We start from the raw sequence: 57,671 nt of genomic DNA, 5'->3' as shown, positions 1-57,671 counted from the left end.
GCGGGCCTGCTCACGGCCGGCGACCTCGATTTGACCAACGTGCCGCGCCTGCACGACGTGCGCACCATGCTGCGCCTGCTCGAGCAGACCGGCCTGAAGGTCACGCAGGACGACGAGCACGTGGTGCTCAACGGCGCCAACATCACCAGCCTGGAAGCGCCGTATGAACTGGTCAAGACCATGCGCGCCTCGATCCTCGTGCTGGGCCCGATGCTGGCCCGCTTCGGCGAGGCCCGGGTCTCGCTGCCGGGCGGCTGCGCGATCGGCTCGCGCCCCGTCGACCAGCACATCAAGGGCCTGCGCGCGATGGGCGCCGACATCACGATCGAAGGCGGCTACATCCATGCCAAGTGCGCGAAGCTGCAAGGCACGCGCATCCACACCGACATGATCACCGTCACCGGCACGGAAAACCTGCTGATGGCGGCCGTCCTGGCCGAGGGCGAGACCATCTTGGAAAACGCCGCGCGCGAGCCGGAAGTGGTCGACCTGGCCAATATGCTGGTGGCGATGGGCGCGAAGATCGAGGGCATCGGCACGGACCGCCTCGTGATCCAGGGGGTCGACGCGCTGCACGGCACGAAGCACGCCGTCATCTCGGACCGCATCGAGGCGGCCACCTTCCTGTGCGCCGTGGCGGCGACGGGCGGCGACATCCGCATCACGAACACCCGCACCGACATCTTCGACGTGGCGCTCGACAAGCTGCGCGAGATGGGCGTGCAATTGACGGTGGAAGGCGACACGATCCGCGCGCGCATGGACGGCCGTCCGCAGCCGGTGTCGTTCCGCACGACGGAATACCCGGGCTTCCCGACCGACATGCAGGCCCAGTTCATGGCGGTGGACACGATCGCGCGCGGCCCGAGCCGCGTGACCGAGACCATCTTCGAGAACCGCTTCATGCACGTGCAGGAGCTGAACCGCCTGGGCGCGAGCATCTCGACCGAGGGCAATACCGCCTTCATCGAAGGCGTCGAGCGCCTGGTCGGCGCGCCCGTGATGGCGACCGACCTGCGCGCCTCGGCCTCGCTCGTGATCGCGGGCCTGGCGGCCGAGGGCACGACCATCGTCGACCGCATCTACCACCTCGACCGCGGCTACGACCGCATGGAGGCGAAGCTGTCGGCGGTGGGGGCGGATATCGTCCGTATCAAATAAAGCAAAACACATAACATGACGTCGGCCCGAAACTGACCGTCGTCCCCGCGAAGGCGGGGAACCATGCTGCGGCTCCGGCAATCGTATCGACCGATTTGCCGCTAAGTTGGCCTGAGACTCGGCATGGATTCCCGCCTGCGCGGGAATGACGGTTTCACGTACCGCGGTACGAGAAGCCGACGCGGAAAACGACATGACCACCACCACCAGCCCCCAGCTGATCCTCGCCCTCTCGAAGGGCCGCATCTTCGAAGACACGCTGCCCCTGCTGGCAGCCGCCGGCATCGAAGTGCTGGAAAATCCCGAGACCTCGCGCAAGCTGATCCTCGCCACCAACGACCCTGGCATCCGCGTGCTGATCGTGCGCGCCAGCGACGTGCCGACCTATGTCCAGCATGGCGCCGCCGACTTCGGCGTGGCCGGCAAGGACGTGCTGCTCGAGCATGGCGGCGAAGGCCTGTACCAGCCGGTCGATTTGCGCATCGCCTGCTGCCGCATGTCGGTGGCGGTGAACGCCGGCTTCGATTACCGGAACGCCGTGCACCAGGGCGCGCGCCTGCGCGTGGCCACCAAGTTCGTGCACACGGCGCGCGAGCACTTCGCCAAGAAGGGCGTGCACGTCGACCTGATCAAGCTGTACGGCTCGATGGAGCTGGCCCCGCTGGTCGGCCTGTCCGACGCCATCGTCGACGTCGTGTCGACCGGCGGCACGCTGCGCGCCAACAACCTGGTCGAAGTCGAGAAGATCATGGACATCTCCTCGCGCCTGGTGGTCAACCAGGCCGCGCTCAAGCTCAAGCGCGAGCGCCTGCAACCCATCATCGAGGCCTTCGAAGCGGCCTCCAAGCTGCAAGGTCAAGAAGCATGAACATCAACGTACGCAAGCTCGATTCCACCGCCGCCGACTTCCAGCAGACCCTGAGCGCCTTGCTGGCCTTCGAAGCCGAGACCGACGATGCCATCGAATCCGCCGTCGCCGGGATCCTCGCCGACGTCAAGGCGCGCGGCGACGCCGCCGTGCTCGAATACACGAACAAATTCGACCGCATTCCCGGCGGCGCCGCCAGCATGGCCGCCTTCGACATCAAGGAAGACGAGCTGCAGCAGGCGCTGGCCTCGCTGCCGGACGCCCAGCGTGCCGCCCTGGTCGTGGCGGCCGAGCGCATCCGCGTGTTCCACGAGCGCCAGAAGCAGGAATTGAACGGCTTCACCTATACCGAGCCGGACGGCACGGTGCTGGGCCAGCGCGTGACCCCGCTGGACCGCGTCGGCATCTACGTCCCGGGCGGCAAGGCCGCGTATCCGTCGTCGGTGCTGATGAACGCGATTCCCGCGCAGGTCGCCGGCGTGAAGGAAATCGTGATGGTCGTGCCGACCCCGGACGGCGTCAAGAACCGCATGGTGCTGGCCGCCGCGGCGATCGCCGGCGTCACCCGCGTGATCACCATCGGCGGCGCGCAAGCCGTCGGCGCGCTCGCCTACGGCACCGCGACCATCCCGGCCGTGGACAAGATCGTCGGCCCGGGCAATGCTTACGTCGCCGCCGCCAAGCGCCGCGTGTTCGGCACCGTCGGCATCGACATGATCGCGGGCCCGTCGGAAATCCTCGTCCTCTGCGACGGCACCACCGACCCGGACTGGGTCGCCATGGACCTGTTCTCGCAGGCCGAGCACGACGAGCTGGCCCAGGCCATCCTGCTGTGCCCGGACGCCGGCTACATCGCGCAGGTCGAGGCCAGCATCCACAAGCTGCTGCCCGACATGCCGCGCAAGGACACCATCGCCACGTCGATGACGGACCGCGGCGCCCTGATCAAGGTGCGCGACATGGACGAGGCCTGCGCGATCGCCAACGCCATCGCGGCCGAGCACCTGGAGATCTCGGCCGCCGAGCCGCAGCAGTGGGCGGACAAGATCCGCCACGCCGGCGCGATGTTCCTGGGCCGCTTCTCGTCCGAATCGCTGGGCGACTATTGCTGCGGCCCGAACCACGTGCTGCCGACCTCGCGCACGGCACGCTTCTCGTCGCCGCTGGGCGTGTACGATTTCCAGAAGCGCTCGTCGGTGCTGTTCGTGTCCGAAGCGGGCGCGCAAACCCTGGGCAAGGTCGCGGCCGAGCTGGCGTACGGCGAGGGCCTGCAGGCGCACGCGAAAAGCGCCGAGTTCCGCATCAAGCCGGCGGCATGACCGCCTGGCGCGACCAGGTCTTCTGCGAGGATGCGCTGGCCGGGCTCGCGCGCATCCCCGACGGCTGCATCGACCTGGTCCTGACCGACCCGCCGTACAACCTGGGCAAGGACTACGGCAACGCCTCCGACCGCCAGAGCGTGGACGACTACCTGGCCTGGACCGAGCGCTGGATCGATGCCGTGCTGCCGAAACTGAAGGACAACGGCAGCCTGTACATCTTCCTCACCTGGCGCCATGCGCCGGAAATCTTCGTCATGCTCAAGCGCCGCATGACGATGATGAACGAGATCATCTGGGACCGCCGCGTGCCGTCGATGGGCGGCAGCACCCGCAGCTTCAGCTCGGTGCACGACACGATCGGCTTCTTCGTCAAGCGCAAGGATTATTATTTCGACCTGGACGCCGTGCGTATCCCGTACGACGCCGCCACCAAGAAGGCGCGCTCGCGCTCGATCTTCGTGGGCGCCAAATGGCTGGAAGTGGGCTACAACCCCAAGGACCTGTGGAGCGTCTCGCGCCTGCACCGCGAGCATGCGGAACGGGTCGACCATCCGACCCAGAAGCCGCTCGAGATCATCGAGCGCATGGTCAAGGCCTCCTGCCCGCCGGGCGGCGTCGTGCTCGACCCGTTCATGGGGAGCGGGACGACGGCGCTGGCGGCCAAGCGGCTGGGCCGGCATTATGCGGGATTCGAATTGAATGCCGATTACTGCGCGATCATCCAGGCGCGCCTGGCGGCGACCGAGGTACCGATGACGCTGGCCAAGAAGCGCAGCGCGGCGGCTCGTAAAAAAGCCACCCCTTCCGTCGTTCCTGCGAAGGCGTGAAACAGTGCCCCGCACTGTTTCACCCCATACTGAGCCGACCTAGCATGCTTCAATTGGGTTCCTGCCTCCGCAGGAACGACGAGTTAACTATCGACAAGGAAAAACCATGACCCGCATCGACACCCTCATCGCCAACACGATCCGCGAAGACGTCCGTGCCGGCCATAGCTACAACGTCCCCGACTCGAGCGGCTACCTGAAGCTCGACGCGATGGAAAACCCCTACCAGCTGCCGGACGCCCTGCGCGCCGAGCTGGGCGCGCGCCTGGCCGACGCGGTGCTGAACCGTTATCCGGTACCCTCGTACGCGACGCTGAAGGAACGCATCCGCGTCAAGCTGGGCATTCCGGGCGGCTACGACGTCATCCTCGGCAACGGTTCGGACGAGATCATCTCGATCCTGTGCATGGCTTGCGCCAGGCAGGATAAACGCGCCGTCGTGATGGCGCCGATCCCGGCCTTCGTGATGTTCCAGCGCTCGGCCCAGTTCGCGGGCATGGACTTCGTGGGCGTGCCCCTGAAGCCCGACTTCTCGCTCGACCGCGCCGCCATGCTGGCCGCGATCGCCGAGCACAAGCCCTCGCTCGTGTTCCTGGCCTACCCGAACAACCCGACCGGCAACCTGTACGATGCCGACGACATGGTCGCCATCATCGAGGCGCTGGGCGAGACGGGTATCGTCGTGGCCGACGAGGCGTACCAGCCGTTCGCGCGCACCAGCTTCATGGAGCGCCTGCCTCGGTACCCGAACCTGGTCGTGATGCGCACGCTGTCCAAGCTGGGCCTGGCCGGCATCCGCCTGGGCTACCTGTCGGCCGCGCCGGCGCTGCTGGCCGAGTTCGAGAAGGTGCGCCCGCCGTACAACATCAACGTGCTCACCCAGGTGGCGGCCGAGTTCGCGCTGGACCACCTGGACGTACTGGACGAGCAGGCCGCGCGCCTGAACACGGCACGCACCGAGCTGGCGGCGGCGCTGGCGGCGCTGCCGGGCGTGACCGTCTTCCCGTCGAGCGCGAATTTCATCACCCTGCGCGTGCCGGACGCCGAGCGTACCTGCGCTAAACTGTTCGCAGAGCGAGTGTTGATCAAAAATTTGAGTAGAATGCATGAATTGCTGGCCAACTGCATCCGCGTGACCGTCAGCACTCCCGAAGAAAACGCCGTATTCCTGAATGCCCTGAAGGCTTCCCTGTAATGACCCGCACCGCAGACATCACGCGCAATACCAGCGAGACGCAGATCCGCGTCTCGTTGAACCTCGACGGCACCGGCCGCCAGAAACTGAACACCGGGGTGCCCTTCCTCGACCATATGCTGGACCAGATCGCCCGCCACGGGCTGATCGACCTGGAAGTCGAGGCGGTCGGCGACCTGCACATCGACGACCACCATACCGTCGAGGACACCGGCATCACGCTGGGCATGGCGGTCGCCAAGGCGATCGGCGATAAAAAAGGCATCCGGCGCTACGGCCATGCCTACGTGCCGCTGGACGAGGCCCTGTCGCGCGTCGTGATCGATTTCTCCGGCCGCCCGGGCCTGGAATGGCACGTGCCGTTCACCCGCGCCACCATCGGCCGCTTCGACGTGGACCTGACCATCGAGTTCTTCCGCGGCTTCGTCAACCACGCGGGCGTGACCCTGCACGTGGACAACCTGCGCGGCGTGAACGCGCACCACCAGTGCGAGACCGTGTTCAAGGCCTTCGGCCGGGCGCTGCGCATGGCGTCCGAGCTGGACGAGCGCGCGCTGGGCACGATTCCGTCGACCAAGGGCAGCCTGTAAGGATCGATCGTCATGACGAACAGGATTGTGGTGATCGACGGCGTGGGCAACCTGCGCTCGGTGGTGCAGGCGCTGCGCGCCGTGGCGCCCGAGGCCGACGTGCAGGTATCGAACGAGGCCGCCGTCATCGACGCGGCCGACCGCGTCGTGCTGCCGGGCCAGGGCGCCATGCGCGACTGCATGCAGAGCCTGCGCGGCTCCGGCGCCGAGGAGGCGCTGCTGCGCGCCGTGAAGAGCCGTCCCGTGATGGGCGTGTGCGTGGGCGAGCAGATGCTGTTCGACCTGAGCGAGGAGGGCGACGAGCCTGGCCTGGGCCTCCTGCCCGGCAAGGTGGTGCGCTTCCAGCTCGACGGCAGGCTGCAGGCCGACGGCTCGCGCTTCAAGGTGCCGCAGATGGGCTGGAACCGCGTGCGCCAGTCGCGCGCCCATCCGCTGTGGAACGGCGTGCCCGACAACAGCTATTTCTACTTCGTGCACAGCTATTACGCGGTGCCGGACAACCCCGAACACACGATCGGCGAGGCCGACTACGGCGCTCCGTATTGCTGCGCCGTCGCGACGGACAATCTCGTCGCGACCCAGTTCCACCCGGAAAAGAGCGCCGCCGCCGGCCTGCAGCTGTACAAGAATTTCGTGCACTGGAAACCCTGATCCCGCATCACCCGTCGTTGTTCAACCGATAGTCATTAACCAACCGATACGATCATGCTCTTGATCCCAGCCATCGACCTGAAAGACGGTCACTGCGTTCGCCTCAAACAGGGCGATATGGACCTCGCCACCGTGTTTTCCGAAGATCCCGCCGAGATGGCGCTGCACTGGCTGAAGAAGGGTGCGCGCCGCCTGCACCTGGTCGACCTGAACGGCGCGTTCGCCGGCAAGCCGAAGAACGAGGAAGCCATCAAATCGATCCTGACCGTGGTGCAGGACTACGCCGAGGAAAACGACCTGGACGAGATCCCCGTCCAGCTGGGCGGCGGCATCCGCGACCTCGACACCATCGAGCGCTACCTGGACGACGGCATCAGCTACATCATCGTCGGCACCGCCGCCGTCAAGAACCCGGGCTTCCTGCATGACGCCTGCGGCGCCTTCCCGGGCTCGATCATCGTCGGCCTGGACGCCAAGGACGGCAAGGTCGCCACCGACGGCTGGAGCAAGATGTCGGGCCACGAGGTGATCGACCTGGCCAAGAAGTTCGAAGGCTACGGCGTCGAATCGATCGTCTACACCGACATCGGGCGCGACGGCATGATGGCCGGCGTGAACATCGAGGCGACCGTGCGCCTGGCGCAAGCGGTCAAGATCCCCATCATCGCCTCCGGCGGCCTGCACAACCTGGGCGACGTCGAGGCGCTGTGCGCCGTGCAGGACGAAGGCATCGAAGGCGTGATCTGCGGCCGCTCGATCTACGAGGGCACGCTCGACCTGGCCAGCGCGCAGGAGCGGGCGGACCAGTTGACCGAAGGGGCGCAGGCGTAAGCAGCCCCCAACGCATGAAACGTCGTCCCTGCGAAGGCAGGGACCCAAGTTGCTTGCGTTTCGATAACGCGTAAAAATTGGGCCCCTGCCTGCGCAGGGGCGACGGTTTTTAGGCCAACGTAAAAAATTTATGCTCGCAAAACGCATCATCCCTTGCCTGGACGTCACCGGCGGCCGCGTGGTCAAGGGCGTCAACTTCACCGAACTGCGCGACGCCGGCGACCCCGTCGAGATCGCGCGCCGCTACGACGACCAGGGCGCCGACGAGATCACCTTCCTCGACATCACGGCGTCCTCCGACGGGCGCGACCTGATCCTGCCGATCATCGAGGCGGTGGCATCGACCGTGTTCATTCCGCTGACCGTGGGCGGCGGCGTGCGCAAGGTCGAGGACGTGCGCCGGCTGCTCAACGCCGGCGCGGACAAGGTGTCGATGAACACCTCGGCCGTGACCAATCCGCAGCTGGTGTACGACGCCGCCCAGAAGCACGGCTCGCAGTGCATCGTCGTCGCCATCGACGCCAAGCAGGTCGCGCCGGGCAAGTGGGAAGTGTTCACCCATGGCGGACGCAACCCGACGGGCCTGGATGCCGTCGAGTGGGCGCGCAAGATGGAAAGCCTGGGCGCCGGCGAACTGCTGCTGACCAGCATGGACCGCGACGGCACCAAGTCCGGCTTCGACCTGGGCCTGACCCGCGCCGTGTCGGACGCGGTGGGCATTTCCGTGATCGCCTCGGGCGGCGTGGGCGGCTTGCAGGACCTGGCCGACGGCGTGCTCGAAGGCCATGCCGACGCGGTGCTGGCCGCCAGCATCTTCCATTACGGCCAGCACACGGTCGGCGAAGCCAAGCGCTTCATGGCGGACCGCGGCATCCCGATGCGACTGGAGTAAGCGAACCCATGGCAACGACGACTACGACGCCCCTGATCCCGAGCCAGCCCTGGCTCAAGAAAGTCCAGTGGGACGAACACGGCCTGGTGCCCGTGATCGCCCAGGAAGCGGCCACCGGCGACATCCTGATGTTCGCCTGGATGAACCGCGAGGCGCTGGCCAAGACGGTGGAACTGGGCGAGGCCGTGTACTGGAGCCGCTCGCGCAAGAAGCTGTGGCACAAGGGCGAGGAGTCCGGCCACGTGCAGAAGGTGCTGGAAATCCGCCTCGACTGCGACGAGGACGTGGTGCTGCTGAAGGTCGAGCAGGCCGGCGGCATCGCCTGCCACACGGGCCGCCATTCCTGCTTCTTCCAGAAGTTCGACAACGGTGACTGGCACAGTGTCGAGCCGGTCCTGAAGGATCCGGATACCATCTACACCCCACCGAAGAAGAAGTGACCCCATGAGCGACATCCTGGACCGCGTGGCCGCGGTCATCGCCTCGCGCAAGCCGGAAGCCGGCGGCGACCCCGCCACCTCCTACGTGGCGAAGCTGTTCGCCAAGGGCGACGACGCCATCCTCAAGAAGATCGGCGAAGAAGCCGTCGAGACCGTGATGGCCGCCAAGGACGTGCGCGCCGGCGCCGATCCGTCCAAGCTGCTGTACGAAACGGCCGACCTGTGGTTCCATTCGATGGTGCTGCTGGCAAAGTTCGACCTGACCCCGCAGCAAGTGCTGGATGAACTGGCACGGCGCGAAGGCATCTCCGGCATCGAGGAAAAAGCGTCGCGTCCGCGCGACTGATCCTTAGTTTGTTTCCGACAGTCACGCCACTGTCACGCGGATTGGATACAATTTCGGGCTTGCCCAAGGCTGCGGCAGGCGCCATCTACCAGGGAGAGACGATGGACAACTGCATTTTCTGCAAGATTGTTGCCAAGCAGATTCCGGCAAGCGTGGTGTACGAGGACGACGAGTTGCTCGCGTTCAAGGACATCAACCCGGCGGCGCCGGTGCACCTGCTGGTGATTCCGAAACAGCATGTCGCGACGCTGTCGGATTGCACGGAAGAACATGCGTCGGTCCTCGGCAAGATGCTGGCGCTGGCGCCGAAGCTGGCGGCGGAACATGGCATCGCCGTCAAGACGGGGGCGGACGGGCAGCGCAGCGGCGGCTTCAAGACCCTGATCAACAGCGGTCCGGACGGCGGCCAGGAAGTCTATCACCTGCACCTGCACGTGTATGGCGGCGCGCGTCCGTGGCGCGGGCTCGGCACGTAACAATAAAAGGACCGTTCCGGAAGGTCCCAAAGGTAGGGAGCATGAAGCTCCCGCATCGCTTATACTGCGCGTTGCAATACGCAAAACCGGGCTGTCGCCCACAAGGAGAAAACAATGGGTTCGTTGAGCATTTGGCACTGGCTGATCGTGCTGGTCATCGTGATGCTGGTCTTCGGCACCAAGAAGCTGGGCAATATGGGTTCCGACCTGGGCAAGGCCGTCAAGGGCTTCAAGGATGGCGTCAAGGGCAGCGAGGACGAAAAGCACGGCGACGCATCCAGCATGCCGCCGGTGCAGCAGCAGGTGGCCGACAAGTCGACCATCGACGTCGAGACGCGCGAAAAGAACCGTACCTGATTTCCCCGGCCGATAAAGCATGATCGATCTCGGTCTGACCAAACTCGCCCTGATCGGGGCGGTGGCGCTGGTGGTGATCGGCCCTGAAAAGCTGCCGAAGGTGGCGCGCATGGCCGGCACCCTGTACGGGCGCGCCCAGCGCTACCTGCACGACGTGAAGACCGAGGTATCGCGCGAGATCGAGATGGAAGAGCTGCGCAACCTGCACAAGGAAGTCCAGGAAAACGTGCAGCAAGCGGCGAACAGCTTCAAGTCCGAGGTCGAGACCATGAAGTCGGACGTCGAGAACACCGTGTCCTCGCACCTGAACGAGGTCGAATCGGCCTGGCATGGCGAGGAGGCGGCCGACAAGGCGCACGCCGCCGCCATCGCGGCCGGTTCCACCGTGACGGCCACGCCTGACGACATCGAGCGCAAGGCGCGCGAATTCCGCCGCAAGAAGCTGGTCAAGACGTCCAGCATTCCCGCCTGGTACAAGAACCGCAACGGCAGCCGCCAGCACGTGCTGTCCGGCGCCGCGCGCGTGCGCAAGTTCCGGCCCGGCACCAAATCCAATACTTCGTTTTTCTGATGACCCAAGAAGCCGCGGGCGAAGAAACATTCATCTCCCACCTCGTGGAGCTGCGCGACCGCCTGGTCAAGGCGTCGATCGGCATCGCGATCGTGTGCGCGGCCCTGCTGGCCTGGCCCGGTCCGCAGCGCATCTACGATTTCCTCGCCGCGCCGATGCTGGCCTCGCTGCCGGCCGGCTCCAAGCTGATCGCGACCGGCATCGCCTCGCCGTTCCTGGTGCCGATGAAGATCACGCTGCTGCTCGCCTTCCTGCTGGCGCTGCCCTGGGTGTTCTACCAGATCTGGGCCTTCATCGCTCCCGGCCTGTACGCGCACGAGAAGCGCCTCGTGCTGCCGCTCGTGATCTCGTCCTCGATCCTGTTCATCGCCGGCGTGGCGTTCTGCTACTTCTTCGTGTTCGGCCGGGTGTTCCACTTCATCGCGGAATTCTCGCCCAGCTCCATCGCCGTTACGCCGGACGTCGAGAACTACCTCGATTTCGTGATGTCGATGTGCCTGGCCTTCGGCTGCGCCTTCGAGGTGCCGGTCGTGGTCGTGATCCTCGTGCGCATGGGTATCGTCACCGTCGAGAAGCTGCGTTCGATCCGCCCCTACGCGATCGTCGGCGCCTTCGTCGTCGCCGCCATCGTGACGCCGCCGGACGTGGTCAGCCAGCTGGCCCTGGCCATCCCCATGTGCCTGCTGTTCGAACTGGGCCTGATCCTGGCGCCCGTGTTCGTGCGCGTGTCGCAGGCGCCGGAAGAACACGCCTGATACGGCACCTGGTCCCATGAACAACGGCGCCAGCGGGCGCCGTCGTCGTTTGTGCCGCTTGTGCCGTTCCTGCCTGGAAGCGTCAGATCACTTCCTGTTCGCGCACGGTCAGCGGGCTCGATAGCGCGAAGCGCGCGATCTCGTCCTTGCGCATGAACACGACGCCGGGCTTGCTCTTCACGTGTTCCAGGAACTTGTCCCAGACGCGCACCATCTGCGGCGTGCCGCTGATGCGGTCGTGGGCGCTCACCGACATCATGCGGCGGCGCTGGCCGCCTTCCTGGTACAGCTGCTCGAATTCGCCGAGGATCTGGTCGAGGAATTTCTCGGGCGAGTAGTTGCGGCCCTCGATCAGCAGGATGTCGTTGTTGCGCACCGTGTAGGGGACGACGACCATGTCGTGGCCGTTGACCTTGACGATGAAGGGTTCGTCGCGGCTGACGTCGTCGATGTGGTACAGGTAGCCCAGTTCCTGCAGCAGCGACAGCGTGTTCGGGCCGCGTCGCAGCCAGTTGCAGTTGTAGCCGAGCGGGGTGACGCCGGTGACCTCGCGCACCATGCTTTGCGCCTCCTCCAGGAACTTCCTTTCCTCGGCGCGCGGCATCGCGTACTGGGAACTCCAGCGCGGGCCGTGGCCGGATGCCTCGTGGCCGCGGCGGACGATCTCGCGCGCCAGCTCCGGATGGCGCTTGGCCGCTTCGCCGATGATGTGCGAGGTCACCTTCACGCCGTGGCGGTCCCACAGGTCGAGCATGCGCGGGATGCCTTCGCGGTAGCCGTAGGCGAACCAGGTATTCGAGGCGGCGTCGGACGGCACGCTGGCGGGGAAGTCGACTTTCGGGAACGGGCTGTCGGCCCCCTTGGGCGGCTGGCCGCCCGCCTCGAACTGCATCGAAATCGAGATCACCAGGCGGGCGCCGCCCGGCCAGAACTCGCCGGCCTTGGCGGACTGGGCCGGAACAGGGATGGACTGGGCGCTGGCGCCCCCGGCCAGGCCGGCGCCGATGGCCCCGGCGGCGGCTTGCTGCATGAAACGGCGGCGGGATGCGGTTTGCATGGGTACTCCTTGTCGAAATAGCGATACCGCATTGTTCATTCCTCGGTTTGATTTGATAATGCGTCTCACGGTTGAAATATTTTCAAATCCAACAAAATAATTCATGCGTCATGACCGACTGGGCGATATGCGCCTGTTCGTCGCTGCCGTCGAGCTGGGCAGCTTGTCCGCCGCCGGGCGCAAGCTGGCGCTGTCGCCGGCCGCTGCCAGCGCGCGCCTGCACAAGCTGGAAAAGGCGTTCGAGACGCGGCTGTTCGAACGCACCACGCGCCACCTGCGCCTGACCGAGGAAGGCCAGCTGTATCTCGAGCACTGCCGCATTGCGCTGCAGGCCGTCGACGACGCCGAACTGGCGCTGGCGTCGCGCCGCAACGCCGTGCGCGGCAGGGTGCGCATCGCCGCCACCTCGGACTTCGGCCGCCACCTGCTGCTCGATTGGCTCGACGCCTTCAGCGCCGCGTATCCCGACGTCGTCGTCAGCCTGACGCTGTCCGACGCCGTGGCCAGTTTCCTGCACGAGGACATCGACCTGGCGATCCGCTTCGGCATGCCGGCCGACGGCGCCCTGAATGCGCGCCGTTTGGCCGGCAACCGGCGTGTCCTGTGCGCGGCGCCGGCCTACCTGGAGCGTGCCGGCCGCCCCACGCAGCCGGCCGAGCTGGCCGGGCACCGCTTCGTGCTGCTGCACACCCGCGACGGCCTGCAGGACGGCGTGACCTTGCGCCGCCTGGACGCCGTCGTGGAATGCCGGATGGCCTCCGGCCAGGCCTGGGAAACCAACGACGGCGCCGTCGCGCGCGCCTGGCTGCTGGCCGGCCGCGGCATCGGCTTCAAGTCCTGGTGGGACGTGGCCGCCGACGTCGGCGCCGGCCGGTTGGACGTCGTGTTGCCGGACTGGGAGACGCCGGCGGCCGACGTGCACGCGCTGTTCCATCGCCGCCTGTTGCCGCTGCGCGTGCGGCTGCTGCTGGAATTCCTGGCCGGGCGCTTCGCGGCGCACGATCAGGGACAGCTGCCGATCACGTAGTAGCCCGACGCCGTCTGGGCCAGCGTGCTCGTATAGAAGGTATTGTTCAAGCCCATGTTCTGGTTCGAGCCGTTGGCCAGCGCATAGCCGCCGCTCGCATGCGCGCGCCCCGCCTGCACGTGGGCATAGTTGCTGGCCGTCGTCGCGCTGCAGGTCCAGCCCGACGCCGTCGTCGTGGCCGTGACCGCGTCCGACAGCGCGCTCTCGCCGGCGCTGCCGTTCGAGGACACGCGGTAGCTGTAGCCGGTATTCGCCACCAGTCCCGTGTCCGTGAAGTTCGTGGCCGTCACCGGACTGGCGTTGACGCGGCTGCCGTTGCGGTAGACGAAGTAGCCGGTGGCGCCGTCGGCCGCGTTCCAGGCCAGGGCGACGCTGGCGGTTGTCGTCGCCGTCACCGCCAGGCCGGCCGGGGGCTGCAGGCCGGGCGAGCCGGGCGAACCGGGCGAACCGGCCGCGCGCAGGTTGTTCGTGGTCCAGAATGCCATCAGGTAGGACGGGTAGTTGACGTGGGTGGCGTCGACGAAGTTCGTGCCCTGGCCGCCGCTGCCGGCCGGCCACGCATGGCCCATGCCGCTTACCGCGATCTCGGTGGTGCGCAGCTTGCCGTTCGCATCCGTGAACGGGATGCCATTGCCGCCGGTCGGCACGGCGAAGGCCGAGCCTTGCGTAAAACTGCCGCCGTAGACCTGGCGCAGGGCCAGCGCATCCATCGGCCCGTACTGCTGCGACACCGTGTAGTCGCCGGTGCCCCAGATCACGCTGGCGATCTGGGTCGAGAAGGAGGCGGCATTGGACCCGGCCAGCGTGCGGCAGTTGCCGGCCGCCGTGGCCGCCGTGAAGCCGGCCGGCACGTAGCTGATCTGCGCCGTCGTGGTGCCGGGCGGCGGTCCGGCATTGATGCCGGCACCCGCGAACACGTCCGGCGCCAGGCAGGCCAGCGCCATCGTCTCGCCGCCGCCCGAGGACAGGCCCGCCACGTAGACCTGGTTCGGATCGATCGCGTAGCGGGCATCCGCCGTGAAGCGCCGTACCAGGTCGAGCAGCACGCCGTCGTGGCCCGTGCTGCGGTTGTGGCGGGTGCTGGCATAGTCCCAGCAGTGGCTGCCGTAGACGTTGCCGGTGGCGTTCGGCGCCAGGATCACGGCGCCGTACTGGTCGGCCGCCCCTTTCCAGTTGAAGCCGCCGTCGCTGCCGCCGTTGATGACGTCGCCGGCGGCGGTCTGGGCGCAGCCGTGCAGCACCAGCACCAGCGCGCGCTTGCCGGCCAGGACCGGTTGCGTTGCGGGCCAGTAGAAGTAACCGGTCAGGTTGCCGCCGTTGACGGTGTCGGCGGCCCAGGTCTGGTTGCCGCTCCAGGCGCCGGGACCGGCCTGGACCTGGGCCTGGGCGGGGATGCCGATGGCGAATGCGAGGATGCCTGCGGACAGCCGTGCGGCGGTCCGGGTGAACAAGGATGACATAGTGCCTCCAACTCGTTGCGATGGATGGGAAAGACGCAAGGGTGAGACCGGGCGGCCGGATGGCCGTCGGTTCAGGTTGGAGGAGGGATGAGGCAGCGCATGGTTCGTCTCCTGTATCGTTGATTGTTATCGTGACTCGACGTCAGCGATTCATTCTAGGAGACGAACTCATGCATGCAAGACGGCGTGCGAGCACGCCGGGTGTGCGGATTTGCACACGCAGGGCTTACTGCATCAGTTGCCCGATCACGCGCACGGGGGCGTTGCCGTAGCCCAGGAACTGGTCGTGGAACTGCTTCAGGTTGAAGCGTTCGCCCAATTGCTGCTTGCGCTTCTCGCGCAGTTCCATGATGTCGCTGTAGCCGCTGAAGTAGCTGGTCAGCTGCACCGAGGACAGCTGCGCGCGCTTCCATTTTTCCGCGGCTTCCTGCGGCGTCTGGAAGGCCTGGCGCACCAGCAGGTCGATGGCCTGCTCGCGCGTCATGCCCAGCACGTGCACGCTGTAGTCGAGGATGGTGTTGGAGACGCTGCGCAGGTTCCACTTGCACCACATCAGCCACAGCTCCGGCGCATTGTCGCCATAGCCCGATTCCAGCATCATGCGTTCGCCGTACACGGCCCAGCCCTCGACCATGGCGCCGTTGCCGAACAAGGCCTTCACCAGCGAGGGCGAGCGGTTGGCGTTCATCAGCTGGGTGTAGTGGCCGGGGATCGCCTCGTGGATGTTCAGGATCTGCAGCATCCAGTTGTTGTACTCGCGCAGGCTGCTCTCGGCCTGTTCCGCCGTGAGGCCGTCCAGCGGCGTGACGTTATAGTAGGTCTTGTCCTTGGGACGGTACGGACCCGGCGCCTCGATGCTGGCGCCGGCCACGCCGCGCTGGTACAGCGGCGTCTCGCGCACTTCGAGCGGCTTGCTCGGATCGATGGTCACGAGGTTGTTCCTGATGACGTACTCCTGCAGCACGGGGATCTGGCGGCGGATCTCGGGCAGGAAGTTCTCGCGCGTCACGTGCTGCAGCGACAGCTTGTCGATCACCATGCCGATCTTCTTGTAGCGGTCGGCCGGCTTGGCCGTCGCGCCCATCGTCTTGTCCCACAGCTGGTCGGACAGGGTGTCCATGCGCGCGAGCAGTTCGTCGCGCGCCGCCAGCGCCTTGCGGTAGGTCTGCTCGCCCGTATTGGCGGACTGGATCTCGAAGGCGAACTTCTGTTCGTACAGCTCCTTCCCGAGGCAGAAGGAACGCGGTCCGCCCGATTGTTCCTGCTGCTTGTCGAGGGCCGTCAGGAAGTCGACCCAGGCCAGCACGGCGCTGCCGGCATTGGCCACGCGCTGCGCGAAGATCGCCTTCTCCTGCACGGACAGGATCGATTCCTGGGCCGCCTTGCCGAGGTCCGCCAGCACGACCAGGGTGCCGGGCGCCTGGGCGATCGCCAGCTGCGTATGTTCGCGCGTCGGGCGCACCACCGAGGCTTGCGCGGCCTGGTAATAGGCCGGCACGTCGGCCAGGCGCTTGAGCAGGGTGCGCAGGCGCTGCGGCTTCGCGGCGTACCCGGTATTCAGGATCTGGTCCAGCGCCGGCGCGACGTTGTACTGGGACGGATCCCAGGCGAAGTCGCGCAGCGTGGTGATGCGCCAGCGGTCGTAGCGCAGCTTGTTCAACAGCAGGGCCAGGTCGGTGCTCTGGTTGGGCGAGAGCTTGTCGGCGTTGACCTTGCCCAGCTTGTCCAGCCACTCGTCGATGAAGGCCAGTTCCTTCGTGCGCGTGGCGGCATCGGGGATCGTCAGCTTGGCGGCCGCGTCGAACTTGCCGACGGCGATGCCGCCTTCCGGATCGATGCGCCACAGCGCGGTAATGAATTGCATGGACAGCGAGTCCATGTAGCGGTCGTTGCGGTTCTGCGCGGTGGCCGCGGGGGCGGCCGCTGCTGCCGTTGCTGCCGTGGCGGCCGCCGCGGCAGGCGCCGCCTTGGTCACCTTGCTTTTTCCCTTGGCCGGCGCCTTGGCTTTCGTGCTGCTGGCCGCCTTGGACTTGGGGGCCTTGGTGCGCGCGCTCGCCGGCGCCAGCGCGAAGCTGGTCAGGAGGACGGCCAGCGCGATTTTCGATGTCATCATTGGATCTGCCTGCAAAAATAATGGGCCAGATGATAAGGGGCCAGATGCGCGCGCATGCGCGGACAGCGCACGCGGCGGGGCGTCAGGTTAGCACCATTCGCCATCCTTGCGGCCTCTTGAAACAAAACGTCACACGCCGTGCCAGTCGAGGACCGAGGCCGGGCGCCCGCCCGCCGCGCCCGACAGGCCGGCCTGCAGCATCGCCAGCATGTCGTCGGGCGACATGCGCGCGGCCATGTCGCTGCCTTCCAGCAGGCTGTCGGCCAGGTCGCGCTTGTGGTGGTGCAAATCGACGATGCCTTCCTCGATCGTGTGGCGCGCCACCAGGCGGTAGATCGTCACGGGACGCTGCTGGCCCATGCGGTGCGCGCGGTCGGAGGCCTGGTCTTCCACCGCCGGGTTCCACCACGGGTCCATGTGGATCACGTAGTCGGCCGCCGTCAGGTTGATGCCGACGCCGCCGGCCTTCAGCGAAATCAGGAACAGATCGCCGTCGCCGGCCTGGAACGCATCGACGCGCCGCTTGCGTTCCTGCATGGGCGTGGAACCGTCCAGGTACTGGTAGCGGATGCCGCGCTCGTCCAGGTGGGCGCGGATCAGGGTCAGGTGGTCGACGAACTGGCTGAACACGAGCGCCTTGTGGCGGTTCTCGAGCAGCTCGTCGACGAGGCCGGCGAAGGTCTCCAGCTTGCTGCTGCGGATGCCGCTGCCGGGCGCCACCAGCTGCGGATTGCAGCAGGCGCGGCGCAGCTTCATCATCTCGGCCAGGATCTGGATCTGCTTCTGCCCCTGGGGGGCCTCGAGGGCGGCGATGCGCTCCAGCGCCTCGCGCCGCAGCGACTCGTACAGCGCCACCTCTTCCTGGCTCAGTTCCACCGGCACCACGATCTCGGTGCGCGGCGGCAGCTCCGTCAAGACCTGCGCCTTCGTCCTGCGCAGGATGAAGGGTTGCGTCAGGCGGCGCAGGCGCGTGCGCGCGGCCAGCTCCGCGCGCTTGTCCGTCGCCTTCTCGATGGGACCGGCGAAGCGCAAATTGAATTGGTCGCTGGTGCCGAGCAGGCCCGGGTTGATGAACCTGAACAGGTTCCACAGCTCGCCCAGGTGGTTTTCCAGCGGCGTGCCGGTAGCCACCATCCGGAAGTCGCCGCGCAGCGCCATCACGGCCTGCGAGCGGCGCGTGTGTGCGTTCTTGATGGCCTGGGCCTCGTCCAGCACGATCGTGTGCCAGCGCACGCCCTCGAACAGGTGCGCTTCCAGCTGCAGCAGGCCGTAGCTGGCCACGACGACGTCGAAGGCGCCCGCTTCCTTGAGCATGGCGGCGCGGTCGCCGCTGCCGAACAGGTGCATGTTCAGGGTGGGCGCGAAGCGCTGCGCCTCCGCCATCCAGTTGGTGGCCACCGAGGTCGGCGCCACCACCAGCGTGGGGCCGCCCGGCGCGCGCGACAGGACCAGCGCCAGCGCCTGCAGCGTCTTGCCGAGGCCCATGTCGTCGGCCAGGCAGGCGCCCACGCCCCAGTGCGCGAGCCTGGCCAGCCACTCGAAGCCCTCGACCTGGTAGTCGCGCAGCTCGGCCTGCAGCGTGCCGGGCAGCTGCGGGCGGAAGTCCGCGTTCTCCCGCATGTGATCCAGGTGCTTGCGCCAGGCCTTGTCCGCATCGACCTCGCCCGCTTCCCCGGCCAGCTCTTCCAGCGCGAAGCTGGCCAGCGGGTGGAAGCGCAGCGCCTCGTCGCCGGCGTCGCTGTACGCGGACAAGTCCATCAGGCGGCGGTGCAGCTCGTTGGACAGCGCCAGGAACTGGTTGTCGCCCAACGCGACGAAGCGGTCCTCGCGCACGCGCGAGAGCAGCTCGCGCAAGTCCATCACCTTGTGCTCGTCGATCTGCACTTCTCCGTTGGCGGCGAACCAGTCCTTGTCGCGGCGGATCTGCAGGCGCACGGATTTCGACGACACCTTCTTCGAGACGCGGAACGATTCGCCTTCGGGCCAGGCGACCAGCATGCGGCCCGGCTCCAGCTCCTGCACCTCCTGCAGCTGGGCCAGCAGTTCCAGGCACTGGATCGGCGCGGCCAGCAGCCACTCGCCGTGCTCGTCCTCGGCATGTTCGAACGCCTGCACGTCGGCCAGCAGGGCGCGTTCGGCCTCGCGCTCGGCGTTCAGGTCGCGCCGCGCTTCCAGGCGCACGCCGTTCACGTCGGCGATCACGCTTTCCGCGCCGTCGCCGGGGCGGAAATACGGGCCGGCATCGGGCAGCGGACGCACCATCACCTGGATGCGCAGACCCTGCTGGTAGGAGCGCAGCTGCACGTGCAGGCGCGCGTCGGCCGCCACCTGCTCGATGTCGGCGGGGCTGGCGCCGATGTCGGACTGCACGGTGACGATGGTCGAGATGGCGCTGATCGCCTGCAGCACGCGCCGCTCCGCCTCCAGCGGCACTTCCAGGCCATCGCCGACGATGGCGCCGATGCGGCGGTGTTCGTCGCGGATGGCCACGATGCGCAGTCGCGTGGGCGTTTCCTTGATCACGACGACGTCGCCCTGCTGCTCGCGCAGCGGCGGCACCAGCGCGATCGTCACGCGGCCGCCGCCCGCGCGCACCGTCAGTTGCGGCTCGCCCGGCAGCAGCTCGACGCGGGTGCCCGGCGCATCCATCCAGAACAGCAGCGGGTGGCCGACCAGGGCCGCCACGGCTTTATCCAGGTCGAACTCGTAGCGCGTGCCGTTGCCCGTGTAGTAGCGGTAGCCGGCGATGGTGGCGGCCACCTGCAGGTCTTGCGGGGTGAGGAAGTCGAGCTGCGCGGCTTCCTCGGCCAGGCGCTTCAGGCCCATGGCGCGGCCGCGGCTCCAGCCGCCCTGGGCATCGCGCTTCTGCTCGCGCGGCTCGATCTCGCGCACGCCCAGGTGCGGGTCCCAGCTGACCAGCCAGGCCAGGCGCGATTCCTTGACCACCTCGACGTTCACGGCCGGCTGCAGGTTGATCAGGGCGTTCAGCTGCCGTTCCCACGGCTGCTCGCGTTCGAACCACAGCGCCAGGTCGACGAAACGGTGCTGCTGGCGCAGCGCGATCGCCTGCTTTTCCATGCCTACCATGCCGAGCTGGCCCAGCACCGACGCGAGCTGCGCGGCGATGAAGTCGAAGCCGGCCGCCTGCGCGATGTCGAACTGCTGCTCCAGCAAAGGTTGACGCTCCTGCAATTGCGGCAGGCCCAGCCACCAGTGCAGCAGGGCGCGGAACATCACGGGCTGCAGCGCGCTTTCCCAGTTGCGCGAGGGGAGCACGTCGGCATCGACGGTGCCGCCGCGGATCTGGCGCAGCATCGACAGCTGCTGGTAGACGGCCGTGTCGTGACTCTGCACGGCGCGGGTGGCGCTGTCCAGGTAGCTCTCGACCGCCTTGGCGTGCTTGGGATCGCCGCTTTTCAGGAGCGCCGTCACGTACAGGTGGCCGCCGATGCCCTCGAACACGGCCTTTCGCTTGCCCGTCTCGCGCCGCAGCGCCTTGAGGGCCTTGTCGAAGCCGGCCAGCGCCGGTTCGGCATCGCCGCGCAAGAGCTGCAGCACGCTGCGGAAAGTCAGGGTGCTCGATTCGTCCAGGTCGGCCAGCAGCTCGCCGGCCGCATCGAGGCGGCCGCACAGCACCAGGTGCTCGGCCAGGGCCATGCGCAGGCCCATCGAGGCGCCGCCCTGGGCGACCTGGGCTTCGGCATAGGCGCGCACGGCGGGCGCCAGCGCCGGTTCGCGCTGCACGTGGCGCACCAGCACGTCCAGCACGTCGTCGCGCACGGCGCCGTTGATGCGTTCCATCAGGTCCGGCTCGAACGGGCGGGCGCAGATGTCGACCAGCGGATGCAGGTAGGCCGCTTCGTGGCAGCGCAGGCAGGCCGCCAGCAGCGGGGCGATGGCGCGCGGGCCTTCGCCGCCCAGCAGGGCCATGCGCAGCAGCGCCACGCCCTGGCGGTAGCTGCGCAGCATGGGCGTACCCTGCCAGTCCACGCGCAGGGGCGTCACCTGCTGGTAGACATCGCGCAACTGGTTGAAGCGGCGCGCGCGCAGCGACCAGGCGATCGCCGGCCAGGCCACGTCGGGCGCGACCGTGTAGCCGCGCGACGGCAGCTCGGCGACGAGGCCGTCGGCGCGCAGCCTTTCCAGGGGTTCGGCCAGGTCCTCGTCGCCGGCGCCGATCTCGAACGGCGCCAGGTGCTCGTGGATGCGGCGCCGTCCCATCGGCTCCCCGGCCAGCGCGAGCAGCGCGAGGATCAGCCGGCGCGGTTCGTCGCACGCCTCCACGAGCGCGTGCAATACCTCATCGCTCATGCAGACAGATTCTCGATCTCGATCGCCGGCAGCCCGGCGGGGACCGGGATGCCGAACACGCGCAGGTAGAAATACAGCTCCGCCTCCAGCGTGCGCACGATGCTGTCGGCCTTGCGGAAGCCGTGGCCCTCTCCCTCCAGCGTCAGGTAGGCGACGGGCAGGCCGCGCGCGCGCAGGGCGTCGACCATCACTTCAGACTGCGGCGGCGGCACCACCTTGTCGTCCAGGCCCTGGAAGAAGATCATCGGGCGGCGCAGTTTATCTGCGTGGTTGATCGGCGAACGCTCGGCGTAGACGGCGGCGGCGCGCTCGGGCGGCGCGATCAGGTATTCGGTATAGCGCGATTCGAACTTGTGCGAATCGGCGTCCAGCCCCTTCAGGTCAGACACGCCGTAGTAGCTGGCGCCGGCCTTGAACACGTCGTGGAACAGCAGGGCGCACAAGGTGGTGAGTCCGCCGGCGCTGCCGCCCCGGATCACCAGGCGTTCGCGGTCGACCAGGCCCTGGTCGGCCAGGTAGCGCGCGCCGGCCACGCAATCCTCGACGTCGACGATGCCCCACCGGCCCGCGAGCAGGTCGCGGTAGGCGCGGCCGAAGCCCGTGCTGCCGCCATAGTTCACGTCCAGCACGGCGATGCCGCGGCTGGTCCAGAACTGGATCGCCAGCTTCAGCGTGCTGGGCGCCATGCTGGTCGGGCCGCCGTGGCCGATCACCATCAGCGGCGGCAGTTCTCCCGGCTGCGGCGCGAAGTCGGCATTCTTCGGCGCGTAGTAGAAGGCGTAGGACGTGCGGCCGTCCGCGCTCGGGTAGCGGATGCTCTGCGGGACCGACAGGTAGCCGACGTCGGGCAGCTGCGCGATGGAACGCGCCAGCACCTCGCGCGTGCCCTGGGTCAGGTCCATGCGCACCAGCTCCGCCGCCAGCGTGGGCGAGCCGCCCAGGAAGGCGATCGTATTGCCGCACACGCGCAGCTCGCGGATCTCTTCGTAGGGCGTCTCGATGGGCGTCATGGCGCCGCTGGCCACCTGCATGCGCGCCAGGCGGCTGACACCGTCCTCGATATAGGTGCAGACGATCTCGCTGTTGGACAGGAAGCCGTACATGCTGTTGCCGAACACCCAGGGCGGCGTGGCGAACTCCGCGTGGCGCGGCGACAGCGCGTGCACGACGCCGTGTTCGTAGCGGTACAGGTTCCACCAGCCGCAGCGGTCGGACACGAAATGCAGCACGCCGTCCGGCGACCATTCCGGCTGCACGATGGCTTCGCCGCCGTCGACCTGCCCGCCGCCGGCGATCATGCGGCCGTCCAGCAGCGTGCCGTCCGGGCCGATCTCGGCCAGCCACAGCTCCGTGCCCTGCCAGGGCATGCGCGGGAGGTCCCAGCTGATCCAGGCGAGGTGCTTGCCGTCCGGCGAGATGCGCGGCGCGCTGTAGAAATCGTTGCCGTCGACGAGGACCGTCTCGCGGCCGTCGAAGTCGATGGCGCACAGCGTATTGACCGGGTAGGTGGCGCCGGCCGAGTGGTCTTCGCGCACGCCGACGAGGCGGTTTCTCGCCTTGTCCAGCACGAAGTCCGCGTAGCGCAGGTCGCCGCCGGCGCTGACGGGCTGCGGCGCGCCGCCGCCGTCGAGACGGTACAGGCGGTTGTCGGCGAAGTGCGAGAACCATACGGTGCCGTCGGCCACCAGGGCCGCGCCGCCGCCGTATTCGTGCACGCGGGTGCGCACGTTGAACGGGGACGGGGTCAGCTCGGACTTCAATTCTTCCGTTGCGCCTGCGCGGCGGCGCAGCAGCGTGTTGCGGCCGCCTTCGCTGGCGCGGCCGGCCAGCCAGTAGACGTCGGCGCCGTCGAGCATCACGCCGGACAGCGGCGCGGAACCCGCCGCGACGACGTGGGCGGTGATCGGGGAAGTCCAGGTGCCGCAAGGGGCAGGCTGTTTGCGGGAGTCGGTCATGGTCGGTCCTGCGTGGCAAAGAGAAGGAACATTATAAATCCGCGGCGCATGCAGGACGATTGGAAGGTGTCCCCCCGGCCCGAGGAGTGCGATAATAGAGGTTTGCCCTCGATTTCCTTGACGGATTGTCATCCATGCCACAATTTGCCCCGCTCCAGAACGACACCTTCCTGCGTGCGCTCCTGCGCCAGCCGACCGAGTACACGCCGGTATGGCTGATGCGCCAGGCGGGGCGCTACCTGCCCGAGTACCGCGCCACCCGCGCGCGCGCCGGCTCGTTCCTGGGCCTGGCCAAGAATCCGGACTACGCCACCGAGGTGACGCTGCAGCCGATCGACCGCTATCCGCTGGACGCGTCGATCCTGTTCTCGGACATCCTGACCGTGCCGGACGCGATGGGCCTGGGCCTGTATTTCGAGGATGGTGAAGGCCCGAAATTCGAGCGCACCGTGCGCACCGAGGAAGACGTGGCCAGGCTGCAGGTGCCGGACATGGCGTCGCTGGACTACGTGTTCCAGGCCGTGACCCAGATCCGCACGGCGCTGAACGGCCGCGTGCCGCTGATCGGCTTTTCAGGCAGCCCGTGGACGCTGGCCTGCTACATGGTGGAAGGCGGCGGCTCGCGCGAATTCCACACCATCAAGAAGATGGTGTATGCCCGCCCGGACCTGGCGCACCGCATCCTGGAGATCAATGCCGAGGCGGTGGCACAGTACCTGAACGCCCAGATCGACGCCGGCGCCCAGGCCGTGATGATCTTCGACTCCTGGGGCGGCGCGCTGGCCGACGGCGCCTACCAGGCGTTCTCGCTGGCCTATATGCAGAAGGTGGTCGCCAAGCTGCATCGCGAAAAAGACGGTGTCCGTATTCCCGTCATCGCCTTCACCAAGGGCGGCGGCTTGTGGCTGGACGAGATGGCGGAGATCGGCGCCGATGCGNGCTGCATCGCGAAAAAGACGGTGTCCGTATTCCCGTCATCGCCTTCACCAAGGGCGGCGGCTTGTGGCTGGACGAGATGGCGGAGATCGGCGCCGATGCGCTTGGCCTGGACTGGACCGTCAACCTCGGCCGCGCGCGCGCGCTGGTCGGCGACCGCGTCGCCCTGCAGGGCAACCTCGATCCCGCGATCCTGCTGTCCACGCCGGACGCCGTGCGCGCCGAAGTGGAAAAGGCATTGACCAGCTACGGCACCCCATCGGCCGGCCATGGCCACGTGTTCAACCTGGGCCACGGCATCTCGCAATTCACGCCGCCGGAATCGGTGACGGCCATGGTCGAGGCGGTGCACGCCATCAGCCGCCGCCAGCGCGCGGGTTGATCGACCTTGCCGTGCGCGTCCACCAAGGCGCTGCACGGCTGCTGCGCATCCCCACTTATTCACAAAATTCCACGGACGAATTGTCCAGGCTGTGAAAACATACAGTGGTGGATAGAATCAATCAAGTCATTGATTTCATTGATGTTTATGCCGGTCTGCCAGGGCCCGCAGGGGCTTGTCCCCAGGGGCGGCCGCGCGATCCGGCAAAGTTTGCCGGCCATTGTTCACAAAGTTATTCACAGATTCTGTGAATAATGCGGAAAAGTGCTTGGTTTACCGGGGTTTACGAGATTTCTTCAAGTATTGCATCAGGTTTTTGCTGCACTGCGCTTGAGTTCTTCACCGGAAATTCCCACTTATGCACAGAAGTCGCCGAGCGATGCACCATTTCGGATGCCTGTGCATGAAAATTGCAAATCATTGATTTTTAACGGGAAATTTTTTTGTGGCGTTAAGGAATTGCCAAGTGCTTTGAGCTAACGTAAACCTTCTCCACGGTCAAGTTTTCCATTTTCCACAAAGTTTTCCACAGTCCTCTCCCTCCTCACAAGGTACCCGTTTGGCCTGCATCCTCCAAATCGCCCTCGATACGCCGCTGGACAGCGTGTTCGACTACCGTTGGCCCTGCGAGCCCGGTAGCGAGCCGCTCGTCGGGCAACTGGCGCTGGTACCCTTCGGCCGGCGCGAGGCGGTCGGCGTCATCGTCGCCATCAAGGCGTCGAGCGAGGTCCCCGAGGACAAATTGAAGGATGCACTGGCCGTGCGCGGCCAGCTGGCGCCCCTCTCGCCCCAATGGCTGGCGCTGGCGCGCTTCGCCGCCGACTATTACCACCGCCCGCTGGGCGAGGTGGCCATGCCGGGCCTGCCGAAGAACCTGCGCCTGGCTTCCACGGTGGCGCTGGACCGGGCCCTCAAGAAGCTGGCCAAGCTGGCGGACGACCACGATCCGGCGCCGGTCGACATGCCGGCGCTGAATCCCGCGCAGCGGCAGGCCGCCGACGCCATCGGCGGCGCGCAGGGCTTCGCGCCGCTGCTGCTGTACGGCGTCACGGGCAGCGGCAAGACCGAGGTGTACCTGCAGGCCTGCGCCCAGGTCCTGGGGCGCGACCACGATGCCCAGATCCTGATCATGGTCCCCGAGATCAACCTGACCCCGCAGCTGGAAGCGAACATCCGCGCGCGCTTCCCGGGGGTGATGCTGGCCACGCTGCACAGCGGCCTGTCCGAAGGCGAGCGCATGCTGCACTGGCTGGCCGCGCACCAGGGCCGGGCGCGCATCGTGCTGGGCACGCGCCTGGCGATCCTGTCCTCGCTGCCGCACCTGAAGCTGATCGTCATCGACGAGGAACACGACCCCTCGTACAAGCAGCAGGAAGGCCTGCGCTATTCGGCGCGCGACCTGGCCGTGTGGCGCGCGCGCCAGCTCGCCATTCCCATCGTGCTGGGGTCGGCCACGCCGTCGCTGGAGAGCTGGCACCATGCGCAGACGGGCCGCTACCGTCGCCTCGAATTGCGCGAGCGCGCCGTGCGCGACGCCGTGCTGCCGCGCGTGAAGCTGATCGACATGGAGCGCGACAAGCCGAAAGAGGGGCTGACGTCGACCCTGATCGCGGCATTGCGCAGCCGCCTCGAGCGCGGCGAGCAGTCGCTGCTGTTCCTGAACCGGCGCGGCTATGCGCCCGTGATCTGCTGCGAAGCCTGCGGCTGGATCAGCGACTGCACGCGCTGCAGCGCCCACATGGTGCTGCACCGCCCCGAGCGGCGCCTGCGCTGCCACCACTGCTCGCTGGAGATGCGCATCCCGCACGCCTGCCCGACCTGCGGCAACATCGACCTGCAGCCGCTGGGACGCGGCACCCAGCGCGTCGAGGAAGGCTTGAGCGCGCTGTTCCCGCAGGCGCGCATCCTGCGCATCGACGCCGATTCCACGCGCCTGAAGGGCAGCGCCCAGGCCGCGTTCGACGCCGTGCACCGGGGCGAGGTGGACATCCTGATCGGCACGCAGATGGTCGCCAAGGGCCACGACTTCAAGAAACTCACGCTGGTGGGCGTGCTGAACCCGGACACGGCGCTGTTCTCGCAGGACTACCGCGCCAGCGAGCGCCTGTTCGCCCAGCTGATGCAGGTGGCGGGCCGCGCCGGCCGCGCCGGCCTCGAATCGGAAGTGCTGATCCAGTCGCGCTATTGCCAGCATCCGCTGTACGGCGCCGTGATGCGGCACGACTACGACCGCTTCGCCGGCGACCTGCTCGAGGAACGCCACCAGGCCGCGCTGCCGCCCTTCATGTACCAGGCGCTGCTGCGCGCCGAGGCGCCGGAACTGGCCACCGCCATCGCCTTCCTGGAAAGCGCGCGCGACGTCCTGCCGACCGATGCCGTGGTGATCAACGATCCGATCCCCATGACCATGACGCGGGTGCACAACGTCGACCGCGCCCAGTTGCTGGTCGAATCGAATTCGCGCCCCGCGCTGCAAACCTTCCTGACGGCGTGGGTGGACCTGCTGCGCGCCATGAAGACGCGGGTGCGCTGGTCGCTCGAGGTCGATCCGCTCGACATCTGATCCGGCGCCCGAATCCGGGGTTGCGCTGCCGACATGGCAAAATTGGCGTATCGTCATGCATGCGGACGAGGACGAAGCGGGACGAATCGGAACCAATCGGGACGAACAAGCAGGAGAACACGATGCAGAGATTGAAGGTCGATGTCGCGGTGATCGGCGCCGGCACGGCGGGCCTGGTGGCCTACCGCGCGGCGGTGCAGCAGGGCGCACGCACGGTGCTCATCGAAGGCGGGCAGTACGGCACCACCTGCGCGCGGGTCGGCTGCATGCCCAGCAAGCTCCTGATCGCGGCGGCCGAGGCCGCGCACATGCTCGATCTCGCCCCCGAATTCGGCGTGCACGCGGGAGAAAAGCGCATCGACGGCGCGGCCGTGATGGCACGTGTGCAGCGCGAGCGCGACCGCTTCGTCGGCTTCGTGCTCGAAGGCGTCGACACCATCCCCGACGCCGACAAGGTGCGCGGCCATGCGCGCTTCGTCGCGCCGCACCTGCTGCGCGTCGACGGCGCGGACGGGGAGGGAACCGAGATCGAGGCGGCCCGCATCGTGATCGCCACCGGCTCCGCGCCGACCCGGCTGCCCGTGCTGGCCGATGCCGGCGCGGGCGTCATCACCAGCGACGACGTGTTCTACTGGCAGGACCTGCCGCGTTCCGTGGCCGTCATCGGCACCGGCGTGATCGGCCTGGAACTGGGCCAGGCGCTGGCGCGCCTGGGCGTGCGGGTAAGCGTCTATGCGCGCGGCGGCAGCGTGGCGCAACTGACCGACCCGGTGGTGCTGCGCCAGGCCGGGCGCGTGCTGCGCGAGGAGCTGGACCTGCATTTCCAGTCCGAGATCGTGAAGGCGGAGCAGGATGGCGACGAGATCGTGCTGTGCACGCGCGAAGGCGGGGAAGAGCGCTGCGCCCGTTTCCAGTACGTGCTGCAGGCGGCCGGCCGCACGCCCAACGTGAAGGACCTGGGCCTGGAGCACAGCGGCCTGGCGCTGGGACCGAACGGCGTGCCGCTGTACGACAGCCGCACCATGCAGTGCGGGAACAGCCACATCTTCATCGCCGGCGACGCCAACCAGGAATTGGCGATCCTGCCCGAGGCCGCCGACCACGGCAAGATCGCCGGCGACAATGCCGGACGCTATCCGGACATCCGCCCCGGCCTGCGCCGTACGCCGCTGACGGCGGCCTTCACCGAGCCGAACATCGTGACGCTGGGTGCCAGCTACAAGGCGCTGACGGCCCCGGGCAAGCCGAAGTTCGCGGTCGGCAAGGTCTCGTTCGAGAACCAGGGCCGCAGCCGCGTCATGTTGCAGAACAAGGGGATGTTGCGGGTGTACGGCGAATACGTCACGGGCCGCTTCCTGGGCGCCGAGATGATCGCCCCGCGCGGGGAGCACATCGGGCACCTGCTGTCCTGGGCCGTGCAGTCGCGCCTGACCGTGGACCAGATGCTGGAAATGCCCTTCTACCACCCGGTGGTGGAAGAGGGCGTGCGCACCGCCTTGCGCGACCTGGCCCACAATATCGCCAAGGGGACCAGCGACGTCGACCCGGACGAGGTGGAACCGGGCACGTGATGGCGTTCGCTGCGGCACACCGGGGTCAGAGCCCTTTGAAAGGCAACACCGGGCTCTGACCCCTGCTTTGACGCCTAGTTCAGATAGCTGGCGTCCAGCTTTCCTTCCGCCGCCATCTGGCGCACGATCTTGACGGTGTCGAGGTCGGCTTCCTGGTAGGCGGACTTCTTGAAGTCCTCGTACATCTTGCCCATGTCGTCGGCGGCGGCGGGATTGCCGTCGTCGTAGGTGAAGCGCACCCACAGCACGCCCTCGGTCGGCGCCTCGATCGCCATGGTCAGGCGCGACTGGGCGATATCGCCCTGGGCCGGCACCTCGAAGCGCACTTCCTGCAGCGGGGTCAGGTAGACGGTGTCGTCGATCACCAGCTCGCCGTAGCGCAGGCGGCGCGTGAAGCTGCTCGTTTCGCTGTTCCGTTCGCCCAGGGTGCATTCGTCCAGGTGCGGGACGAACAGTTTCGGATCCTCGGCGCGCAAGACCAGGCCGCGCCACAATTGTTCGCGCGTCACCGTGTCGATCAGCGGGTTGAGCGGGTCGTTAATCTCGATCAGGTGTTCAAATTTCATATTTTTTTCTCGGATGCAATGGCGTCAGGACGCCCACAGGCCATGGTAACCCATCCCGTGCGGCTGGATAGGATGTGGGGGCCGTCCGCGCGTTCGCAATGTCGCTTTGTCATTTCCAATCGCAGGAATTTCAGGCAAACTCGGGAATTGTGTCTTGATTCGTGCGGGGTATTTACAATGTCATTGCAGCGCGTTCCCCCGATCCTGCAAAGCGTCGCCCAGGTCCGTAACTGGGTCGTCGAGAACGTGCCCGGCACGGATTCGATGCCGGGCTACGACCTGTTCCTCAAACTGGGCAACGACTTCGTGTCGCACCAGGTGCTGACGCTCTCGCACCTGGCCCGGGGACTGCCCCATCCGCCGGCCGTGATCGCCGAACAGCTGCAACGCTTCGAGCAGCATGGCCTGGTGACGCTGGCCGCCGATGCCGACAACGGCCTGGCGGTGCGCGCGACCGAACGCTTCCTGGGCTTGCTCGATCGCTACGGGCGCGTGTTCGACGCCATGTTCATCGTGCGCGGCGAATTGCGCGGCCAGCAGTTGCTGGTCCAGTCGGACAATACCCAGCTGGCCGACTTCGGCCGCATCCTGTACGACCGCATGTACGACCTCGGCTGGCTGTACCTGCACAACTACGGCAGCGCCTGTTTCCTGGTCGCTTCACTGGTGCATCGCCTCGCCGGGCTGCACGGCCACCGCGCGCGCATCGTGTCCGGCCAGGTCGAGATCCTCAACCAGGGCAATGCCTTCATGCTGGGCGCACCGGGTTATGCCAAGCCGGGCCAGATCGACGGCCACGCCGTGTGCGTGATCGACGATGCGCTGATGCTCGACTTTGGCTTGGGCAATGTGCGCAAGTCCTACCGGCGCGACTTCTACTGGGGCGCCATCGCCGACGTGCGGCGCGACGGCGCGGCGTTCGCCCGCGTGGTGCTGCCGGACGGCGTGGTGATGACGTGGAAGGACGACTGGCAATCGCCGGGCAGCGAGGCCGAACTGGCGCGCTATGCGCCGCACCTGGACGGCCTGGCGGCCGACTACCTCGCGCGTTTCCGTTGAGCGCCGGCGCGGCCGGGACGCTGTTGTACGGCCGCCCTTTAGTGCAAGGACAAGCTTCGCTACAATGCTGAGCTGTCCTTCCAGAAATTTCCCATGTCCACCACCCCGAATTTCGGCCTCAACGGTCCGCAAAGCGAAGCCGTGCTCTACCTCGACGGTCCCTGCCTGGTGCTGGCCGGCGCCGGCTCGGGCAAGACCCGCGTGATCACCCAGAAGATCGCCTACATGATCGAACACCGCGGCTACGATCCGCGCACGATCGCGGCGCTCACGTTCACGAACAAGGCCGCGCTCGAGATGCAGGAGCGCATCGGCAAGCTGCTCAAGCAGCCCAAGCAGGCCAAGCAATTGACGGTCTCGACCTTCCACTCGCTGGGCGTCAAGATCCTGCGCCAGGAAGCGGCCGGCGTCGGCCTCAAGGACAAGTTCTCGATCATGGACAGCGACGACTGCTACACGATCGTGTCCGACCTGGCCGTCACCACCGACAAGCAGGAAATCCGCCGCATCCAGAACGCCATCTCGCTGTGGAAGAACGGCCTGGTCGACCCCGAGGATGCGATCAACAACGCCCAGGACGAGGACGAGGCCCAGGCCGGCCGCATCTACCGCAGCTATCTCGCCACGCTGCAGGCCTACCAGGCGGTCGACTTCGACGATCTGATCCGCCTGCCGGTGGAACTGTTCCGCAACAACGAACCGATCCGCGACCGCTGGCAGCGCCGCCTGCGCTACTTGCTGATGGACGAGTACCAGGACACCAATACCTGCCAGTACGAGCTGGTCAAGCTGCTGGTGACGGGACTCGGGAAAAAGCCGATGTTCACGGCCGTGGGCGACGACGACCAGGCGATCTATGCCTGGCGCGGCGCCTCGGTCGAGAATCTGAAAACGCTGCAGACCGATTTCCCCGACCTGCGCGTCATCAAGCTGGAACAGAACTACCGCTCGACCACGCGCATCCTGCAGGCGGCCAACGCCGTCATCGGCAACAACCCGAAGCTGTTCGAGAAATCGCTGTGGTCCGAGCACGGCCTGGGCGAGCCGATCCAGGTGACGGGCATGCCGAACGACGAGACGGAGGCCGACCAGGTCGCGATGCTGATCTCGACCGAGCATTTCCAGCGCAAGAACAAGTGGTCCGATTTCGCGATCCTGTACCGCGGCAACCACCAGGCCCGCGTGATCGAGCAGGCGCTGCGCAAGGAACGCATTCCGTACACGATCTCGGGCGGCCAGAGCTTCTTCGACAAGGCCGAGATCAAGGACATCATCGCCTACCTGCGCCTGATCGCCAACGAGGGCGACGACCCGGCCTTCATCCGCGCCATCACCACGCCCAAGCGCGGCGTCGGCATGGCGACCATCGAGGCGCTGGGCGAATTCTCCAAGCAGTGGAACTGCTCGCTGTTCGAGGCCGCGCTCAAGGGCGGCATCGAGGCGCGCCTGCAGGACCGCCAGCTGATCCCGCTGCGCGAGTTCTGCCACTGGATCAACGAGCTGGAATCGCGCGCCACGCGCCCCGGCCCGTCCGGCAGCGGCGATGCGGCCGCCGAGCTGCTCGACGACATGATGAAGGAGATGAACTACGAGCACTACCTGTACGAGAACTTCGACGACCGCGCCGCCCAGGGCAAGTGGCAGAACGTGCTCGAGTTCGTCAACTGGCTGAAGGAGCGCGGCCGCGGCGGACGCGACCGCGACGGCGAGGAAAAGAACCTGCTCGAGCTGACCCAGATGGTCGCCTTGATGTCGATGCTCGAAGGCCAGGACGAGGAACCTGACGCCGTGCGCATGTCCACCTTGCACGCCTCGAAGGGCCTGGAATACCCGCACGTCTACCTGGTCGGCTGCGAGGAGGGCATCCTGCCGCACAAGGGCGACGTCGACGATCCCGTCGAAAAGATCGCCGCCCGCATCCAGGAAGAGCGGCGCCTGATGTACGTGGGGATCACCCGCGCCCAGCGCACCCTGCACGTCACCTGGTGCAAGAAGCGCAAGCGCGCCGGCGAACTGGTGCACTGCGACCCGTCGCGCTTCATCAAGGAAATGGCGCTGGACGTGGGCGACGCCCCGCCGAAGGAAAACGAAATACTCAGTCCCAAGGAACGCCTGGCCAACCTGAAAGCCTTGCTGGCTTCCCCGCGCGCCTGATTCCAGGCTATTCCCCCGGTCCCGGACGCGGACGCCGTCCGGGCACTCCCCCCGATGTCATTACACAACAGTTTCGTAAGTGTTCACTAACAACTGTTGTGCCCAAGCCTTGATGGGCTGGCAAGGGGTGCGCACGATTGAAATTCTTATTTGACTTCAACTATCACACAGGAAATACTTTCTTGAGGTGATTTTTTTATAATCAATTTTTCTGTGGCAAAACATTGCCGCGATGTTTGCAGCACAACGATCTACCCATGGCAACCGTATCCGACATTACTACTACCCCGGTCACCGGGCTGAATTACATCGACGCACTGCTCGATACCGGCCCCGACTGGAATTTCCTCTCGACGCTGTCCGGCGCAGCCATCTATACGCTGACCTACACGTTTTCGATTGCCTCTGGTAATGAAGACGCCAAGTATGCCCAGGCAAATTACACAGGCGCATTGCAGGCATTCAGCGCTTCCCAGCAGGAAGCGACCCGCGCGGCATTCGCCTATATTTCCGACGTGACCGGCATCCAGTTCGTCGAATCGAACAGCGGCACGGCGGCCCAGATCCACCTGGCCAGCGTGGACATCATCGGCACCAACGTCGCCGGCTTGTGCAGCTGGCAAAGTTCGTACAGCACCGGCAGCAAGCTGGCATTCGACGCCGATGCCTACGTGTATCTGGACAATGCGGGATGGATCGGCGCCCAGAACGCCAACCTGGCGTCCGGCAGCTATGGCTACGAAACGCTGCTGCACGAGCTGGGGCATGCCCTCGGATTGAAGCATTCCTTCCAGGATCCGAACTACTCGGGCGATAACCCGGCCGTGCTGCCGATTGCGCAGGACAACACCGGCAATACCCTGATGTCGTACACGGACGCTCCATCGGGTCCGTATTCCACCTACCAGCAATACGACATCGCGGCACTCAACTGGCTGTACGGCGGCGATGGTTTGCGCGGCGCCTACGGCATCAATTCCACGTCCGGTGGACGTTACATCACGGGAACCAGTGGCGCCGATACCCTGAGCGGTACGGCTGCCGACGATAAACTCGAAGGAGATGGAGGCAATGACATGATCGATGGCGGAGCAGGAACGGATACCGCGGTCTTCCGCGGCGAACGCAGCAACTACATCTTTACCCTGCAGTCCAACGGCGACCTGCAGGTCACGAGCCGCGACGGCATCGACGGCACGGATACCCTGCGCTCGATCGAACTGTTCGAATTCAGCAACGGCCTCAGCGTGTCGCGCGCCGACGTGGTCGCCGCCGACACGACGCCACCGAACGCACCCGTGTTCACCGTGGCCAAGAACGGCAACGGCTACATCTCCACCAAGAGCATCCCGAGCCTGACGGGCAGCGCCGAGGCCGGTGCGACGGTCAAGATCTACACGGCCAACAACGTGCAGGTCGGCAGCGCGGTCGCCGATGCCAACGGCCTCTGGACCGCCAAGCTCAACCCCTTCAGCGATGGCCTGGACTACCAGATCTACGCGGTCGCGACCGATGCCGCAGGCAACAACTCGGCGCACAGCGCCACGGCCACCTTCAACGTCGATGCGACGGCGCCGGCTTATCCGACGTCGCAAGTCTCCTACAGCAGCGGCAGCAACCAGGCCACGTTCTTCGGCACCGGCGAGGCGGGCACCGAGATCCAGCTGTTCAAGATCGGCGCCAAGAGCGACCTGAGCGACACGATCGACATCGCCCACGCGACGGTCCGCGCCGACGGCACCTGGTCCGTCACCACGTCGCCGCTGCCCGACGGCAGCTACACGATCGTGCCGGTCTCGGTCGACAAGGCCGACAACTCGAGCAGTAGCGGCAGCACGCTGAACCTGACGGTCAAGAGCACGCTGAACGTCGCCGGCACCGACGGCGTCGACAAGCTGACCGCCCCCGGTGCCGGCAACAACGCCATCGACGGCAAGGGCGGCCTCGATACCGTCGTCTACGAAGGCAAGAGCGGCGACTACACCGTGAACAAGGAAGTGTGGGGCTTCGGCATCACCGACAAGGTGGGCAACGGCGGCCACGATTCCCTGATCAACGTCGAGCGCGTGCAGTTCAGCGACATGTCCGTGGCGCTGGACATCGGCGCGGGCGAAGTCGCCGGCGAGATCTACCGCGTCTACCGCGCCCTGTTCGGCCGCGAAGCCGACGAGAGCGGCCAGGGTTTCTGGATGGATGCGCTGGAACACGGCCACTCGCTGGAAAGCATCGCGATGGAATTCGCCGCGTCGCCGGAATACGTCGAGCGCTACGGCGCGAACACGACGAACGAGCAGTTCCTGACCAATCTGTACCAGAACGTGCTGCACCGTAATCCCGACGGCGACGGCTACAAGTTCTGGCTGAATGCCCTGAACGTCGAGCACCAGACGCGCGGCAACGTGATCGTCGGCTTCAGCGAAAGCCCGGAAAACCAGGCGCAGGTGATCGGTTCCATCCAGGACGGCATCAAGTACGTACCGTTCTCCTGGTAATTTCTCGGCAGGCAGTACGCAAGACCAGGAGCCGCAGGCATAATGCGGCTCTTTTCATTTGCGCTCCGCGCGTACTTTCACGGGAACCGCCATGGGCGACGACAACCGCTTCATCGACATCGAAATCAAGCTGACCGACCAGGAAAACCTGGTCGATACCCTCAACCGCACCGTGTACGAGCAGGGGCGCCGCATCGAACAGCTGGAAGCGATGGTCGCCAAGCTGGCCGAACACGTGCGTACGCTGCGCGACGCCGGCCAGGGGCCCGTCAACGAACGGCCGCCCCACTACTGATCGGGCCCGGCAGTTGACGAATGGACACTGCTGGGGCATCGTGCAATTCTTGCCGAGCAACGACGCACGATCCCGCGCACGATTCCGATGATTTCCAGCAGCAATCTGCCTTCCGACGAAGCACTGGCCCGTCTCGCCGCCGCGCCGCCCTTTTACGTGGTGAGCAAGCGCAAGCTGGCAATCCTCTACCTGGCCACGTTCACCCTGTACACGTTTTACTGGTTCTACAAGAACTGGGCCTGCTACAAGGGCAAGCACCCCGAGGCATCGCGTTTCGGCACCACGGTCTGGCCGGTACCGCGCGCGGTGTTTCCGATGTTTTTCACGCATGCGCTGCTGCGCAAGGTGAAGGTCCAGGGGGGCCACCTTCCGCCGGTGGCCGCCTGGCACAGCGGCTGGACCGCCACGTTCATGGTCGTGTGGATGATCCTGTCGGCCGTCATCGACCTGCCGCTGGAAGGCACGGCCGGCGACCTGGTCTCGATCGCCGCCATGTTCCCGCTCCTGCTGCCGCTGTTGCAAGCCCAGCGCATGATCAACCTGGTGTGCGGCGACCCGGCCGGGGCCGGCAACGACCGGCTGACGAAACGCCACTATGCCGTGATCGCCGTGGGCAGCCTGGCCTGGATCGCCACCGTCGCGGGCCTGTTCCTGCCGCCAGGCGCCTGAGGATCAGGGCGCCGGCGTGCGCCTCTTGACGGTCACCGGGCACAGCCGGAACGGATGGGGCTCGCTCCCGACCGCCGCCGGATAGTTGCGGCAGCCGGCCTCGTCGATCGCCAGGCCGTAGCGGTCCAGGTTGTCGCGCGCCGTCTGCAGGATCGTGCGGTCCTGGGCCGCCAGGTCCACCACGTAGCGCGGCTGCAGTTCGAGCGTGCACTGGCGGCCCGGGGCGGCCAGCGGCTTCACCTGGACCTGGAAGCGCACGCGCTTGAGCACGCGGTCCAGGCGTGCGCACTGCTCGGCGCTGGCCGTCAGGCCGAGCGCGTCGACGATATCTTGTTTGCGGTGCAGGCTGTTTTCCTTGTCGTTCTTGGCCAGGGCCAGCATGAGGTAGTGCGGTCCCTGGCGCTGCGCGATGGCGCCCTGGATGCGTTCCAGGTAGGCGGGCGATTCCGGGAACCCGCCGGCCAGCGCGATGACGCGCACCTCGGGCGGGAAGAACGTGGCCAGCCAGCCCATGGGCGGATGTCCGTGCGCCGTGAAGACGATGGTGGACGCGGGCTGGGCGAACGCGGGCGGGCGGGCGCTGAACGGGGCCGGCGCCCATCCGGTATGGCCCCAGGTCATGAAGGGGAAGGCCGCCGCCACGCCCGCGGCGACCAGCCAGCCGCCGGCGCGTGCCGCGTACGGCGGCCGCACGATGCGCGCCACCAGCACCCAGGCCATCAGCGGCGCCAGCAGTTCCAGCGGGATCAGGTAGCGGTAGATGCCGAAGATCTTCATCCACGCCAGATAGGCGACCAGGCCGAACACGAGCAGGAAGCGGGCGCGCGGCGCCAGCGCCGCGTGGACGTGCCTGCCGGCGACGCGCTCGGCCAGCCATACGAAGGCGAACACGATCGCCAGCACGTACAGGGCAGGCAGCATCACCTGGGTCAAGGCGATTTCCGACACGCGCAGGAAATCCTTGGTGAAGACGAAGGGCCAGAACAGCGTTTCCATCATGCTGCGCGGCAGGTGGAAATTGTCGATGACGCCCATCTGCTGGGCCAGCGGACTGCGGAACACATTGTTAAACTGCGGGAACAATGGATTGCCGAAGCGTTCCCACATGGCCAGCCACCACCAGCCGGCGGTGACCAGCATGCCGACGACGATCGCGCAGCCGCTCGCGAACGCGGCGCCCAGGCGCATGCGCCATGACGCCGGCAGGGCGAACAGGGCCAGGCACAGGCCGGCCGCATAGGTCACGTTGGTCGGCTTCAGGCCCGCGCCCAGTCCCATGACGAATCCCGACAGCAGCAGGATGGCCGCCGCGCGCCCGGACCAGGCCCCCATGTGTTCCCAGCCGCGCAGCACGAGGTAGACCGACAGCAGCGTCAGCAGCGCCGTCATGTTGTCGCCCATGGAATTGCCCAGTTCCGACAGGAAGCCGGCGCCGCAGGTCCCGGCTGCGGCCAGCAGCACGGCGAGGCGCGCGTTGCCCGCCTGTCCGTCCAGCACGCGGCGGCCGATGGCCAGCACCAGGATGAAGTTCAGGCCGTGCAGCCAGCCCATCACGAAGCCGACCGCCTGCGGGGCCAGGAAGGTATGGAGCAGGTAGTAGGGCAGGTCGAGCAGCGGATTGAAATAGCTTTGCCACTGGCCGGGCGCCATGTCGATATCGATGCGGCCGTGCAGCAGGGCGTGCGGGTTGTACCAGTGATAGTTCTTCAAGTCCCAGTTGTTGTCCTGGCCCAGGCCGACGGACAGCAGGCCGAACAGCACGGGCACGATGCAGGCGGCCAGGAAAGGCGCGCGCGGATGGGACAGCACGGCCGTGCGGCGCTGGAACCAGCGTTCGATGGCGGCGAAGGGGTTCTTCAGGAAACGCATGAGTATCTTTCAGGACTTGAAGACGAACAATTTGGCGCTGGCGAAATTGACGGCCAGCCCGGCCACGGAGCCGCAGCCCACTGCCAGGCCGGGCGCCCACCACGCCGCCGGCAGCAGCGACAAGGCCAGGCTGTAGACGAGAAAATTGACCAGCATCCCGCCCGTCATGCTGGCCAGGTAGCGCCACCATTCGCGCCAGGGAGACGCTGTGGCGGCGAACGTGAAGCGCCGGTTGAAGCGCCAGGTCGAATAGGCCGCCGCGACGAACGACAGCAGGCGCCCCGCGATCCAGCCCGCGCCCAGCGCCATGGCGGCGTACAGCACGCCGACGTCGACGACGAAGCCGAGGGCGCCGGCCAGCGCGAAGCTGCCCAGCTGGCGCGAGGCCTTACGCATCCCTGCCGCCGGCGTCGAACGCGGGGACGGCGAGATAGGAAAACCGCTTCTGCTCGATGCGCGACTTGGTCACGGCATCGAGGATGATGCCGCAGGCGAGCAGCACCACCCCGAACAGCATCAGCGCCATGCACAGCACGGCGGTAGGCAGGCGCGGCACCAGGCCCGTTTCCAGGTAAGTGGCGAACAGCGGGATCGCCAGGTCGATCGAGGCCAGCGCGAAGAAGGCGAAGGCGATCGAATAGAAGCCCAGCGGTTTTTCCGACTTGAACAGGCGCAGGATGGTGAGCAGGATGCGCACGCCGTCGCGATACGTGTTGAGCTTGCTGGCCGAGCCTTCCGGGCGCGAACCGTACACCGTTTCCACCTCGGCGACAGGCATGCGCAGCTCCAGCGCGTGGACCGTCAGCTCCGTCTCGATCTCGAAGCCGGACGAATGCGCCGCGAACGATTTCACGTAGCGGCGCGAGAACACGCGGTAGCCGGACAGGATGTCGGTGAAGGTGCGGCCGAAGATCAGGGACAGGAAGCCGGTGAGCATCGTGTTGCCGGCGCGGTGGCCGAAGCGGTAGGCGGCCTGCTCGGTGCTCACGCGCGAGCCCACCACCATGTCGAGGTTTTCGCGCACCAGCTTGTCGACCAGGCGCGGCGCCGCGCCCGCATCGTAGGTGCCGTCGCCGTCGATCATCACGTAGGCATCCGCCTCGACGTCGGCGAACATGCGCCGCACGACGCTGCCCTTGCCCTGCATCGTCACGGTCCGCACGATCGCGCCCGCCTCGCGCGCGACGCGGGCCGTGTCGTCGGTCGAATTATTATCGAACACATAGATGCGGGCATGCGGCAGGTGGGCGCGGAAGTCGCGGATGAGCTGGGCGATGGTCAGCGCCTCGTTATAGCAGGGCACGATGACGGCGACACGCGGTGCGTGGGACGACAGGTCGTGGCCGGAAGGGGATAGCAGGTCGGGATGGGCGCTCATGGAACCGTTCGTTTCTTCAGCAATTGCTCGACCGGGGATTATAGCTGCTCCCCGTGACATGTTGCCATCAAGATATTTACATATTATTCTCGCCGGGCGGCGCGACGGCGAGCGCACGAGGGCGTTCTCGTCCAAGCTTTTCCGGGACGAAGCGGCCACCATCGACGATCTTCTTCATCAAGTGTGACCTATGGGAAAAACCCGGCTCGAAGCCTTCAGCGACGGCGTCATCGCCATCATCATCACCATCATGGTCCTGGAATTGAAGGTGCCGCACGGCGCCGAGTTCCGCGACCTGCTGCCGCTCTGGCCCGTGTTCCTGGGCTATGTGCTGAGCTTCGTCTACGTGGGCATCTACTGGACCAACCACCATCACCTGCTGCACGCCGTGAAGGAGGTCGGCGGCGGCATCCTGTGGGCCAATCTGCACCTGCTGTTCTGGCTGTCGCTGATCCCGTTCGTGACCACCTGGATGGGCGAGAACCATTTCGAGACCTGGCCGACGGTCGCCTATGGCATCGTGCTGGTGATGTGCGCGATCGCCTATGCGGTGCTGGTCAAGGCGCTCGTGTTCCACCATCCGAAGAATGCCGCGCTGGCGCGGGCGCTGGGGCGCGACCGCAAGGGCAAGCTGTCGATCGTGCTGTACACGGCCGGCATCGTCGCTTCGTGCGCGCATCCGGGCGCCGGTTTCCTCGCGTATGCGGTCGTGGCCGTCATGTGGCTGATCCCGGACCGGCGCATCGAAGGACACCTGGGCGCTGCCGACGGGGCGTAAATACTCCGGGAATATGATGGGTTGTTGATATAAAACGCAACAATTGGTTTGTGCCGGCGCGGGTGTAAGCCTGCTATTATTTTGATCGAACTTTCCGCCGGGATATCCCCGGCGGTGTTCTTTCAGCCGCCGACGTCGCCGTCGCCGCACAAGAAGAGACCATGGCTGCCACGCGCATGGCCTGGTCCGCCAACCCTCCCGGAGAGCTTCAGAATGAACCGTTCCCACCTCCTGGCCATCGCCGTTACCGCGGCCTTCGCCAACCTGGCCCACGCCGCATTGCCGGCATCGAACCCGTTCGCCAAGCCGAGCACCCTGCCGTTCCAGTACCCGGCATTCGACAAGATCAAGAACGAGGACTTCGCGCCCGCGTTCGACGAAGGCATGCGCGAGCACATGCGCGAAATCGAGGCCATCGCCAACAGCAAGAGCGCGCCGACCTTCGACAACACCATCGTCGCCATGGAGCGTTCGGGCCAGCTGCTGAACCGCGTCTCGACCACGTTCTCGAACCTGGTGGGCACCAACACGAATCCGACGCTGGACGCGCTGGACAAGGACCTGGCGCCGAAGCTGGCCGCGCACAGCGACAAGATCCGCCTGAACGAAAAGCTCTACAAGCGCATCCAGGCGCTGTACGACAAGCGCGCGCAGCTGAAGCTGGACGCCGAATCGGCCTATCTGCTGGAGCGCTACCACACCGACTTCGTGCGCGCCGGCGCCAAGCTCTCGGCCGCCGACAAGGAAAAGCTGAAGGCGTATAACGGCAAGATCGCCGCCCTGCAGACCCAGTTCAGCCAGAACGTGCTGAAGGAAGCGAATGCGTCGGCCCTGGTCGTGGACAGCCGCGCGGAGCTGGCCGGCATGTCGGACAAGGCGATCGACGTCGCCGCCGCGGAGGCCAAGAAGCGCGGCCTGGACGGCAAGTTCGTGATCCCGGTCGTGAACACCACCCAGCAGGCGCCCCTGTCCGTGCTGACCAACCGCGCGACGCGCGAGAAGCTGCTGGCGACCTCGCTGGCGCGCGGCAGCCACGGCGGCGAGTTCGACAACCGCAACGTGGTGCTGGAACTGGCCAAGCTGCGCGCCGAACGCGCCGCGCTGCTGGGCTACCCGAGCCATGCCGCCTACCTGCTGGAAGACCAGACCGCCAAGACCACCGGCGCCGTCAATTCCCTGCTGGCCGAATTCGCCAAGCCGGCCGTGAACAACGCGAAGAAGGAAGCGGCCGAGATCCAGAAGGCCATCGACGCCGACGGCGGCAAGTTCCAGGCCACCGCCTACGACTGGAATTTTTATAGCGACAAGGTGCGCCAGGCGCGCTACGCCTTCGACCAGAACCAGCTGCGTCCGTACTTCGAATTCAACCGCGTGCTGATCGACGGCGTGTTCTTCGCCGCCACCAAGGAATACGGCATCACCTTCAAGGAGCGCAAGGACCTGCCCGTGTACGACGCGGACGTGCGCGTGTTCGACGTGTTCGATGCCGACGGCAAGCAGCTGGCGATCTTCCTGCACGACCCGTATGCGCGCTCGAACAAGCGCGGCGGCGCCTGGATGAACGCCTACGTGGGCCAGAACGCGCTGCTGGGCACCCACCCGGTCATCGCCAACCACCTGAACATCCCGAAGCCGGCCGCCGGCGAGCCGACGCTGCTGACCTACGACGAAGTGCGCACGATGTTCCACGAGTTCGGCCATGCGCTGCACGGCATGTTCTCGAACGTGAAGTACCCGCGCTTCTCGGGCACCCGCGTGCCGCGCGACTACGTGGAGTTCCCGTCCCAGGTCAACGAGATGTGGATGGCCTGGCCGGAAGTGCTGGCCAACTACGCCAAGCACTACCAGACCGGCGCGCCGATGCCGAAAGAGCTGCTGGACAAGGTGCAGGCATCGACCAAGTTCAACGAGGGCTACCGCACCACCGAATACCTGGCCGCATCGATCCTGGACCAGAAATGGCACCAGCTGGGCGCGAACCAGATCCCGACCGACGTGCTGGGCTTCGAAGCCAAGGCCCTGCATGACGCCGGCGTCGACTTCCCGCTGGTCCCGCCGCGCTACCGCACGACCTACTTCTCGCACGTGTTCTCGGGCGGCTATTCGGCCGGCTACTACGGCTACCTGTGGGCCGAGAAGCTGGACGCCGACACCGTCGAATGGTTCAAGGAAAACGGCGGCCTGACCCGCAAGAACGGCGACCGCTTCCGCCAAATGCTGCTGTCGCGCGGCGGCACCATGGATGCGATGGAGATGTACCGCAACTTCCGCGGCCGCGATGCGAAGATCGAGCCGCTGCTGGAGCGCCGCGGGTTGACGGGCGAGTAAGCCGGTACGGAGCACGCATCAACCAACGTCGTCCCTGCGCAGGCAGGGACCCATGCCGCGTAACCGAAGTCGCGCGGTCCGCCGTGATGCGTGTTATCCGACTTCGGCACTTCAGCTTGGTTCCCCGCCTGCGCGGGGACGACGGTTGGCCGCGCGCCAATCTTGCCGTATCGGGGTTAAACTTTGTCACAACGTCATGAAGTGAGAAAGCCATGCAAGCCGATAACGAAGACACCCTGAAAGCGCACCTGAAGACCCTGCACCGCAGCCTCAACGAGAACGGCGGCCAGGTCGACGAAGAACTCCAGATGCTGCTGCGCCAGCTCGACGGCGACATCAACCGCCTGCTGGAGCGCCGCGCCGAGGAAGACCTCGACGCCAACACCTATGGCCTGGCCTCGCGCAGCCAGGAGATCACGGCCAAGTTCGCGGCCAAGCACCCGACGCTGGAGCCGGCCCTGCGCCAGCTCGGCAACATCCTGGCGAACATGGGCATCTGAATCCCTGGCGATCATGCGTCAAGGATGAGACAAGTGATTGAAAGATAAGCTATTTTTTGGCGGGGAGGCAGCCCCGGATCGGCTTTTCCGGTAAAATGCCGGCCAATGAACTCCCCTGCCAATCTTTTCGCGAGCGTTCCCAAGCGCTCCAGCCGCGCTCCCGCCGCCCCCTTCCTGCCCATGTCCCGCGCCGAGATGGACAAGCTGGGCTGGGATTCGTGCGACATCATCCTGATCACGGGCGACGCCTACATCGACCACCCCAGCTTCGGCATGGCGCTGGTGGGCCGCCTGCTGGAAGCGCAGGGGTATCGCGTGGGCATCATCAGCCAGCCCGACTGGACCTCGGTGGAACCGTTCCGCGCGCTGGGCAAGCCCAATCTGTACTGGGGCATCACCGCGGGCAATATGGATTCGATGGTCAACCGCTACACGGCCGACCGCAAGATCCGCTCGGACGACGCGTACACGCCGAACGGCGAACCAAATAAACGTCCGGACCGCGCCGTGACCGTGTACTGCCAGCGCGCGCGCGAAGCGTTCCCGGGCGTGCCCGTCATCGCCGGCAGCATCGAGGCGTCGCTGCGCCGCATCGCCCACTACGACTACTGGTCGGACAAGGTGCGCCGCTCCGTGCTGTTCGAATCGAAGGCCGACCTCGTCATCTTCGGCAATGCCGAGCGCGCGCTGGTCGACGTCACGCGCCGTATCGCGGCCGGGGAAAACATCAAGAACATCCGCGACCTGCGCGGCACGGCCTTCCTGGTGCCGCACGGCTGGCTGCCGGACGCCGAGTGGAGCGTCCACAACTCGACCCGCGTGGACGTGCCGGGCCGCATCGACAAGCAGCCGAACCCGTACGCGATGGCGCTGGAAGACCCGAACCAGTGCGCGCTCGACAACGCCGCGCCGGAACCGGTGGCCAAGCCGATCGTCATCATGACGCGCGAACAGCGCCAGGCCGCCGCGCGCGAGAAGGCGGCCAAGACAGTGGTGCGCCTGCCGAGTTTCGAAACGGTCAGCGAGGATCCGGTGATGTATGCGCACGCTTCGCGCGTATTCCACCTGGAGTCGAACCCGGGCAATGCGCGCGCGCTGGTGCAGCAGCACGGCGACCGCGACGTCTGGCTGAACCCGCCGCCGCTGCCGCTGGCGATGGACGAGATGGACAACGTCTACGACCTGCCGTACGCGCGTTCCCCGCACCCGAGCTACGGCAAGGCCCACATCCCGGCCTGGGAAATGATCCGTTATTCGGTGAACATCATGCGCGGCTGCTTCGGCGGCTGCACGTTCTGCTCGATTACCGAGCACGAAGGCCGCATCATCCAGAGCCGTTCGGAACCGTCGATCCTGCGCGAGATCGAGCTGATCCGCGACACGACGAAGAACTTCGCCGGCACCATCACCGACCTGGGCGGTCCGACGGCGAACATGTACCGCCTGGCGTGCAAGGACAAGAAGATCGAGGAAACCTGCCGCCGCCTGTCTTGCGTCTACCCGACCATCTGCAGCAACCTGGGCACCGACCACAGCAAGCTGATCTCGCTGTACCGCAAGGCGCGCGCGATCCCCGGCATCAAGAAAATCCTGATCGGCTCGGGCCTGCGCTACGACCTGGCCGTGCGCTCGCCGGAATACGTGAAGGAACTCGTCACCCACCACGTGGGCGGCCTGCTGAAGATCGCGCCGGAGCACACGGAAGAGGGCACGCTCTCGAAGATGATGAAGCCGGGCATCGGCGCCTACGACGAATTCAAGGCCTTGTTCGACAAGTACTCGAAGGAAGCGGGCAAGAAGCAGTACCTGATCCCCTATTTCATCGCCGCCCACCCGGGTTCGACCGACGAGGACATGCTGAACCTGGCGCTGTGGCTGAAGAAAAATAACTTCCACCTCGACCAGGTGCAGACCTTCACGCCGACGCCCATGGCGATGGCGACGACCATGTACCACTCGGGCAAGAACCCGCTGCACAAGGTCGACGAGAACTCCGAAATCGTCAACACCGCCAAGAGCGGCAAGACGCGCAAGCTGCACAAAGCCTTCCTGCGCTACTACGATCCGGAAAACTGGCCGGTGCTGCGCGAAGGCCTGCGCCGCATGGGTCGCGCCGACCTGATCGGCAATAGCGACCGTCACCTGGTGCCCGCATCCGGCGGCGGAGAAGAAGCCGCGCCGGCGCCGCGCCAGGACCGCCAGGGCCCGCCGCCGGGCGGCCTGCCGAAGGGCCGCGTGATCGAAGTGGCACCGAAGCGCGGCGCACGGGGCGCCGAGCGCGGCGTCCCCGTGCGCGGCGAACGCCGCAACGAGCGCGTGCCGGCGACCACGCCGTTCATCGCGCCGCCGTCCAAGGTGAAGGCGTCGATCCTGTCGACCATCAAGACCAAGCCGAAGGCGGGACGCAAGTAAGGCCACCACGTCGTCCCGCGCACGCGGGGACGACGCATGGGTAGCGGGTGCAAGGTCGGAGTCAGACCTTGAGGTCCGCACTCGCCTGCTTCTCCCGCAACGCCTTCGCATACCGATGCCGCGCTCTTAACCGCGGACTGGTCATCAACACCCCCAGCGTCTCCCCCACCACCATCACCACGCCCAGCAGCGGCAGCACGAGCATCAGTCCGGCCACGCCGGACAGCATGCCGCCCACGAAGATCATCAGCACCGTCACCAGCGGGTGGATGTGCAGGCTGCGCCCCAACGTCAGCGGCATGAACACGAAGTCGTCGAGCAGGCGTGCCATGATGAAGACGACGATGGCGCCGTAGGCGACCAGCGGGTTCGATGGGGCATCGGTGGCGGCGACGATCACCACCATCAGGCAGCCGGCGATGGAGCCGACAAACGGCACCCAGGCCAGGATGGCCGAGATAAAGCCCAGCAGCAGGGGCGAGGAGACGCCGATGATCCACAGGCCGAAGGCGAGCACGATGGTGTCCAGGATGGTCAGCTTGAGCAGGCCGTCGAAGTAGCGGCGCGCGGTCTGGTCGACCTGGTGCAGCAGGAATAGCGTGCGCTCGAAATAGGCGTTGGGCACGGCGCGCGCCAGGAATTTCTTGAAGCGCAGGCTGTCGCGCAGGAAGAAGAAGGCGAGGAAGGGCGCCAGCAGCAGCGAGGGCAGCCAGCCGGCCGCCGTCACCACGATGGTGGTCAGGTGGCGCTGGGCGAATTCGTCGGTGAAGGCGGTGAACTGGCGGTTGACGAGGGCCGTCAGGTGCATCTCGGCCAGCAGCGGCACCTTTGCTTCCAGCAGCGCCATCGTGGTGCGCACGAAGGCGACGCCGCCGTCCAGGTAGCGGGTGCCGACGGCGTGCCAGCTGCCGCCTTCGGGCGCCGAACTCCATGCCATGGCCGCGGCCAGCGCCAGGCCCAGCACGCCGAAGAAGGCCAGGCTGACGAGGATCGACGCCACGTTGCGCGTGAAACCGGCGCGCAGCAGGCTGCGCATGGGGCCCAGCAGCATGTAGTAGGTGACGGTGCCGAAGATGAAGGGCAGCACCAGCCACAGCATGTGCTCGAGCAGCACCAGCATCAGGCAGGTCACGCCGATGATGCAGCTCCAGACGACGGGGCCGGCGCGTTCGCCGCGCAGCATGGCGGCGCCGGGGCCGATCACAGTGCCTCCAGCTGGGCGCTGCCGTCGAGTTGATAGCGCAGGCGCTGGCCGATGTGGCGCGCCAGCGCGAGCGAGATCTTGTAGCCGATCACGGCATCGGTTTCCATCAGCGCCAGGAAGTCGTCGCGGAAGAACACGGCCAGCTCGCAGCCGCCGAGCGCGCGGGCCTGGGCGCTGCGCGGCGAGTCGTCGAGCAGGGCGAGGTCGCCGAAGAAGCTGCCCGGTTCGAGTTCGTTGAGCAGCTGGCGGTTGCCGTGGATGGTGCGGCTGATGCGTACGCGTCCGCTCATCACGAGGTACAGCGCCTGTCCTTCTTCCCCTTCGTCGAAGATGATCTCGTCCGGCAGGTAGCGCCGTTCGTGCATCACGCCGTCGACGAACTTGATCTCCAGCGGCTTGAGCGTGCGGAACAAGGGCGTATTCTGCAGCCGGTGCTGGCGCGGCGACAGCGACGGGGATTTCAGGAAACCAAAGATCACGACGACTCCAGGAGACAGCGGACACGGGCTTGTCAATTATGCACGACGCAATGGCTCGGCACAGTCATGTACGCGAGAAATGTGGCTGGATGCTACAGATTGTCGATACCCCTCATCTCCTGGCGGATGCGGGGACGCGGCAAGGTCTGCAAAATCGTGCGTGCAAGAAAAAAGAAAGCGTGTACTATAGTTCTTTAAGGCAATATATGTTGTGCATAAGATATTGCCACGTCCTGCTGTGACTGCTCGAGGACCAAAGTGATCGATATCCAGACTTTCATGCTGGCGCTAGGCGTCGGCAACATCGCATTTGCCCTGCTGATGGCGGGCTATATGCGCGGTGCGCCGTCGAATTCCGCATTGAAGGCATGGATGTGGGCGCGCCTGCTGTCCGGCCTGGGCCAAGTATGCGCCTGGACCGCGCCGCATTTCGGCGTGGACTTGCTGGTCGACGTAGCCAGTTTCACGTGGGTGGCCGGCGCAGCCATGGAACTGGGCGCGTACTGCCTGTTCTTCGGCTTCCGGCGCTGGCGCCAGGCCCTGTATCCGGCCACCGTCGCGGCCATGCTGGTCGTGGCGAGCGCCGCGGCGCTGGGCGCGTCGCCCCGGCAGATGACCTGGACCGTCGCCGTACTGGTCGCGCTGCTGGCGTCGGCCGCGGCGATGATCCTGCTGCGGCCGCAGAAGGACGCGCCGCTGCTGCAGCGGCTCATCGGTGCCGTCGATGCCCTGTTCGCGCTGGCGATCTGGATGTGGATGGCGGTCGCGGACGGGCGGACGGATGCTTTCAATGCCAGCCCCATCCTGGGCTTCGCCTATCTCTCCAGCTATCTGCTGATGATCGTGAACGGCTTCGGCTTCCTCCTGCTGTGCAAGATGAAGGACGATGCCGGCATGCGCCGCCTGGCCACCATCGACGGCCTGACGGAGACGCTGAACCGGCGCGCCTTCTTCGAGCGTGCCGATGCCGCGCGGATGCTCGCGCAGCGACTGCGCAAGCCGATCGCCCTCATGATGCTCGACCTGGACCACTTCAAGCAGCTCAACGACGGCTTCGGCCATGCCTGCGGCGACGAGGCGCTGCGCGTGTTCGCCGCCACCGCGCGCGGCATGCTGCGCGAACACGACCTGATGGGGCGCCTGGGCGGCGAGGAATTCGCGTTGGCGCTGCCAGGCACCAGCCTGGAAGGCGCGCTGCACGCCGCCGAGCGCCTGCGCGTGGCCGTCACCGAGGCGCCGCTGCCGTCCTGCGCCACCGGCTACCGCATGACGGTGAGCATCGGCGTCATCGTCATCGAGCCCAACGAGGAATTGACGGCGGCCCTGGCGCGTGCCGACCACGCCTTGTATGCGGCCAAGGTCGGTGGGCGCAACCGGGTGGAGGTCGGCAGCGCGATCCTGAAATGCGCATGACGGCGCAGGCGTCGGCCACGCCCACGCATCGAGCAGGTCAACACCGCTGTCGTCGAGATGGATCGCATCGCCCAGCAGAACGCGACGCTGATCGGCAACACCCAACGGCCTCCGGGCCATGGCGCGGTTACAGGCAGCGGGCGCGGAAACGAAAAAAGGTCCCACGAATCGGACCTTTTTTCTTGGTGCACCTGAAAATTCACCTGGAAATAAAAAAGGTCCGAACGAGTCGGACCTTTTTTATTGAATCTGGCGGAGCGGACGGGGCTCGAACCCGCGACCCCCGGCGTGACAGGCCGGTATTCTAACCAACTGAACTACCGCTCCGTTTTACTCTGATCGGTGCTTCACTTGCAATCAACCCGGACTTTGGTGGGCGCTGAGAGGCTCGAACTCCCGACCTAATCCTTGTAAGGGATCCGCTCTACCAACTGAGCTAAGCGCCCTCTATTCCAGAGGTTTTCTTGCCGACGTTTGTCATCACGTCCGAAGAGGCCCGAATCATAGCGTATCCATTTCAAGTAACGCAAGGGATTTTCGGAAAAAAGTAGCAAGGTCCTTGCGCGCAGGTGTTGTAAGTCTGTCGTATGACGACCGACATATCTTGCATAAGCTTATACACATGCTCGACAATGTGACCTTTAAATGACAGCAACGTTTAGACATCGTCAACAAGATGCGGGTTGCTGCGCCGCGCCCCCACGCCGAGCCTGGCGGCGAAGGAAGAATGGCGGAGACACGCGACAGTTTTTTTACTCTTCCCTAGGAAAAACTCAATGATCAAGACGTCCAAGATGCACAAGCGCGTGCTCGCCGCGCATGGCGCACTACTGGCCCTGTCCACCCTCCCGGCCGCAGTCATGGCCCAGACCCAGACTGCCCAGCCGGCCGAACTGCAGACCGTCACCGTGACGGCGCAGCGTCGTACCGAAAACATCAAGGAAGTGCCGGTGTCGGTTACCGCCATCAAGGGCGAAAAGCTGGACGTGCTGGTCTCCGGCGGCGAAGACATCCGCCTGCTGGCCGGCAAGACCCCGAGCTTGAACGTTGAGTCTTCCAATGGCCGTACCTTCCCGCGCTTCTACATCCGCGGCTACGGCAACACCGACTTCTCGACCTTCGCGTCGCAGCCGGTCTCGCTGATCTATGACGACATCGTCCAGGAAAACCCGATCCTGAAGGGCTATCCGATCTTCGACCTGGCAGGCGTCGAAGTGCTGCGCGGTCCGCAGGGCACCCTGTTCGGCCGCAACACCCCGGCCGGCGTCGTGAAGTTCGAATCCGAGAAGCCGAACCTGAAGAAGGTCGAGGGCTACTACAACCTGTCCTACGGCACCCACGCGACCTCGAGCGTGGAAGGCGCCGTCAACGTGCCGCTGTCGGACAAGTGGGCGATGCGCGTCTCGACGCTGCGCCAGCACCGCGACGGCTACGTCGACAACTACAGCGACCTGGCCAAGACCAACAAGACCGGCGAACTGGACGGCTACAACGAACACGCCGAGCGCGTGCAGTTCCTGTACACCCCGGACAGCACCTTCAGTGCCCTGTTCAACGTGCACCAGCGCACCACGTCCGGCAGCGCGCGCCTGTTCCGCGCCAACCTGATCAAGAAGGGCACCAACGACTTCGCCGACGGCACCGACCTCGACAGCATCGTCACCAATGCCCAGAACTTCCAGAACCTCAAGACCAACGGCGCCAACCTGCGCCTGTCCTGGGACCTGGGTCCGGTCAAGCTGTACTCGATCACCGGCTACGAAGGTGTCGACCAGTACCGCAGCCGCGGCGACATCGACGGCGGCATTCCGGCCGGTCCGGGCTTCATCCCGTTCCAGTCCGAGACCTCGGGCTTCATCGACGACCTGAAGCAGTACTCGCAGGAATTCCGCGTCGAATCGAAGAACACCGGCCCGCTGAACTGGCAAGCCGGCGTGTATTACTTCAAGGAAGACGTGACCGGCGGCAGCGACGGCTACAACACCGCCGGCGTGCAGACCTCGCGCCAGTCCAGCGAGCAGAACAACAAGGCCTGGGCGGCATTCGGCTCGGTGACCTATGAAGTGACGCCGGACTTCTCCGTCCGCGGCGGCCTGCGCTACACCGAAGACAAGAAGGACTTCGCCACCGTCACCGCCTTCGGCTTCACCCCGGTGGGCCCGAACAGCGTCAGCGAGAGCAAGGACAAGGTCAACTGGGACCTGTCGGGCACGTACAAGCTCAACCGCGACGTGAACGTCTACGCCCGCGTGGCGACCGGCTTCCGCGCCCCGAGCATCGCGCCCGCCTCGACCTTCGCGCCGGTGGGCATCACCGTGGCCGACGCCGAGACCATCACCTCGTACGAAGCCGGCATCAAGGCCGACCTGTTCGAGCGCCGCGCCCGCACCAACTTCTCGATCTACGACTACCGCATCAAGAACCAGCAGCTGACCGTGGTCGGCGGCAATGCCAACGTCACCAAGCTGATCAACGCAGCCAAGACCGAAGGCCGCGGCGCCGAGTGGGATATCGAAGGCATCATCACCCCGGACTTCCGCGTCGGTGCCAGCGCCTCGTACAACTACACCCGGATCAAGGATCCGAGCCTGTCCGTCGCCCAGTGCGCGGCCTGCACGATCACCGATCCGATCAATGCGGCCGGCAACGTCCTGATCAACGGCAACCCGCTGCCGCAGGCCCCGAAGTGGATCGCCAACGTCAACGCCCGCTACAGCATTCCGTACGGCGACGGCGAGTTCTTCGTCTACACCGACTGGTCGTACCGTTCGAAGATCAACTTCTTCCTGTACGAGGCGAAGGAATTCGTCGGCAAGCCGCTGACCGAAGGCGGCCTGCGCCTGGGCTACACCTGGGCCAACGGCAAGTATGAAGTGGCAGCGTTCGGCCGCAACATCACCGACCAGCGCCGCGTCACCGGCGCCATCGACTTCATCAACCTGACCGGTTTCGTCAACGAACCGCGCATGTGGGGCGCGCAGTTCAAGGGCAATTTCTGATTCCCTGAACCGTTCTGATGGACAAAAGGCCGCGAGCGATCGCGGCCTTTTTTTATTGCATATGATTATCGACCGTAATCACAATTGTTTAATATTACTATCTTGCTTCAATTAAACTTTATTCCGTAAATTTTACAATTGGCCGAAGCTTGTAGGTTTTAGCGCTAACAAGAGTGTTCTGTATCGTAAATGCATCGATTTCAATTGTGAATTTTCCTCAAAGTTTTTTCCGGCGGGTTAATCTGGCTTGTCCACATACAGATGGGCAATCGGCGGCCAGCACTGGCGCCGAACAAAACTAGATCTCGGGCATTCGTGCCTGCGGAAAATCAAGCTTGGTGTTTTCTCATTAAAGGAAGAAACATGAAGTCACAGCAATCGATGTATCCGGCCGTGTTGAAACTCTGCGCTGCAGCCGTCCTCGGGCTCGCCGCCGGCATGGCCAGTGCAGGCGTCTCCTTGGCCGTCGCCGCCGTTCCCGCCGCGCAGGGAATGAAGGTGGCGGACGAGACCGACCGCATCATCGTCAAGTACAAGGGCGAAGACGGTCCCGTGTCCGTCAAGGGCAAGGTGCAGGCGGCTTCGAGCAGCCTGGCCGCGCCCCTGGCCACGGCGCGCAAGAACCTGCTCGACCAGTCCGGACGCCAGTTCGGCATGCTGATGAAGGAATCGCACACCATCGCCACCGGCGCCCGCGTGGTCAAGCTGGGCCGCAAGGTCAGCGTGGCCGAAGCCGCCAAGGTGGCCGCCGACCTGGCCGCGCGCGATCCGTCCGTCGAGTACGCCGAGCCGGACCGCCTGATGCATCCGCTGTTCACGCCCAACGACAGCCGCTACAACGAGCAGTGGGACCTGTTCGAGAGCACCGGTGGCATGCGCCTGCCGGCCGCCTGGGACAAGTCGACGGGCGCCGGCATCCGCGTCGCCGTGATCGACACCGGCTACCGTCCGCACGCCGACCTGTCGGGCCAGTTCCTGGCCGGCTACGACTTCATTTCCGATACCGCCATCGCCAACGACGGCAACGGCCGCGACAGCGATGCCAGCGACCCGGGCGACTACGTCGCGGCGGGCGAGTGCGGCACCGGCGAGCCGGCCTCGAACTCGAGCTGGCACGGCACCCACGTGGCCGGCACCATCGCGGCGCTGACCAACAACGGCATGGGCGTTGCCGGCGTCGCCTACGGCGCCAAGATCGTGCCCGTGCGCGTGCTGGGCAAGTGCGGCGGCTACACCTCGGACATCGCCGACGCCATCGTCTGGGCTTCGGGCGGCACCGTCTCGGGCGTGCCCAACATCGCCGCGCGCGCCCAGGTCATCAACATGTCGCTGGGCGGCGGCGGCACCTGCGGCACCACGACCCAGAACGCGATCAACGGCGCCCGCTCGCGCGGCACCGTGGTCGTGGTCGCGGCCGGCAACGAGGCCCAGAACGCCAGCAACAGCAACCCCGCCAACTGCTCCGGCGTGATCACCGTGGCGGCCACCAACCGCAACGGCGGGCGCGCGTCCTATTCGAACTACGGCACCGTGGTCGACGTGGCGGCGCCGGGCGGCGACAGCGGCGCGGCGATCCTGTCGACGCTCAACGCCGGCACCAGCGGCCCGGGCGCCGACAGCTACGCGGGCTATATGGGCACGTCGATGGCGACGCCGCACGTGGCTGGCGTGGTCGCGCTGATGCTGGCCAAGAACGCCAGCCTGACGCCGGACGACGTCGAGGCCCGCCTGAAGTCGAGTGCACGCGCCTTCCCGGCCTCGTGCAGCGGTTGCGGCGTGGGCATTGTCGATGCCTCGGCCGCGGTAGATGCCGCCGCAGGCGCAGCGACCCCGAGCGGGCCGACCGTCGCCGAGACCGAGTCGAACAACACGCTGTCCACCGCGAACAGTGTGACGACCTCCGGCACCACGGTGAACGGCGCCCTCTCCAGCAGCAGCGACACGGATTACTTCGTCGTGCAGCTGCCGGCCGGGAAGACGCTGAGCGCGACGCTGACGCCGAACGCCAGCTCGGACTACGACGTCTACATCTACAACAGCGCGGGCACGCAGCTGGCGAAGAGCGAGAACGGCACCGGCGCGGTGGACAGCGCCGGCTCGGCCAACACGGGTTCCGCCAGCGCGGCGCGCTACGTGCGCGTGGTGTACTACAGCGGCGGCACCGGTTCCACCAACGGCAAGTACACGCTCAAGCTGGGCTGGTAAATCGCTGAGCGGGCGGTTCCATGACCGCCTGCAAAAGATGCGCCTCCCGGCGCATCTTTTTCCTTGCCATTCAAGCAGTTATCAAAAATTTTCCTGTCGTATCGACCCCAAAGGCGGCCCCGTGCGGGTCGCTTTCCGTTACGCTGTCCAGTTCGCTTAAACGATGGAGAGCACCGCATGACGCAGCACAGCATGATGAAGACCTCGTTCCTCGCCGCCGCACTGTTCGCCTTCGGGCCGCTGGCCGCCCATGCCCAGGACACGAAGTTCATCGCCCAGACCGACCGCCTGATCGTCAAGTACAAGGACGCCGCCGACAATGCGAAGGGCGCGCAGCCCATGCGCGTGCCCGACCGCGTGCGCCAGGCCCTGATCGACCGTGCCGGCCAGCAGTACGGCGCCACGCTGCGCGCGCTGCGCGCCACCGCCGGCGGCGCCAACGTGATGCAGCTGAACCGCGTGATGGCGCTGGACGAGGCGCGCAAGCTCGCGGCCGAGCTGATGGCGCGCGACCCGGACGTCGACTACGCGGAGCCGGACCGCATCATGGTGCCGCTGGCCGTTCCCAACGACGCGCGCTACGGCGAGCAATGGGACCTGTTCGAGGCCAGGGGCGGCATCAACGCGCCGGCCGCCTGGAACAAGGCCACCGGCAGTGGCATCAACGTGGCCGTGATCGACACCGGCTACCGCCCCCACGCCGACCTGGCCGGCCAGGTCCTGCCGGGCTACGATTTCATCACCACGGGCGTCATCGCCAACGACGGCGGCGGCCGCGATGCCGATGCCAGCGACCCGGGCGACTGGGCGCCGGCGGGCAGCTGCGCGGCCGGCGTGCCGGCCCAGGACTCGACGTCGAGCTGGCACGGCACCCACGTCGCCGGCACCATCGCGGCGAAGACGAACAACGGCAGCGGCATCGCCGGCGTCGCCTACAACGCGAAGGTCGTGCCCGTGCGCGTGCTGGGCCGCTGTGGCGGCTATACCTCGGACATCGCCGACGCCATCGTCTGGTCCTCGGGCGGCACCGTCACGGGCGTGCCGGCCAACGCCAACAAGGCACGCGTGCTGAACCTGTCGCTGGGCGGCAGCGGCACCTGCGACACCACCACCCAGCGCGCCATCGACAGCGCCCGTTCGCGCGGCGCCGTCGTGGTGGTCGCGGCGGGCAATGCGAACGTCGACGCCGCCAATTCGAACCCGGCCAACTGCAGCGGCGTGATCGCGGTGGCGGCCGTCAACCGCAATGGCGGCCGCGCGTCCTACTCGAACTACGGCAACGTGGTCGACGTGGCGGCACCGGGCGGGGACAATGGCGCCGGCATCCTGTCGACGCTGAACGCGGGCACCACCACGCCGGCCGGCGACAGCTACGCCACCTACATGGGCACCTCGATGGCGGCGCCGCACGTGGCCGGCGTGGCCGCGCTGATGCTGTCGGCGAATCCGTCCCTGACCCCGGACGAGGTCGAGGCGAAGCTGAAGTCGAGCGCGCGCGCCTTCCCGGCCACGTGCACGGGTTGCGGACGCGGCATCGTCGACGCGGCGGCGGCCTTGAGCGTGGCCCTGCCGGCGGCGACGGCCGCCGTGCCCGCGCAGAACGAGACGGAGTCGAACAACACGATCCCGGCGGCGAACGCGGTGACGGTGAGCGGCACGGTCGTCAACGGCACCGTCGCGGCGACCAACGACAACGATTACTTCGTGGTCCAGGTCCCGGCCGGCAAGACGCTGACGGCGACGCTGACGCCTGCCGCCGGTTCGGACTTCGACCTGTACGCCTACAACGCCGCCGGCACCCAGCAGGCCACCAGCACCAACGGCCTGGGCGTGGCGGACGCGCTGTCGACGGCCAACACGGCGGCGGCGACGCAGGCGCACTACGTGCGCGTGCGCTACCACGCGGGCGCGGTGGGCAAGTACACGTTGAAGTTCACCTGGTAAGCCCGGTCGCCGTGCCTTGCTGCCGGAACTGCCCGGGCGCCAGGCCCGTGCTTTTCTTGAAGGCCGCGCTGAACGCGCTCTCCGACGCATAGCCGAGCCGGTACGCCAGCGTGGCTACCGGCTCGCTCCCCTGCACCAGGGCCTGGCGCGCCAGCCGCATGCGCCATTGCTGCAGGTAGTGCAGCGGGGCGCTGCCGACCAGGGCCTTGAAGCGCAGCGCCAGCGCCGAGCGCGACATGCCGCCGGCGCGCGCCAGCTCGGGCAGCGTCCAGCGCCGTGCCGGGTCACCGTGCAGCGCGCGCAGCACGGGGCCGATCCTGGGGTCGGCCAGGGCGCCCAGCCAGCCGTCCGCCGCAGGCCCTTCGCCATGGGCGCGCAGCGCCTGCACGAGCGCGATGCGCGCAAGGCCCGCCGTCACCGCGCGCTGCCCTGGCGCGCCGGCCTGCGCTTCGTCGCGGAACAGTTCGAGCAGGGCGCGCAGCGCCGGCGCCGCGCGCGAGGCGGCGCGGATGTGCAGCTCGGGCGGCAGGATCTCGTCCAGCAAGGCGCGCTGTCCCGGCGCGATCTCGAAACGGCCGGCCACGGCCACCATGTCCGGCGCGCCTTCTCCCCAGCGCACGCTGCCGCTGGCCCGGTCCATGGCGGCGGCGAAGTGCGCGACGCCGTCGACGGGGGCCAGCGCCAGGTCGCTCGCCACCACGAACGGGCGTCCGCCATGCATGACGAGGCAGTCGCCCGGCTCCAGGCAGATGGCAGTGTCGCCGCCGTCCACGCGGATCCACTGGCGGCCCTCGACCTGGGCGATGAACTTCAAGTAGGAATACGAGGGCAGGCGCAGCGCCCACGCGCCGCCGGCGGCGATGCGCAGCGAGGTGCCGTCGCGGATCTGCAGCAGCGCGAGGACGTCGGACAAGGGATCGCCGACGGGGACCTCGGCCGGCGCTGGACGCGCGCGCATTGCTTGTGGATCGTGGAGCATGGTGGGGTGGGGCCGCGGCTTCTAGACTGTCGTCATCGGATCACAGGAGAGAAACCCACCATGCAATACCGACGACTCGGAAAGACCGGCCTCATCGTATCACGCCTGTGCCTGGGGGCCATGACCTTCGGCGGCGCGGCGACACCGCCCTACGACAAGGTCGGCGGCCTCTCGCTGGCGGACACGGACCGCCTGGTCGGCACGGCGCTGGACGCCGGCATCAACTTCATCGACACGGCCGACGTGTACGCGAACGGCGAATCGGAAAGCCTGCTCGGCGAGGTACTGCAGGGCCGCCGCGACGACGTCGTGCTGGCCACGAAATACCATGCGCCGATGGGCAAGGGTCCGAACGATGCCGGCCAGTCGCGCCTGTACACGCTGCGCGCGCTGGACGCCAGCCTGAAGCGCCTGCGCACGGACCACGTGGACCTGTACCAGATCCACAATGTCGACGGCCTCACGCCGATGGAAGAGACGCTGCGCGCCCTCGACGACGCCGTCCGCGCCGGCAAGATCCGCTACATCGGCTGCTCGAACCTGGCCGCCTGGCAGGTGGCCAAGGCCCTGGGCCTGTCGGCGCTGCACGGCTGGTCCGCCTACGTGTCGATGCAGGCCTGCTATTCGCTGGCCGTGCGCGACATCGAGCGCGAAATCCTGCCGCTGGCGCGCGACGCCGGCCTGGGCCTGATGGCCTGGAGCCCCCTCGCGGGCGGCCTGCTGTCCGGGAAGATCAGCCGCGCCGGCGGCGCCGACCCGGGTTCGCGCCGTGCCCACATCGACTTCCCGCCGATCGAGGCGGAACACGGCTACCGCGTCATCGAGGCGCTGGCGCCGGTGGCCGAACGCCACGGCGTGAGCGCGGCGCGGGTGGCGCTGGCCTGGGTGCTGGCGCAGGAAGGCGTCACCTGCGCGATCGTCGGCGCGCGCCGCGTGGAGCAGCTGCAGGACAACCTGCAAGCGCTGGACCTGCAGCTGACGCCGGACGACCTGGCGGACCTGGATCGCGCCACCGCGCTTCCGCGCGCCTACCCGGGATGGGTGCAGGCGGCAACCAACGCGCAGCGCGAACGCTTCCTCGGCTAAGAGCCTATCCCGGTAGGCGGAGGTCGTTGCTGGCGCGCCTGGAAAGCGCGGGCGGCGTTGCTCGTCGTTGCGTGGCTAGCCACGCGGCCTCCTCGCGCCTTGCCCGCACTTCCCATGCATCGCCTACGCGCATGTCGCCATCAACTTCCCTCCGCCTACTGGGATAGGCTCTAAGCCTGCCGGACTTGCGCGGTGGGGCCGATCC

44 protein-coding genes, 2 tRNA genes and 1 pseudogene (1 of these 47 cut by a window edge) are annotated in these 57,671 nt (G+C 66.5%); 33 read left to right on the top strand and 14 right to left on the bottom strand.

The annotated features are described in order from the left end of the window. From murA to tatC, 15 genes are all read left to right on the top strand, one after another. Positions 1–1,161, top strand: partial view of a UDP-N-acetylglucosamine 1-carboxyvinyltransferase gene (murA, locus tag QPK32_RS11035; protein ID WP_290412858.1) — the 3' portion only. The gene continues 90 nt to the left of window position 1, outside the view; 1,161 of the gene's 1,251 nt are visible here — the last part of the coding sequence; its start codon lies off the left edge, out of view; it ends in the stop codon at positions 1,159–1,161. A 193-nt stretch (positions 1,162–1,354) separates the two neighbouring features. Then, entirely contained in the window at positions 1,355–2,029 is a 675-nt protein-coding gene (hisG, locus tag QPK32_RS11030) for an ATP phosphoribosyltransferase (protein WP_290412857.1), read from the top strand. Next, entirely contained in the window at positions 2,026–3,348 is a 1,323-nt protein-coding gene (gene hisD, locus QPK32_RS11025) for a histidinol dehydrogenase (protein ID WP_290412856.1), read from the top strand. The genes hisG and hisD overlap by 4 nt, the downstream gene beginning before the upstream one ends. After that, positions 3,345–4,178 carry a site-specific DNA-methyltransferase gene (locus tag QPK32_RS11020; RefSeq protein ID WP_290412855.1) on the top strand — a complete coding sequence of 278 codons (834 nt, stop codon included), beginning with the start codon at positions 3,345–3,347 and terminating at the stop codon, positions 4,176–4,178. Before hisD ends, QPK32_RS11020 begins: the two co-directional genes overlap by 4 nt. 106 nt (positions 4,179–4,284) lie before the next feature. Beyond that, positions 4,285–5,373, top strand: a complete 1,089-nt coding sequence (hisC, locus tag QPK32_RS11015) for a histidinol-phosphate transaminase (RefSeq protein ID WP_290412854.1) — start codon at positions 4,285–4,287, stop codon at positions 5,371–5,373. Beyond that, complete coding sequence (gene hisB / locus QPK32_RS11010; protein ID WP_290412853.1) at positions 5,373–5,963, top strand: imidazoleglycerol-phosphate dehydratase HisB; 591 nt, start codon at positions 5,373–5,375, stop codon at positions 5,961–5,963. The genes hisC and hisB overlap by 1 nt, the downstream gene beginning before the upstream one ends. A gap of 12 nt (positions 5,964–5,975) precedes the next feature. Continuing rightward, entirely contained in the window at positions 5,976–6,614 is a 639-nt protein-coding gene (hisH, locus tag QPK32_RS11005; protein ID WP_290412852.1) for an imidazole glycerol phosphate synthase subunit HisH, read from the top strand. Between the two features lie 54 nt (positions 6,615–6,668). Beyond that, positions 6,669–7,445 (top strand): 1-(5-phosphoribosyl)-5-[(5-phosphoribosylamino)methylideneamino]imidazole-4-carboxamide isomerase, encoded by a 777-nt coding sequence (hisA, locus tag QPK32_RS11000; protein WP_290412851.1) that lies wholly within the window; start codon positions 6,669–6,671, stop codon positions 7,443–7,445. A gap of 130 nt (positions 7,446–7,575) precedes the next feature. After that, positions 7,576–8,337, top strand: coding sequence for an imidazole glycerol phosphate synthase subunit HisF (hisF, locus tag QPK32_RS10995; RefSeq protein ID WP_290412850.1), 762 nt, complete (start codon positions 7,576–7,578; stop codon positions 8,335–8,337). An 8-nt stretch (positions 8,338–8,345) separates the two neighbouring features. Next, positions 8,346–8,777 carry a phosphoribosyl-AMP cyclohydrolase gene (gene hisI / locus QPK32_RS10990; RefSeq protein ID WP_290412849.1) on the top strand — a complete coding sequence of 144 codons (432 nt, stop codon included), beginning with the start codon at positions 8,346–8,348 and terminating at the stop codon, positions 8,775–8,777. A 4-nt stretch (positions 8,778–8,781) separates the two neighbouring features. Further along, positions 8,782–9,123, top strand: coding sequence for a phosphoribosyl-ATP diphosphatase (locus QPK32_RS10985; protein ID WP_290412848.1), 342 nt, complete (start codon positions 8,782–8,784; stop codon positions 9,121–9,123). 101 nt (positions 9,124–9,224) lie between these two features. Continuing rightward, the gene (locus QPK32_RS10980) at positions 9,225–9,599 is read left to right on the top strand and encodes a histidine triad nucleotide-binding protein (protein WP_290412847.1); all 375 of its coding nucleotides are present in this window, start codon (positions 9,225–9,227) and stop codon (positions 9,597–9,599) included. 114 nt (positions 9,600–9,713) lie between these two features. Beyond that, a complete protein-coding gene (tatA, locus tag QPK32_RS10975; RefSeq protein ID WP_290412846.1) occupies positions 9,714–9,956 on the top strand; it encodes a Sec-independent protein translocase subunit TatA in 243 nt (80 codons plus the stop codon). A 19-nt stretch (positions 9,957–9,975) separates the two neighbouring features. Continuing rightward, positions 9,976–10,527 (top strand): Sec-independent protein translocase protein TatB, encoded by a 552-nt coding sequence (gene tatB / locus QPK32_RS10970; RefSeq protein WP_290412845.1) that lies wholly within the window; start codon positions 9,976–9,978, stop codon positions 10,525–10,527. Continuing rightward, positions 10,527–11,282, top strand: coding sequence for a twin-arginine translocase subunit TatC (tatC, locus tag QPK32_RS10965; RefSeq protein WP_290412844.1), 756 nt, complete (start codon positions 10,527–10,529; stop codon positions 11,280–11,282). The genes tatB and tatC overlap by 1 nt, the downstream gene beginning before the upstream one ends. Before the next feature lie 82 nt (positions 11,283–11,364). Here the strand turns inward: tatC and QPK32_RS10960 are convergent, their stop codons facing one another. Then, on the bottom strand, positions 11,365–12,339 hold the full coding sequence (locus tag QPK32_RS10960; RefSeq protein WP_290412843.1) for a polysaccharide deacetylase family protein: 975 nt from the start codon (positions 12,337–12,339) through the stop codon (positions 11,365–11,367). Positions 12,340–12,442: 103 nt separating this feature from the next. Between QPK32_RS10960 and QPK32_RS10955 the strand changes: the two genes are divergently transcribed. Then, entirely contained in the window at positions 12,443–13,366 is a 924-nt protein-coding gene (locus QPK32_RS10955) for a LysR family transcriptional regulator (RefSeq protein ID WP_290412842.1), read from the top strand. Here QPK32_RS10955 and QPK32_RS10950 read toward each other — a convergent pair. The 4 genes from QPK32_RS10950 to QPK32_RS10935 all read right to left on the bottom strand — a co-directional run bounded on the left by QPK32_RS10950 (position 13,342) and on the right by QPK32_RS10935 (position 23,205). Next, positions 13,342–14,826: a PHB depolymerase family esterase gene (locus QPK32_RS10950; RefSeq protein WP_290412841.1), complete on the bottom strand. Its 1,485-nt coding sequence runs from the start codon at positions 14,824–14,826 to the stop codon at positions 13,342–13,344. The two genes, QPK32_RS10955 and QPK32_RS10950, sit on opposite strands and share 25 nt — an antisense overlap. Before the next feature lie 226 nt (positions 14,827–15,052). Continuing rightward, the gene (locus QPK32_RS10945) at positions 15,053–16,939 is read right to left on the bottom strand and encodes a DUF885 domain-containing protein (RefSeq protein ID WP_290412840.1); all 1,887 of its coding nucleotides are present in this window, start codon (positions 16,937–16,939) and stop codon (positions 15,053–15,055) included. A gap of 129 nt (positions 16,940–17,068) precedes the next feature. Continuing rightward, positions 17,069–21,250, bottom strand: a complete 4,182-nt coding sequence (locus tag QPK32_RS10940; protein WP_290412839.1) for a DEAD/DEAH box helicase — start codon at positions 21,248–21,250, stop codon at positions 17,069–17,071. Then, entirely contained in the window at positions 21,247–23,205 is a 1,959-nt protein-coding gene (locus QPK32_RS10935) for a S9 family peptidase (protein ID WP_290412838.1), read from the bottom strand. The genes QPK32_RS10940 and QPK32_RS10935 overlap by 4 nt, the downstream gene beginning before the upstream one ends. Positions 23,206–23,339: 134 nt before the next feature. Here QPK32_RS10935 and hemE point away from each other — a divergent pair. The 3 genes and pseudogenes from hemE to QPK32_RS10920 all read left to right on the top strand — a co-directional run bounded on the left by hemE (position 23,340) and on the right by QPK32_RS10920 (position 28,657). Continuing rightward, positions 23,340–24,523: pseudogene (gene hemE, locus QPK32_RS10930) on the top strand (uroporphyrinogen decarboxylase). 559 nt (positions 24,524–25,082) lie between these two features. Continuing rightward, positions 25,083–27,086 (top strand): primosomal protein N', encoded by a 2,004-nt coding sequence (locus tag QPK32_RS10925; protein WP_290412837.1) that lies wholly within the window; start codon positions 25,083–25,085, stop codon positions 27,084–27,086. Between the two features lie 122 nt (positions 27,087–27,208). After that, entirely contained in the window at positions 27,209–28,657 is a 1,449-nt protein-coding gene (locus tag QPK32_RS10920) for a dihydrolipoyl dehydrogenase (protein WP_290412836.1), read from the top strand. 74 nt (positions 28,658–28,731) lie between these two features. Here QPK32_RS10920 and QPK32_RS10915 read toward each other — a convergent pair whose 3' ends face one another. Beyond that, complete coding sequence (locus QPK32_RS10915; RefSeq protein WP_290412835.1) at positions 28,732–29,223, bottom strand: SRPBCC family protein; 492 nt, start codon at positions 29,221–29,223, stop codon at positions 28,732–28,734. Positions 29,224–29,400: 177 nt separating this feature from the next. Between QPK32_RS10915 and QPK32_RS10910 the strand changes: the two genes are divergently transcribed. The 5 genes from QPK32_RS10910 (at position 29,401) to QPK32_RS10890 (ending at position 35,892) form a co-directional block, all read left to right on the top strand. Beyond that, entirely contained in the window at positions 29,401–30,282 is an 882-nt protein-coding gene (locus QPK32_RS10910) for a hypothetical protein (RefSeq protein WP_290412834.1), read from the top strand. Positions 30,283–30,375: 93 nt separating this feature from the next. After that, entirely contained in the window at positions 30,376–32,436 is a 2,061-nt protein-coding gene (locus tag QPK32_RS10905) for a UvrD-helicase domain-containing protein (protein WP_290412833.1), read from the top strand. Positions 32,437–32,693: 257 nt separating this feature from the next. Continuing rightward, on the top strand, positions 32,694–34,928 hold the full coding sequence (locus QPK32_RS10900; protein WP_290412832.1) for a DUF4214 domain-containing protein: 2,235 nt from the start codon (positions 32,694–32,696) through the stop codon (positions 34,926–34,928). A gap of 91 nt (positions 34,929–35,019) precedes the next feature. Beyond that, a complete protein-coding gene (locus QPK32_RS10895; protein WP_290412831.1) occupies positions 35,020–35,223 on the top strand; it encodes a SlyX family protein in 204 nt (67 codons plus the stop codon). 87 nt (positions 35,224–35,310) lie between these two features. Further along, positions 35,311–35,892 carry a hypothetical protein gene (locus tag QPK32_RS10890; RefSeq protein ID WP_290412830.1) on the top strand — a complete coding sequence of 194 codons (582 nt, stop codon included), beginning with the start codon at positions 35,311–35,313 and terminating at the stop codon, positions 35,890–35,892. Positions 35,893–35,895: 3 nt separating this feature from the next. Here the strand turns inward: QPK32_RS10890 and QPK32_RS10885 are convergent, their stop codons facing one another. From QPK32_RS10885 to QPK32_RS10875, 3 genes are read right to left on the bottom strand one after another with little or no spacing between them, the layout of a single operon-like run. Continuing rightward, positions 35,896–37,761, bottom strand: a complete 1,866-nt coding sequence (locus tag QPK32_RS10885; RefSeq protein ID WP_290412829.1) for a hypothetical protein — start codon at positions 37,759–37,761, stop codon at positions 35,896–35,898. 9 nt (positions 37,762–37,770) lie between these two features. Further along, positions 37,771–38,157: a GtrA family protein gene (locus QPK32_RS10880; RefSeq protein ID WP_290412828.1), complete on the bottom strand. Its 387-nt coding sequence runs from the start codon at positions 38,155–38,157 to the stop codon at positions 37,771–37,773. Continuing rightward, a complete protein-coding gene (locus QPK32_RS10875) occupies positions 38,150–39,139 on the bottom strand; it encodes a glycosyltransferase (RefSeq protein ID WP_290412827.1) in 990 nt (329 codons plus the stop codon). Before QPK32_RS10875 ends, QPK32_RS10880 begins: the two co-directional genes overlap by 8 nt. Positions 39,140–39,329: 190 nt before the next feature. Here QPK32_RS10875 and QPK32_RS10870 point away from each other — a divergent pair, with 190 nt between their 5' ends. From QPK32_RS10870 to QPK32_RS10855, 4 genes are all read left to right on the top strand, one after another. Next, positions 39,330–39,917, top strand: coding sequence for a TMEM175 family protein (locus tag QPK32_RS10870; RefSeq protein ID WP_290412826.1), 588 nt, complete (start codon positions 39,330–39,332; stop codon positions 39,915–39,917). Between the two features lie 213 nt (positions 39,918–40,130). Then, positions 40,131–42,245: a M3 family metallopeptidase gene (locus QPK32_RS10865; protein WP_290412825.1), complete on the top strand. Its 2,115-nt coding sequence runs from the start codon at positions 40,131–40,133 to the stop codon at positions 42,243–42,245. Between the two features lie 212 nt (positions 42,246–42,457). Beyond that, complete coding sequence (locus tag QPK32_RS10860; protein WP_290412824.1) at positions 42,458–42,745, top strand: DUF4404 family protein; 288 nt, start codon at positions 42,458–42,460, stop codon at positions 42,743–42,745. Positions 42,746–42,925: 180 nt separating this feature from the next. Beyond that, positions 42,926–45,157, top strand: coding sequence for a YgiQ family radical SAM protein (locus QPK32_RS10855; RefSeq protein ID WP_290412905.1), 2,232 nt, complete (start codon positions 42,926–42,928; stop codon positions 45,155–45,157). A gap of 61 nt (positions 45,158–45,218) precedes the next feature. Here the strand turns inward: QPK32_RS10855 and QPK32_RS10850 are convergent, their stop codons facing one another. Both QPK32_RS10850 and QPK32_RS10845 read right to left on the bottom strand, forming a co-directional pair. Beyond that, positions 45,219–46,361 carry an AI-2E family transporter gene (locus tag QPK32_RS10850; RefSeq protein WP_374046731.1) on the bottom strand — a complete coding sequence of 381 codons (1,143 nt, stop codon included), beginning with the start codon at positions 46,359–46,361 and terminating at the stop codon, positions 45,219–45,221. Beyond that, a complete protein-coding gene (locus tag QPK32_RS10845; RefSeq protein ID WP_290412823.1) occupies positions 46,358–46,840 on the bottom strand; it encodes a cyclic nucleotide-binding domain-containing protein in 483 nt (160 codons plus the stop codon). Before QPK32_RS10845 ends, QPK32_RS10850 begins: the two co-directional genes overlap by 4 nt. A 258-nt stretch (positions 46,841–47,098) precedes the next feature. Here QPK32_RS10845 and QPK32_RS10840 point away from each other — a divergent pair, with 258 nt between their 5' ends. Next, a complete protein-coding gene (locus QPK32_RS10840) occupies positions 47,099–48,253 on the top strand; it encodes a GGDEF domain-containing protein (RefSeq protein WP_290412822.1) in 1,155 nt (384 codons plus the stop codon). Between the two features lie 250 nt (positions 48,254–48,503). Here the strand turns inward: QPK32_RS10840 and QPK32_RS10835 are convergent. Continuing rightward, a tRNA-Asp gene (locus QPK32_RS10835) sits at positions 48,504–48,580 on the bottom strand. Between the two features lie 43 nt (positions 48,581–48,623). Further along, positions 48,624–48,699: transfer RNA gene (locus QPK32_RS10830), tRNA-Val, on the bottom strand. A 330-nt stretch (positions 48,700–49,029) separates the two neighbouring features. Here QPK32_RS10830 and QPK32_RS10825 point away from each other — a divergent pair. From QPK32_RS10825 to QPK32_RS10815, 3 genes are all read left to right on the top strand, one after another. Further along, positions 49,030–51,252 (top strand): TonB-dependent receptor, encoded by a 2,223-nt coding sequence (locus tag QPK32_RS10825; protein ID WP_290412821.1) that lies wholly within the window; start codon positions 49,030–49,032, stop codon positions 51,250–51,252. Positions 51,253–51,615: 363 nt separating this feature from the next. Continuing rightward, entirely contained in the window at positions 51,616–53,457 is a 1,842-nt protein-coding gene (locus QPK32_RS10820) for a S8 family peptidase (RefSeq protein ID WP_290412820.1), read from the top strand. 177 nt (positions 53,458–53,634) lie between these two features. After that, positions 53,635–55,401: a S8 family peptidase gene (locus QPK32_RS10815; protein ID WP_290412819.1), complete on the top strand. Its 1,767-nt coding sequence runs from the start codon at positions 53,635–53,637 to the stop codon at positions 55,399–55,401. On the opposite strand, the gene QPK32_RS10810 is transcribed toward QPK32_RS10815, so the two are convergent. Continuing rightward, a complete protein-coding gene (locus QPK32_RS10810) occupies positions 55,391–56,359 on the bottom strand; it encodes an AraC family transcriptional regulator (RefSeq protein WP_290412818.1) in 969 nt (322 codons plus the stop codon). The genes QPK32_RS10815 and QPK32_RS10810 overlap by 11 nt on opposite strands. An 81-nt stretch (positions 56,360–56,440) precedes the next feature. On the opposite strand from QPK32_RS10810, the gene QPK32_RS10805 reads away from it, so the two are divergent. Next, complete coding sequence (locus QPK32_RS10805) at positions 56,441–57,466, top strand: aldo/keto reductase (RefSeq protein WP_290412817.1); 1,026 nt, start codon at positions 56,441–56,443, stop codon at positions 57,464–57,466. Positions 57,467–57,671: the final 205 nt, after the last annotated feature.

Origin of the sequence: Massilia sp. YIM B02763, from assembly GCF_030412015.1 — a bacterium.
In the GTDB taxonomy this organism is placed as follows: Bacteria; Pseudomonadota; Gammaproteobacteria; order Burkholderiales; family Burkholderiaceae_D; genus Telluria.
Note: the sequence above shows the minus strand (reverse complement) of the source record. Positions and strands in the feature narration are given on the sequence as shown.

Excerpts from the sequence above, each read along its gene's own strand:
- hisG (WP_290412857.1), top strand. The coding sequence starts at position 1,355 with ATGACCACCACCACCAGCCCCCAGCTGATCCTCGCCCTCTCGAAGGGC.
- hisD (WP_290412856.1), top strand. The coding sequence starts at position 2,026 with ATGAACATCAACGTACGCAAGCTCGATTCCACCGCCGCCGACTTCCAG.
- QPK32_RS11020 (WP_290412855.1), top strand. The coding sequence starts at position 3,345 with ATGACCGCCTGGCGCGACCAGGTCTTCTGCGAGGATGCGCTGGCCGGG.
- hisC (WP_290412854.1), top strand. The coding sequence starts at position 4,285 with ATGACCCGCATCGACACCCTCATCGCCAACACGATCCGCGAAGACGTC.
- hisB (WP_290412853.1), top strand. The coding sequence starts at position 5,373 with ATGACCCGCACCGCAGACATCACGCGCAATACCAGCGAGACGCAGATC.
- hisH (WP_290412852.1), top strand. The coding sequence starts at position 5,976 with ATGACGAACAGGATTGTGGTGATCGACGGCGTGGGCAACCTGCGCTCG.
- hisA (WP_290412851.1), top strand. The coding sequence starts at position 6,669 with ATGCTCTTGATCCCAGCCATCGACCTGAAAGACGGTCACTGCGTTCGC.
- hisF (WP_290412850.1), top strand. The coding sequence starts at position 7,576 with ATGCTCGCAAAACGCATCATCCCTTGCCTGGACGTCACCGGCGGCCGC.
- hisI (WP_290412849.1), top strand. The coding sequence starts at position 8,346 with ATGGCAACGACGACTACGACGCCCCTGATCCCGAGCCAGCCCTGGCTC.
- QPK32_RS10985 (WP_290412848.1), top strand. The coding sequence starts at position 8,782 with ATGAGCGACATCCTGGACCGCGTGGCCGCGGTCATCGCCTCGCGCAAG.
- QPK32_RS10980 (WP_290412847.1), top strand. The coding sequence starts at position 9,225 with ATGGACAACTGCATTTTCTGCAAGATTGTTGCCAAGCAGATTCCGGCA.
- tatA (WP_290412846.1), top strand. The coding sequence starts at position 9,714 with ATGGGTTCGTTGAGCATTTGGCACTGGCTGATCGTGCTGGTCATCGTG.
- tatB (WP_290412845.1), top strand. The coding sequence starts at position 9,976 with ATGATCGATCTCGGTCTGACCAAACTCGCCCTGATCGGGGCGGTGGCG.
- tatC (WP_290412844.1), top strand. The coding sequence starts at position 10,527 with ATGACCCAAGAAGCCGCGGGCGAAGAAACATTCATCTCCCACCTCGTG.
- QPK32_RS10960 (WP_290412843.1), bottom strand. The coding sequence starts at position 12,339 with ATGCAAACCGCATCCCGCCGCCGTTTCATGCAGCAAGCCGCCGCCGGG.
- QPK32_RS10955 (WP_290412842.1), top strand. The coding sequence starts at position 12,443 with ATGCGTCATGACCGACTGGGCGATATGCGCCTGTTCGTCGCTGCCGTC.
- QPK32_RS10950 (WP_290412841.1), bottom strand. The coding sequence starts at position 14,826 with ATGTCATCCTTGTTCACCCGGACCGCCGCACGGCTGTCCGCAGGCATC.
- QPK32_RS10945 (WP_290412840.1), bottom strand. The coding sequence starts at position 16,939 with ATGATGACATCGAAAATCGCGCTGGCCGTCCTCCTGACCAGCTTCGCG.
- QPK32_RS10940 (WP_290412839.1), bottom strand. The coding sequence starts at position 21,250 with ATGAGCGATGAGGTATTGCACGCGCTCGTGGAGGCGTGCGACGAACCG.
- QPK32_RS10935 (WP_290412838.1), bottom strand. The coding sequence starts at position 23,205 with ATGACCGACTCCCGCAAACAGCCTGCCCCTTGCGGCACCTGGACTTCC.
- QPK32_RS10920 (WP_290412836.1), top strand. The coding sequence starts at position 27,209 with ATGCAGAGATTGAAGGTCGATGTCGCGGTGATCGGCGCCGGCACGGCG.
- QPK32_RS10915 (WP_290412835.1), bottom strand. The coding sequence starts at position 29,223 with ATGAAATTTGAACACCTGATCGAGATTAACGACCCGCTCAACCCGCTG.
- QPK32_RS10910 (WP_290412834.1), top strand. The coding sequence starts at position 29,401 with ATGTCATTGCAGCGCGTTCCCCCGATCCTGCAAAGCGTCGCCCAGGTC.
- QPK32_RS10905 (WP_290412833.1), top strand. The coding sequence starts at position 30,376 with ATGTCCACCACCCCGAATTTCGGCCTCAACGGTCCGCAAAGCGAAGCC.
- QPK32_RS10900 (WP_290412832.1), top strand. The coding sequence starts at position 32,694 with ATGGCAACCGTATCCGACATTACTACTACCCCGGTCACCGGGCTGAAT.
- QPK32_RS10895 (WP_290412831.1), top strand. The coding sequence starts at position 35,020 with ATGGGCGACGACAACCGCTTCATCGACATCGAAATCAAGCTGACCGAC.
- QPK32_RS10890 (WP_290412830.1), top strand. The coding sequence starts at position 35,311 with ATGATTTCCAGCAGCAATCTGCCTTCCGACGAAGCACTGGCCCGTCTC.
- QPK32_RS10885 (WP_290412829.1), bottom strand. The coding sequence starts at position 37,761 with ATGCGTTTCCTGAAGAACCCCTTCGCCGCCATCGAACGCTGGTTCCAG.
- QPK32_RS10880 (WP_290412828.1), bottom strand. The coding sequence starts at position 38,157 with ATGCGTAAGGCCTCGCGCCAGCTGGGCAGCTTCGCGCTGGCCGGCGCC.
- QPK32_RS10875 (WP_290412827.1), bottom strand. The coding sequence starts at position 39,139 with ATGAGCGCCCATCCCGACCTGCTATCCCCTTCCGGCCACGACCTGTCG.
- QPK32_RS10870 (WP_290412826.1), top strand. The coding sequence starts at position 39,330 with ATGGGAAAAACCCGGCTCGAAGCCTTCAGCGACGGCGTCATCGCCATC.
- QPK32_RS10865 (WP_290412825.1), top strand. The coding sequence starts at position 40,131 with ATGAACCGTTCCCACCTCCTGGCCATCGCCGTTACCGCGGCCTTCGCC.
- QPK32_RS10860 (WP_290412824.1), top strand. The coding sequence starts at position 42,458 with ATGCAAGCCGATAACGAAGACACCCTGAAAGCGCACCTGAAGACCCTG.
- QPK32_RS10855 (WP_290412905.1), top strand. The coding sequence starts at position 42,926 with ATGTCCCGCGCCGAGATGGACAAGCTGGGCTGGGATTCGTGCGACATC.
- QPK32_RS10825 (WP_290412821.1), top strand. The coding sequence starts at position 49,030 with ATGATCAAGACGTCCAAGATGCACAAGCGCGTGCTCGCCGCGCATGGC.
- QPK32_RS10820 (WP_290412820.1), top strand. The coding sequence starts at position 51,616 with ATGAAGTCACAGCAATCGATGTATCCGGCCGTGTTGAAACTCTGCGCT.
- QPK32_RS10815 (WP_290412819.1), top strand. The coding sequence starts at position 53,635 with ATGACGCAGCACAGCATGATGAAGACCTCGTTCCTCGCCGCCGCACTG.
- QPK32_RS10810 (WP_290412818.1), bottom strand. The coding sequence starts at position 56,359 with ATGCGCGCGCGTCCAGCGCCGGCCGAGGTCCCCGTCGGCGATCCCTTG.
- QPK32_RS10805 (WP_290412817.1), top strand. The coding sequence starts at position 56,441 with ATGCAATACCGACGACTCGGAAAGACCGGCCTCATCGTATCACGCCTG.